Below are 57,671 nucleotides of genomic sequence, written 5' to 3'. Positions count from 1 at the left end.
TGGTGGTTCCTTTCTACCTAACGCCAACAGTGGAAATAATGGAGATATTGCTGCTGATGATATTGTTTGGGTTGATACCTCAAATACTGGTGCCACTATTTCAGCAGATGGATTTGCTGTAGATATTGGGACTGTATCAGGAGCATTTACGAGTGCAGCAAATATCGATTTTGGCACCAGCACAAATAACACAGGCTATGCATTAAACTCAAACCTTGCTGGCGCAACTACTACTACTACTAACTGGACAACAGGAATTGCATTTGCTTCAACCACACCTGGTCTGTCCAATGGCGGCGCTAATACGACTTATATCAATAGTTTACGTTCTACCGCGCCAGCTTTGTCTCTAAGTGTTACTCCTAACTTATTTGCTGAAAATGCTGGTGCAAACGCTGCTACAGCGACGGTGACCCGCCTAGACACCTCTGGATCAGATTTGGTAGTAAATTTAAGCAGTAATGATACAACCGAGGCAACAGTACCCACAACTGTCACCTTCACTGGCAATAGTTCGACTGCAACCTTTTCTATTAATGCTGAAGACGATTTAATCTTTGATGGCTCTCAGTCAGTAACGATAACTGCTTCAGCCACAGGTTTTACTGACGGTACTGTTGGCATCACGGTAACAGATAATGAAGTTGCTGCGTTTCCAATTGTCAACTTATCCCTCAGCGCTACTGCTGGCTTGGAAGCAAACACAACAGCTATCACCGTTACTGCTACTGCATCCAGTGCCGTATCTGGCAATCAGACCGTTAGCTTAGGGGTTTCTGGAACAGGTATCACCGCTGGGGATTTCTACCTGACCAATAATATCATCACCATTCCTAGTGGAGAAACCACCGGTTCTGTCACCTTTATCATTGCCGATGATGCGATCGCAGAAGCGACAGAAACTGCAATATTGACCATTGCTACACCCTCCGCAGGCATTATTCTGGGCAGCACCACTTCGCAAAATATTACGATTACCAACAACAACTCAAGCTTTTTGCAGAAAGTTGGCGACTTCACCAGTACAAATGGTGCTGAAATATCCGCCTTTGATTCTGGAAGCGATCGCCTATTTGTCGTGGCTGGCAGCATAGTTGAAATTTATAATGTCAGCAATACAGGCGCGTTGACCTCGGCTAGTTCTTTAACCACAGGATTTACGCCCCCCGCAGGCACACAAGCTATTCCCAACAGCGTTGCGGTCAAAAATGGGATTGTTGCAGTCGCCTACGCCATTCAAAACACCACCACAAACGCTCAACAGACGGGACAGGTGAGTTTCTACAATGCCGCCAGTGGAAGCTTCTTGAACTCGGTTGCAGTGGGTGCATTACCAGATATGCTGACCTTTACGCCCGATGGCACGAAAGTATTAGTAGCAAATGAAGGAGAACCCAATAGCTACGGGCAAGCAAATTCGGTAGATCCTGAAGGTTCAGTTAGCATTATTGACATTTCGGGTGGCGTGGCTAATGCAACCGTTACCGAAGCCTCATTTACCAGCTTCAATAGCCAGATTGCCACACTCAAAGCCGCAGGCGTGCGGATTACTGGGCCCGGCTCGACGGTGGCACAAGACCTAGAACCAGAGTACATTGCTGTATCTTCAGACGGTCAAACCGCGCATATTACCCTGCAAGAAAACAATGCGATCGCTATTCTGGATATTGCCAGCGCCACCATCACCAACATTTTGCCGCTGGGTGTAAAAAATCACAATCTTCCAGGTAATGGATTAGATGTTAGCGATCGCGACCTAACCAACAGTACTGGTAAAATCAATATTCAGAATTGGCCAGTGTTTGGGTTATATCAACCCGATGCGATCGCTAGCTTCACCGCCAACGGACAAACCTACTACATCACCGCCAACGAAGGAGATTCTCGCGATTACACTGGTTTTAGCGAAGAAATCCGGGTTGGCGCAGCCGGATATATCTTAGACCCAACCATTTTTCCTAATGCTGCAACCCTAAAAAATAATGCCAATCTGGGACGGTTACAACTAACCAACGCCACCGGTGATATCGATGGGGACGGAGATTTCGATCGCATCGAAGCATTTGGGGCGCGTTCCTTTTCGATTTGGGATGGAAGCGGCAATCAGATATTCGACAGTGGCGAGCAATTTGAACAAATTACGGCAACCAAAGTACCAACTCTGTTTAACTCAGATGGCACAGTTGCTAGCTTTGACACCCGCAGCGATAACAAAGGGCCTGAACCTGAAGGTGTGGTGATTGGAGTTATCAACAACCGCACCTATGCTTTTATTGGTTTAGAACGCACCGGCGATGTCATCGTCTATGAGGTGACAAATCCCAACAAGCCAACCTTCGTTCAATACATCAACACCCCGGAAGATATTGCGATCGAAGGGCTAACTTTTGTCTCGGCGGCTGACAGTCCTACAAGCAAACCTCTATTAGTCACCACGAACGAAGTCAGCAAAACGGTTGCTGTGTTTGAAGTAACCCCATCCGTTCGGATTAGTGATATTCAGGGAACAGGGCATATCTCATCCTTTAGAAATCAGACTGTCAGCAATGTAGCGGGAATTGTGACAGCTAGGGCGAGTAATGGTTTCTACTTGCAAGACCCCACCCCAGACAGCGACGATCACACCTCAGAAGGTATTTTTGTCTTCACTTCATCAGCCCCAACCGTATCCGTTGGAGATTCCGTGTTGGTCAGTGGAACTGTTACGGAATTTCGTCCGGGCGGCGATGCCAATAATTTGACTAAAACACAAATTACCACTCCCACAATTGTCACTGTTTCCAGTGGTAATGCTTTGCCCTCTGCCACAATTCTTGGCAATGGCGGCAGAAACATCCCAACGACGGTAATCGATAACGACACTACTGGTAATATCGAAACTGGCACAACCACTTTTGATCCCGTCCAGGATGGCATCGACTTCTATGAAAGCTTAGAAGGGATGGTGGTGCAGGTAAATAATCCTGTGGCAACTAGCCCGACAAATTCTTTTGGTGAAATTTGGGTGCTGGCAGATAATGGCGCGAATGCCACAGGACGCACAGCGCGTGGCGGTATTCTCGTCAGTTCCAATGATTTTAATCCAGAGCGTATCCAAATTGATGACACGCTGTTTACCTCTGGTAGATCCCCCGACGTTAACGTGGGTGCGACTCTCGGCACAATTACAGGTGTGGTCGATTATAGCTTTAACAACTACGAAGTTCTGCCCACATCGGTAACTGTTACCTCAAATTCCCTGAGTAAGGAAGTCACTAATTTAACTGCCACCACCAACCAACTCACAGTTGCTACCTTCAATGTTGAAAACCTTGACCCAGGTGATGGTGCAACCAAGTTTAACAATCTTGCCAGCCGGATTGTCAATAATCTGCAATCGCCAGATATCCTTACTATCGAGGAAATTCAGGACAATAACGGAGCGACAAATAACGGCGTAGTTGACGCTAGCACAACTTATCAAACATTAATTGAGGCGATCGCAGCTGCGGGCGGCCCCACCTATGAATACCGCCAAATTAACCCAGTCAACAATCAAGATGGCGGTGAACCTGGTGGCAATATCCGGCAGGGCTTCTTATTTAATCCCGACCGAGTTCAATTTGTAGATACCCCCGGTGGCGGTTCCCTAACTAACACCACAGTTACCGATGTTAATGGTGTTCCCACACTTTCTGCCAGTCCTGGTCGCCTTGACCCCACCAACTCTGCCTTTACTAGTAGTCGTAAGCCGTTAGTTGGTGAATTTACTTTCAACGGTCAAACTGTTTATGTAATTGGCAACCACTTTAATTCTAAAGGCGGTGACCAACCGCTATATGGGCCAAATCAACCACCAACCCTCACTAGCGAAACTCAGCGCCAGCAACAAGCTACGGTGGTGAAAAACTTTGTCGAGAATATTTTAGCAATCGACCCCAACGCCAATGTAGCGGTAGTGGGTGACTTGAATGACTTTGAGTTTTCCAACCCTGTCAGCATTTTAGAAAGCGCTGGGCTGACTTCCTTAATTGAAACTCTGCCGGAAAACGAGCGTTACACCTATAACTTTCAAGGCAATGCCCAGACACTTGACCACGTTTTGGTGAGTAATAACTTGCTCAACAAGCTAGATGGGTATGATGTAGTTCACATCAACTCAGAGTTTTTTGACCAGGATAGCGATCATGATCCTAGTGTGGCTCGGTTTAATCTACCTGCAAACAATGCCCCCACGGTAGTCCAACCCCTTGACGACCAAATCATCTCTACTAATAAATCGTTTTCTTTCAATGTCAATAACAAATTTGCTGACATCGATCAAGCCGACACCCTCAGCTACAGTGCTACGGGTTTACCCATCGGCTCTAGTATCGTTGCAAACACAGGTTTGATATCCGGTACTATTTCCCAAACCGGCATTTTTGCAGTTACAGTCACCGCATCTGATGGCAAAGGTGGCAATGTTAGCGATACCTTCGACCTGACGGTTGCTAATAACAAGGCGACATCTGGCGACGACATCATCTTTACCAGTCAACTTACTGGTTTAAACAGATACATAGTCAATGCTCTAGCTGGGAGCGATCGCGTGATCGGCAGTGATGCCAACGAGGCGATCGACGGGGGAAAAGGCAATGACTACCTCGATGGTAAGGGAAGCAGTGATATGCTCCTTGGAGACGATGGCAATGACACACTTCTAGGAGGAACTGGCAGTGACATAATCTCTGGGGGCGATGGTAATGATCTCCTGATTGGTTGGGGGGGTAGCACAAACGAAATCGACCTACTCAACGGTGGTAAGGGGGCAGATACTTACGTCTTGGGTGATGCCACTTCGGTTTTTTATACCAGTTCTCAAAATCGTGACTATGCCAATATTGTCAACTTCCAAGCAGACGATAAGATTCAGATCAAGGGACTTGCTAACAATTACTCCCTAGGGTCAGCATCAGCCGTGTCTATAAATCTATCTGCTGTTGGCATCTTCACCAACAATGGGGCGGAATTGATTGCTGTTGTGGAAAACGGATTAAACCGAAATACAAATTTGGCAACAGATAGTCGTTTCGTCTTTGTTTAATACACAAAACCGTCCCTCTCGTCCGTCGGCTATGGTGTACACACAAGTCCTAAAAAAACTAGCTTGATAAGTTTTTGCTCGTTCCCATGCTCTTCATGGGAACGAGATAAACGAGAGAACAATGGCTGGCGATCGCTATCATGCAGGTAAAATGGCGATGCTGGATAGTAAAAGACCCGTAGTATTGCTCTAATTCCCTCCTTAAAAAAAGGAGGGTTAGGGAGGATAAAATCTTAACCCAAGCATATTCGGTCTTGTTGTGGTTAAGATTGTCAAGCTGTATTACCTATTTCTCCGTCTCCACTTGCTCCCGTTGCTTACCATATTCCCGCAGCTGCTTCAAGAGGTTTTCTTGAGATGAGCTAGAGATAGACGGACTGGGGGTTGGTTCAAGGTTGGTATCGGTAATTGCAAAATTAGCAGGTGAGGGATTGATTACGTAGACAGGTAGGGACTTGTCATTAGACATCGCCTGTTGGGTTGGTACTGGGGTAGGAATTAAATTATTTGGTTTGTTCACAGCAGCTTTTACCGAATCTAGAGTAGTAGCAACTTGCACTTGTTGCTGCATCTGTTGTGTAGAAGATACTAAACCACTTAGACCATTCACCAATTGCCGCAAATTTTGGCGGAAAGTAGGATCACCTGTCAATTCATCCAAATCAGATGTAATTTTTTGGCTATTTTCAAACGTTACTCGTGCTGAATCTAAAGTTTGTTGCAGCAGCACCGCATTTTTTGGATCGTTTAAGGTTTTAGAAGCATCACGTAAATTAGCTGAAGCTTGCGCTGCATTTGCTGAAAGAGCTTCTAAATTGTTGAGTAATTCTCCTTGAGTGAATCGATTAACAGTTGGTGATAGGCTACTGACTGTAACACGCAGTTGGTTGCTGGTTTCGGTGATATTGTTCAAAGCACCAACCAGCGAAGAACGATTTGTTGTTAACAGATTATCTAGGTTGTTCAGCAAACGATTTGCTTGAGTTGCAGTTGCACCGAATTGATTTACAGTTTGAGTCGCGGATGCATTAAGTTGGTTTGTCGCTCGTTGCACTGAATTAGCAGTGGTTGAAAATGTATTTAGTTGTTGTTGCAAGCTTTTGGTCAAGCCTTGTAAATCCTGACTTAGCTCAGTAAAACTGGATGCTGCACCTGTGGTAGTTTCTAGAACCCTATTGACATTTCTATAAAATTTTGGGTCATTGTATACAGCAGCTAGCTCAGTTGAACTGCGAATTAGTGCATCAACACTGATGCCAACTTGACCTTTTAACCGAGAACCATTACAAACTATGAGACTAGTATCACAACTTTTATCTAGGGGTTTAGCAATCACAACCCCAGCAGGTAAGCTTGCTTTTGGTGTAATGTCAATAATACTTTCGCTAATTAATCCACTTTGATTAGCTTCCACCACTACCTGACGGGGGATAATTAGGTCAGGTTGGGCAATTTCAATCTCTACATCAATAGCATTTGGTCTTGGTCGAACCTGGGAAATAGTTCCTACCTTAACGCCTCGATAGCGAACTATTGCTCCCCTTTCCATTCCGCCAGCGTTAGCAAATTCGACAATAACTTTGTATGAACGGCCGGCAGCAGTGAATCTATTTAACCACAGAAAGAGTAATCCAAATACCCCTAATCCTAGCAGGAGTAACAACCCCACAGAGCCTTCTCTAAATGTTCGCCCAGACGCGAAGCGGCTTGTCATCAGACCTCGCATTTTTTTCCTCCACCCAATAAGTTAGCTATGAGTTGGGAGTTAGGAGTTGGGAGTTGAATTTAACTCTCGCTCCTCATTCTTAACTCCTCATTCTTAATTCCTCACTTTTAACTCCTAACTCCTAACTTCTCACTTTCTAACCGACGACTTGAATCGGCCCTTTTACACTTCCACTGATAAATTGTCTAATCAAAGGATGTTCGGTGTTGTATACTTCACTAACTGTACCTTGCCACTGCACTCTACCTTCATAGAGAAATATAAGTCTATCAGCTGTACGACGGATAGTACCGTCTTGGTGGGTAACAACGGCATAGGTACTACAAACTCCATGTAAACATTGCAAATGGCGGATTAAATCTTCGATTACCGTTGAGGCAATAGGATCAAGTCCGGCTGTTGGTTCGTCGTATAGTAGAACTTCTGGGCCTTCTGAGGGATTATCGGGATTAGACATAATCGCACGGGCAAAACTTACCCGTTTTCGCATTCCCCCAGAAAGTTCAGCTGGGTAAAGGTGGCCGATTGCTGGCAAACCTACCATCTCCAATTTTTCTTTTACCAAATCTCGAATCCGCGATCGCGGTAGCTTTGAATTTTGATAAAGTAAAAATCCCACATTCTCCTCCACCGTCAGCGAATCAAATAGCGCCGCCTGCTGAAACACCATGCCAATGCCAACCTGCTGGCCACCATCCTCAATCAAACCGTCTCGCCGTACTCCTTGCACATAAATTTCTCCCTCATCGGGAGTAAGTAACCCCGCCATTACCCGTAAAATTGTTGATTTACCAGTCCCTGATGGGCCAATAATCCCCAGTGCTTCTCCTCGGTAAATGGTCAAGTCTACATTATCTAGAACTTTATGGCTACCAAAGGACTTAGAAACACCTTTTAGTTCAATCAATGGTTCAGTCATTAGTTATTAGTCATTAGTCATTGGTGAGCCAATGCCTTGGGCGGGTTCCCCAATTTTTACCCCTACAAGGATCTTGCTACCCGCAGCATCTCTCCTTCTCCCAAAAGGAGAGGCTACCGTCAAGGGGGAAAGCAAATGGCGTTAATTAGCGACATTCGCGTAGCAGACGTAACAGAAAGAGCATCACCCGGAGAGTCATTAGTCAGTAGATAATAAACAAATGACTTCTCACAACTAACAAAGGACAAATACGCCCAATAGTGATGTCATAGTTATTGTTAGGGCATTGTATAGTACATTATAAGTATATGATTAGCATCCTGATTAGCAAACTTTATTTTTTTAGCATAATTTAGCATAATTTTAATGATTATTTGCGATGTTTAACGTCCCATAATCCCCTCAACGCAAGGCTGACTAAGACACCGTAGTAATTTAACGTCTCAGTAACGCAAGACTAAGACTCTAATTTTCCGTGGACATCAGCAAAGTCATATAATAGTATAAACATACTAAGAATTACTATAACTACTCAGAGAAAAGCGACGACAACAAAAACTAACTAACAAGTTAATGCAACGTATAGAATTTATATTTTATTTTTGAAAATCAAAAGTTTCTGATTACCGACTTTTATATAAGTCGCCAATTTCGTTTTTCCCGAATGATTAAATAGGGCTATATACATATATAGTTTAGAATCATCCAAAGTTATTGGAATTAGCAGAGTTATTAGATATAGCGATTCCCATTCAGATGCAGTACAACATTACATCACGAAGTGTAGGGGCACGGCACTGCCGTGTCTTTACGGGTGTATCTCACGTAAACGAGAACCACTATAATTTGAGAGTTTAATAGCATCCTCCGTCAATCTTAAAGTTGGCAAGTGCCAAAATTATTCACTAATATTGTAACAATTCCTGATAAAAATAAAAGTAGAGATTATGAGTAGCCACTTAGAGCAGTTTGCAAGTGATAATTCCTCTGGTATTTGTCCAGAAGCGCTGGAATATATGATTAGGGCAAATCAAGGTAGTGTTCCAGCCTATGGAAATGATGAATGGACTCAAAAAGCCACAGATTATTTTCGGGAACTTTTTGAAATTGATTGTGAAGTATTTTTTACCTTTAATGGTACAGCCGCAAATTCTTTATCTTTAGCTGCCCTTTGTCAGTCATATCACAGTGTCATTTGCCATGAAACATCTCATATAGAAACCGATGAATGTGGCGCACCTGAATTTGCATCTAATGGTTCTAAATTGTTACTTGCTCAAGGTAAAAATGGCAAGCTAACATCAGAGGCGATAGAGGCAATTGTGACTAAACGTACTGATATTCATTATCCAAAACCTAAAGTTATTAGTATTACACAATCAACAGAATTAGGGACTTTATATTCTATTGAAGAACTTCTTAAAATCAAAGAAGTTGCGAAAAAGTATAACTTAAAGATTCACATGGATGGTGCTCGTTTTGCAAATGCAGTTGCGGCGATGAATAAAAGCCCTGCTGAAATTACTTGGAAAACTGGAGTGGATGTGCTGTGTTTTTGTGGTACAAAGAATGGAATGGCATTAGGTGAAGCCATTCTTTTCTTCAACAAAGAGCTAGCAGAGGATTTTGATTATCGATGCAAGCAAGCAGGCCAGCTAGCTTCAAAAATGCGGTTTATCTCCGCTCCCTGGTTGGGTTTATTGGAAACTGGTGCTTGGCTAAAAAATGCCAGACATGCCAATCAATGTGCTGAATACTTGGAAAATCAACTATTGAACATAGAAGGTGTTGACTTGATGTTTCCTAGAGAAGCCAACGCCGTGTTTGTTAAATTACCTGAACAAGTCATTTATAGCTTAAAAGCAAAGAACTGGCAGTTTTATACATTTATTGGTGTGGGAGGAGTACGTTTTATGTGTTCTTGGAATACGACTCAATCAAGGATTGATGAATTGATTGATGATATTAAAAACGCAACTATTTACAAAAATTAAATATAAAAAATCTCAAATAATGAAGTAAGCAGACCAATCCTAAAACTGTCCCAACTCATACAACTTATCTAAGAGACTGCACAAAACCAGGCTCTGTCAGACTTGGAACTATATCCAATCTCACAGCTAATAGTCATCACTTATAATGCAAGCACTTACTTGGCATGGAACTTCAACCGCACTTTTGGTTGCTGTAATATTTTATGCATAATATAGCGGTTCTCGTTTACCTGAGGTACACCCGTAGCTATACTTGTCGATATAATGCTGTAACGCATCTGAGTGGTAACCGCTATATAATTTTATTTCAGTGCTTAGGTTTTCAGTGTAATTTAGCTCACATAAAGCTATTTACTTGATAAACGCTTTGTAATCTTCAATTAACTTTGCCAAGCGTAAAGCAAGAAATGGACTTGCATCCTGCAAAGCTTCATAAATCTGAATACCTTCTTCTCGATATCGAACAATTTTGTCTTGAGTCCAATAATGTGGTGGTGCTTGTAGGTTACTGATTCTATCTGCTAATTTCACCATCCATATTTCTTGTGGTTGCTCTTTTATCCTTTGTAAACTATCTGCCATTTGAAGATGTTTTACTAAACTTTCATCTTTAGTCAGCGCAAGTACACCATTAGCTACTGATTCACCAAATTCGGTTTTTATTTCCTCAAATGTTGTGTTAGTATCTTCTATTGTGTCATGTAAAATAGCACATTGAATAGCAAGATTTCCGTCATGTTCTGTTTCGACGCTTAGGGCTGCAATTACTTCCATGCTCACAAAACTCAAATGCATGATGTAAGGTATTTCTGAACCTGACATTTTCTGACCTTGATGTGCATGTGCTGCTTTCTTTAAGGCTTTAATGTAAGTTTCTTGTGACCAGTTGTTTGGGATAAGTTGATATTTTTCCATTTGTCAGTTTTTTTCATGAAGTGATGCAATGCTGTATGCCACAATCCTAAGTTATTTGTGAACACTCAAGATTTTTAGAGTTCTCCTGTCTTCGCTCACTGCCACTCACCAGTTCAATAGTTCAAAGAAGACAAACGTGTTATGATTTGCCGCTCCCTCTGCCAAGTTTGGTTGTGCAACAATATTTCATCATCACTGGTTTTGCTCATGGATGCTTATTGCATGGGTTATAAAAAGAATTTCAAAAATAAAATGGTAAGTTTTGAAGATTTTAAATAACAACTCCAGCTATCCGGCTAGTTTGATAGAAAGATTTTACTCAATACATATATTTTTTGCATACAACAAAATTATTAATTTTTACTTAACTAAATGTAATTTTATATAACAGCTATAAAGTAAGTATAAGCGGTGTCATTGAGAGTAAAGTTAAATAATTTTAGAGCATTGTGGTTGCTTGACCTTTTTTTAATTAAAAATTAAAAGTTAAAAATTAAGGATGATAATAATTTTTAATTAATTAATTTGGGGTACAAGCCCCCACTGATAGCGCAGCGTAAAGCCTTCTCTACGAGAGGCTCCGCCAACGGCATGGCTTCTCTACGAGACGCTACCGCGAACGCTTAGAGCGACGTAGGAGCGTCTTGCAATTTTTAATTAATAATTTTTAATTTTTCATTGGAGCGTTCGCGCAGCGTCTCGTAGAGAAGCGACTTGACTTTAGTCTGTTTTGTTCACGATGACATAATTCTGTTTATTCCAGCTTAAGCACTTACAGGTTAAAAATTGAGATTTTGCTGAGAATTACATAATAATTTTCTCAAGAAAATCTCAGCTTTCTATATATGAATTCTTAGATATTTATAATTCTTAGACTAATTATTTAAGTAATGATTAGTTAAAGGCTAAATCTAAAAACTATATTGTTGTTCAATGCAATGAGGAATTTGAATCATGAAGCTCATAAATTTATTCATACTAAGTTTATCTTCTATTGTCATGGTTAGCTGTGTTCCAGAAGTATCAAGTAATCAGTCTAAGGAAAGTCCTATAGCTGTGAATACATCTTTTCCTGCATCTTCAACGTCGGCGAAGCCTGTAGCCCCTTCAGCACGTTCTCAGGAGTCAATTGCTATGAAGTCAGGCACTTTTATTTCAGGAGAACATACAACTCAAGGAACAGTCAGTATTACAACCAAAGGCGGTAAATCATTTCTAGAGCTTGAACAGTCGTTTAAAACGTCTGAATCAGGGCCAGATTTAGTCGTAACTTTGCATCGTTCAGATAACGTAATTGGTTCAACAAAGCCACCATCTTATCCTTTAAAAAATGGCGATTATATCATTCTTGCTCCCTTAAAAAAATATAGTGGCGCTCAAACATATTCTATTCCTAGCAACATCAATTTAGCAGATTACAAATCTGTCGCTATCTGGTGTCGCAAGTTCAATGCTACTTTTGGCGCTGCTAATTTGATTAGTTGATTTTTAACTAATCAATCAGCAGCGCAAGGCCGAATTATCGCGTCGTTATGAAGTTGAAGTTACCCCTAGTTTGCTTGAGAAGGACGATGACGGCTGTTATCCCCAACTGCGGATGTACTATTATCTGAATGTTTCTATCTCAGAAAAACTCACTCCAATTGCGTAGGCGTAGCCCGTCGTAGACATCGCACAGAAATTACTCGAGAAGATTGACTTGAAACTTGATTATGTCGGTCGATTGGGGTCGAGGAAAAACCGGGAGTGTGTTTACCAGTTTATTGCCCCTCATAATGAGCGTGATTCGAAGGCTTTATGTAATCAATACTCTTACCCATTTCAATACCTTAGGATCTTTATCATAGCGATAGGTAATGCCGTCTCTATTAGTGATAGTTTCTCCTTTGCTTGCCTTACTTCTAATAGTAGTAACGGAATAGTAGGTTAATTCGTTCATTTCTTTATGAGACAACCCTTCGACTATGCTTGTTTCTGATTGAATTAGAGATTTATCTTGAGACGAATCATCTATTTTTATTTGGGGATTTGTGGAAGGAATAGTGATAATTGCTTTTTGAGTCCGATAATCCTGCACAGTCACAAGTTGCCAACTGGAATCTTGTGAAAGTTCCAAAACCCATTGATGATAATCAAACAGGCTTTCCCGATGTCCAACACTGATAAAGGTTGTTTTCGTCTCTTGTAACTGTTGATACAACCTTCCTTCATTTTCCAAATCCAAAGCACTCGTTGCTTCGTCTAATATAGTGAAGCTAGGATGAGTAACTATTAGTCGTGCAAAAGCCAGGCGTTGTTGTTCTCCCAACGATAATATGTTCTCCCAAGGAACTTCTGTATCGAAGCCATCGACTCGACTTAGCAAGTTTTGCAGATTAACTTGTTGTAGAACCTCTTTGAGTTCTGCATCGGTCATTTGACGACTGGTATTAGGATAGAGCAATTGTTCGCGCAAAGTTCCCAAGATTATATAAGGACGTTGCGGCAAAAACAAGACTTCTTCTAAGGGAGGTCGCACCAGACGGCCAGTCCCTGCATTCCATAAACCAGCGATCGCTCGCAACAGAGAACTTTTTCCTCGACCACTGGGGCCGACAATCAATAAACCTTCTCCTGGCTGAACAGACAATGATAAGTCTTCAACGATTACCTGTTCATAATTGGGCGTTTGTAAGGTGACATTCTCAAAAGCAAGATGATTTTCTTCTAGTGTTTTAATGGTACTTACATTCTCTGGCTGTTTGGTCACTTCTTCTAACGCACTCGAAAACTCAGCTAAACGCTCAACGTAACTCGAAAAATTTCCAGAAGTGCCAAATGCAGTTATTAATTCTCCCAAAGCAGTAGCAAACATAAAGCTAGCTACACTAGCTTGTCCAACTTGTCCGAAATCAATTTCACCTTTAATATATAAAGGCGCAAGTATGAATAACATAAAAAGTTCGATAGCAACCTGATATGCTCTGTTAAAAAGGTCTCTATTTCTCTCCCAATCAATCTTGCGTTTAATGTTGGTTATCAGCTTACTAAATCGGCGCTCAATTATATTTAATTCTTGTTTTTCTCCCCTAAAAAAAGCTATCGATTCTGCGTGATTGCGAACATGAGTTAGGCAGTAATTATAGTCAGCTTTAGATTCAATTTCCGCTTGATTAATACTATTTAATTCTTGATTTAAGTAGACAGCAATAAAATTACCCATAATCGTATAAATAATCAGAGCAATAGCAATCTGTTGGGAAATTGACCAGATAATTATTGCAAAAGTTATCATTTCCAGTACTTTTTCTAGAAAAGTAGCTGAAAAGTTGAGGGCATTACTGGTAATTGGTTCAATTTCTTGGGATAAACGTTGATCTGGGTTATCAATATCAGCTTGAAAATTAATTTTATAATAAGCACGATTGCTTAAATATTTATCTAAAATTTGATTATTAAGCCATTTGTACCAATCAAGAGCAATTTGTTTTCTAACAAATCTAGAAAATCCTAATAAAAGCGTTACTAAGACAAGTCCAGCAGCATAAAAGTATATAATATTAACAAATTTAGAATAATCTTTTTCTTGAAGTATGATATCAACTATGTAGCGATTAATAAAACTATTAAAAGCAGTTACACCTACAAATGCGACGATTAGTAATATTAGGAGAATAAGCATTCCCCATGCCCGAATTACGTCTGAAAATGCTCTTTGCCCTGGCTTTGTTGGATACCAGTAAGGCCCAGCGATCGCTTTGACGTTTTCCCAGAATTGGGTAAAATCTGAAAAAACATTTCTTGAGGGTTGAGCTTGAACAACTTGGGTTGGCATATTTGAGAAATAAATAAAAATCTTTTGTCAACTTTAATACTTTTTAGTGCTGAATAATCAGTAATAAGTACCGAATGAGTAACCCCACTCAGCGCTAATTTTTCAACTGAGATTACCTAATTGTTGAGTGCGGCTTAAAGCAGCAAGCACTGCATTAGAAATGACAGTTCGCATACCACCTTTTTCTAACTCGTAAAGACCAGCAGCAGTGACTCCGCCAGGACTAGTTACCTTGTTTCGTAAAACTGCTGGATGTTCATCAGTCTGAAACATCAGTTCTACACTACCAGCAATCGTATGCAATGTTAATTCTTGGGCTTGTGTCCGAGTTAAACCCATTTGAACCCCAGCATCAATCATCGCTTCGATGTACAGAAACACAAATCCAGTCCCAGCGCTACTCAACGCCGTTGCCATATCAAGGTAATGTTCATTTTGAGTAGTAAATTCCTTACCTAATGCTTGTAAAATTATTTGGGTATGCGATCGCTGTATCTCTGTCACACTTGATGATGCACTCCACACTGTAGTCCCATGACCAACTTGTACTGCAATATTGGGCATTGTACGGACAACAGCAGGATGATTCAACCCTTCGCACAGAGATGAAATACTCGCTCCACTCACAATACTAATTACTAAAGCATTAGGTGGAATTTTATCCTTAAGCATACCCAGAACCTCTGCCAAAACCTGCGGCTTCACCGCCAATATCACAATAGATGCGCCAAGAACCGCTTCTATATTGGAGGTTGTAGTACGTACTCCATATTCCCTTTCTAAATGAAGACATCGCGCAGAAACTGGATCGCTGACTATAATTAGATCGGCTTTTGGAACAATTTTCGTTGATAACAATCTACTAATTATCATTTCGCCCATCGTGCCACCGCCGATAAAGGCGATTTGTAAATCTTCGAGCATATTTTCTCCCTATTATCTAAGTCATTTGATATATTGGCATCAAGATATATTAGGTTGAATCACAGCTTTTAATACAGAGCCTTGCTCTACATCTGCCAGCGCTTGATTAATTTCTTGTAGTGTATATGAACGACTAATTATGCTTGACCAAGCAATATTTTTACTGGAATCGCTATGACGTTTTAGTAATTCAATCATTCTGTAAAAATGGCTGAAATCAATTCCCCAAGTTCCGCGAATATCAATATGCTTTAGATTAATTTCCAGGTGGGGATTGATGAGAATCTCACCCGTGTTTGTGTAATGCCCGACAATAACATAGCGACCTCCATTTCTGGTCATATTTAAGCCCTCTTTGACAGCAATGGGAATGCCTGTGGCTTCAATAGTGACATCAGCACCGTGTCCGTTTGTCAATTCCAAAACTCGCTCAATATGTTGTCGTGGATCATCAGCCCTAATTGCAAGGGTTTCATCTACACCGAAGGATTTGGCAACTACTAATCGGCTCTCAAATTTATCAATTACAATTACTTTGCCTGCACCTGAGAGCAAAGCTAGAATTGCCACACTCAAACCCACAGGCCCGCAACCCTGAACCACGACAACATCACCAATTTGAATCTGCGCTCGATCGATAGCGTGTAGTGCAGTTGGTAAAGCACATCCTCCAGCAATGAATTGCTTTGGTGAGACTTCTTCGGGTAGAGTTAGAACTTTAACCCCTGGTTTGAGGTAAATTAATTCAGACCAACCACCCAGCAACCCATCTTTGGCTGAGTAGGTGACACCATAAACTTTACGTTTTGGACAGCGAGTGGATGCTTTGGCTACTAGACAATACCAGCAGTTGTAACAGGTTTCGTGGACATCTAAAAAAGTAGCGATCGCTCCAGGCTGAATTAATTTACCATTGACATCACTAACTGCTCCACCTGTTTCCACCACACGACCAACTGAGAAGTGTCCAGGGATGATGGGATATGGTACTCCCTCCAAACGCCCATGTAGTAAATGTACATCAGTTCCACAAACCTCAGAATATAAGGTCTCAAGAATGATTCCACCCTTTTCTAGAATCGGGTCTGGTAATTGTTGCACTTCAACTGGTTGATTAGGTGCAGTCATCACAGCTGCTAAGGGCATAAATTACTTCCTCACTATATTTATCAAATTGCTTCCTGCTGCTCACTTTCAAGACCACAAAATGATTTCACCGTTAGGTAGTAATCCAATTGCAGAAGTGAAAGTCACACGTTGTCCATCCATCGGTTCAACAGTGTGATAGTTGCGTGTATTGAAAATGAACACATCTCCTACATAAGGTTGGAAGGCGATCGCGTCTGCATCTGCAATTACTGTATCACCATAGCCGTAGGAATCGAGTTTATATTGCTCATCTCCTGGTTGCCACTGGCGATCGTAAATGCGTGTTTGACCATGATTGTTTGGAGAAAATTTCAAGTACAAATTCCAAGAAAGTTGATAAATAACTGTACCAATTTCCCATTTTGATTGTTCTAATGGAGCATAATCAATATGAAGTTGAGTACCCTGCTCTATTTTTCTGATCAGTCCTGCATAATAACTACCATAGAGTGGTTCCGAAGCAATTCGTACAGTCGCGCCTGTACACTCTCGAATTTTCACCATTAAGCGTTCTAATGGATTAAAAGAGGCTGCCATAATGCAGTCTCTTAATTTAGTTGTGCGTTCCACTGCTTGAAAATAAGCTGCTTTACTAATGCGATTATATTCAAAGACTGTGATACCAATTCGCTCAATCTTGGGATTCACATTTTGATAGCAGTCGAAGTTGAATAATTCAGCTTGATTGACTAACATCTCACACTCTTGGGGTGTAGCAAATTCTTTTATCCGAATTAAAGGCATTCGGTTTTCCAACAGCATTCTTAAAGACTCTGGAGTTAAGAGATACTCTTGCTTTTTGTCCCAAACGTTGGATTTAATCTGGTTAGAAGTAGCAGTCATAATACAATTCCTTACATTTAAATTTGAACTCAAATGAACTCACTTAATATCTACAGAATGTGGGTTAGATAAAAACTTGATAGGCCGAATCTGATTATCAAAATTAGGTTTATATTCATCGCCTCTAACTTCTTGTGCTTGCTCAATACAAGCTTTCAACTGTTCCGCTAAGACCTGAACATGGGGCAGATTCATCATCGTCACATGATTACCTGGGACAAAATGGACATTCACTGGTTCGGCAGAAAATTTGCTCCAGCCCCAGTGTAAATCCTGCAAAATATCAGAAAGTACTTCACTATTAGATTCATCAACCTTGACGACATTCTCTTTGGCGCGTAAGAGAGTAATTTTGGTTGGATAAATCTCTTTTGGTACATAATTAACTACAGCGTTAGCTTTGAGCATCTGCACCATATTATTAAGCTGCGTAATTTCATCGTCAGGAGGTAATATATCAGCATTCTTTAACCTTTCTAGAACGTATTTAAGCTGATCTTCCCAAACCATAGATTGAAGAGTATCAACAGAACAATCCATCTTTTTCCCGTAAACAACTTCGATTGTGTCTGCTAATTCAGCCAACCATTTAGTGTTATCCAAATCAAAAGCTGATGGATTTTTCTGATGAAATGGTGCTGTAGTATCAAGAATGGCAGCTAAAGCAACCTTATGACCTTTACGAAGTAACTGCTGCGCCATTTCAAAGGCTAATTTACCGCCAAAAGAATGCCCTGCTAAAAAATACGGCCCCTGTGGTTGAACAACAAAAAGTTCTTGAATATAACGGGCGGCTACATCCTCAACTTGGGTAATTAGTTCTCCTGCTTCAGGAGCAATTGCTTGGAAACTGTAAAATGGTTGGTCTGAACCCAGACAACGGGCTAAATCATACAAATAAAAGGGATAGCCCGCAGCCCCAGGAAGACAAAATAAAGGTGGCTTAGAACCGTGCGGCTGAAGTACTACTAAGGGAGATCCACTCTTAGAATCTGAATCGAATGGTACAATAGTTGCCAATTGTTCAATAGTTGGATTTTGGTAAAGGCTAGCGATCGCAATATCTTTACCAAGCTGCTTTTTAATTTGAGCCATTAAGTAAGGAGTTAAAAGGGAATGACCACCGAGGTCAAAGAAATTATCTTTTACTCCCACCTTGTCAACTTTCAAAATTCTTAACCAGATTTGCGTTAGTTCCAGTTCTACTTGGTTGCGTGGAGCTACATATTTGTCTGAATTACTGCTGTGTAAATCCGGTGCAGGCAATGCACGACGGTCTACTTTGCCGCTAGGAGTTAGTGGCATTGACTCCAACATCACAAAAGCGCTTGGCACCATGTAGTCTGGTAGCTTTGCTTTCAGGAATTGCCGCAGTTCGCTGATTGTGGGTGTAGAGTTCTGATGTGCTACCACGTAGGCAATTAACCTTTTATCACCCGGCGTTTCTTCGCGGGCAATAATACAACATCCCTCCACATCTCCATACTGGCTCAGTACTGCTTCAACTTCTCCCAATTCAATCCGGAAGCCTCGCACCTTAACCTGATTGTCAATACGTCCCAGGTATTCAATGTTGCCATTTGGTAAATAGCGGGCTAAATCCCCTGTTTTGTAGAGGCGATCGGTTTCCCCTCTGCTCCCCTGCTCCCCTGCTCCTCTGCTTCTTTTAAAGGGGTTGGAGATAAATTTCTCTTGTGTTAACTCTGGCCGATTGAGGTAGCCTTGCGCCAAAGAGACACCACCAATGTGCAATTCTCCTGCTACACCCACGGGTACAGGCTGTAAATATTTATCTAGGATGTAAATTTGCGTATTAGCAATGGGACGACCAATAGGAGGCAGTAGCGGCCAAGCCTCTACTGGATCAGCCAAAGTAAAAGTGATGATTACATGGCTCTCCGATGGCCCGTAATGATTGTGCAAAGTACAATCGGTTAGTTTGCTTAACCATTGAGAAATCGCGGGAGTAATTTGCAACTGTTCCCCAGCAGTAATGATTTCCCGCAGATGACTATTAACTAATTCACTACCAACAGCGACTTCAGCTAGTTGCTGTAAGGCAACAAAGGGAACAAACAGTCTCTCAACAGCTTTTTCTTGGAGAAAACCTAACAAAGCTGAGGTATCTCGGCGCAATTCCTCCGTAATTAAGAACAATGTGCCTCCCGAAAACCAGGTAGAAAACATTTCTTGGAAGGAGACATCAAAGCTAATAGGAGCAAATTGCAGCGTTTTTGCTCCAGTGGAAATTGTATTATTTTGCAGTTGCCACAGAATCAAATTGCAAAGAGCAAGCTGATTCAAGGCTACACCTTTAGGCTTACCTGTAGAACCAGAGGTATAAATTACATAAGCCAAATTAGTTGCTTGCACACCAGAAATGAAATTATCCTGACTCGACTGAGAAATCACTTGCCAGTCAGTATCCAAAAAGACTTGGCTTGCTTGATGCTGAGGTAATCTGTCGAGGAGTGAATGTTGGGTTAGCAATACTGAAACTTGAGCATCTTCTAACATGAAAGCCAAACGCTCTTGAGGGTAGTTTGGATCAAGTGGCACATAAGCCCCACCTGCTTTGAGAATTCCTAACAGTCCCACAACCATTTCTATTGAGCGTTCTACACAAATGCCTACCAGCACATCTGCGGACACTCCCAAAGACTTCAGGTAGTGCGCCAACTGGTTAGCACGACAGTTCAACTGCTGGTAAGTCAGTTGTTGATCTTCAAACACAACTGCGATCGCATTGGGTGTACGCTCTACTTGTTCCTCAAACAACTGATGGATAGATTTATCACGGGGATAATCCGTCAGAGTATTGTTCCATTCAACTAATAACTGCTGTTGCTCTGTCTGTGACAGCAGAGGCAATTGTGAAATCCGCTCCTCTGGGTTAGTAATAATACTTTCAAGCAATGTCATAAAATGACCAGTCATCCGTTCAATTGTGCTGGCATCAAATAAGTCAGTGTTATATTCCCATACACCCACCAGTCCAGTAGCAGTGTTCTGCATTGATAAAAACAAATCAAACTTGGCAGTTGCGCTTTCTACTGGCAAAGAACTGATAGTTAAATCAGCAAGCTCTATCTCAGACATCGGCACATTCTGGAGGGCAAACATGACTTGGAAAAGTGGTGTATGACTGAGATCCCGTTCTGGCTGCAATACTTCTACTAGCATTTCAAAAGGTAAGTCCTGATGAGCATAAGCATCTATTGCCATCAATCGAACGCGACCAAGTAATTCGTTAAAGCTGCGATCGCCTGATAAGTCAGCACGTAACACTAAAGTATTGACAAAAAAGCCAATTAACCCTTCAATTTCATTACGATTACGGTTTGCAATTGGCGAACCTACCAAAATATCTTCCGTACCTGTGTAGCGGTAAAGCAGCGTATCAAACGCTGCCAAAAGTGTCATGAACAAAGTAACCCCTTGCTCCTGGCTCAGTTTTGTCAGCTTATTGCTTAATTCAACTGAGAGTGCAAACTCTTGATGTCCACCAGCGAAAGTCTGCACAGCAGGTCTTGGTCGGTCTGTGGGTAAGGACAACAAGGCTGGTGCATCTTTAAGTTGTTGTTGCCAGTACGAGATTTGAGTTTGCAGTACCTCCCCTTGCAACCAATTTCTTTGCCAAATGGCAAAATCTGCGTACTGAATCGGCAATGGTGTTAAAGGTGACGGCTCACCTTGAGAATAAGCGTTGTAAAGTGCTGCTAGTTCTTGGATAAACACACCCAATGACCAGCCATCAGAGACAATATGGTGCATACACACTAATAAGATGTGTTCTGTCTCGGACAGCAATAGTAATGTCGCCCTAACTAATGCTTGATTTTCTAGATCAAAAGTTTGAATAGCTTGTTGTTGCGCTAATTGCTGTGTAGCGATTTCTTGTTCAGTTGTTGATAAATGCTTCAAGCCAACAACTGAAACTGTCCAATTCGTTTGTGTTTGAATAATTTGATTTGCTTGTCCATTAACGGTGACGAAATTGGTGCGTAAGGCTTCGTGGCGATTAATGATTTCATACAAGCTTTGTTCTAAGGCAACTTGATTAAGTGTTCCGACTAGACGCAAAGCCATAGGAATGTTGTATATGGCACTGTTCGGCTCAAACTGGTCTAAAAACCAAAGACGCTGTTGAGCATAAGACAGTGGTAATTCTGCATTCTCTGCCCTTGGTAAGATGGGTGGAGAAACCAATTCTAAGTCTTGTTGCTGCAATTGCTCAATCGAACGCGCCAATTCGGCAACTGTTTTTCTGGCAAAGAACTCACGCAATGGTAGTTCCACTTTGAAAATGTTGCGGATACGTGAAACTAGTTGCGTTGCTAGTAGTGAGTGCCCTCCAAGTTCAAAGAAGTTATCATATATGCCTACTTGGTCTACTTTCAGGGCTTGTGTCCAAATTTGCGTCAGGATTTCTTCAATCGGAGTGCGCGGGGCGACAAAACTGATTTCCAGTCCCTCACGAGAATCTGGCGCTCTCAATGCGTGACGGTCTACCTTGCCGTTGGGAGTCAGAGGTAAAGACTCTAGCATCACAAAAGCATGAGGTATCATGTATTGTGGCAGTTGACTAGAGAGGAAGGATCTTAACTGGCTGATTGTAGGTGGATGCTGTTTATGTCCTACCACGTAGGCAACTAAGCGTTTATCACCTGGATGATCTTCACGGGCAATAACACAAGCTGTCTGCACATCACTATGTTGGTTCAGTAATTCTTCAATTTCTCCCAACTCGATACGGAAGCCACGGATTTTTACCTGATTGTCGATGCGTCCCAGGTATTCAATGTTGCCATTTGGTAAATAGCGTGCTAAGTCTCCGGTTTTATATAATTTACTCTCTCCTGCTCCCTTAAACGGGTTGGGAATAAATTTTTCTTTTGTCAACTCTGGACGATTAAGGTAGCCTCGTGATAAACCAGTACCACCAATATGCAATTCACCTGGTACACCAATCGGTACTGGTTGCAGATATTCATCTAAAATATAAACCTGGACGTTGGCGATCGCCTTACCAATAGATATTTTATTGTCATCTTCAGTGCATTTTGCGATCGCAGCACAAACACTAGCTTCTGTTGGCCCGTAGGCATTGAATAAGTTTCTGCCAGCAGACCATTGTCTGATTAATTCAGATGAACTTGCTTCTCCCGCTACAATTATTGTTTGCAGTGCCGGAAGTTCCGACCCAGGCATAACTGCTAACGCCGATGGTGGTAGGGTGATATGAGTAATGCAATGATTGCTTAATTGCTCAATTAATGGCTTCCCTGGTAGTAGAGAGTCTTTTGTTCCCAGATACAGCGTTGCACCTGAACCCAAAGCCATCAAAATTTCTGAGATGGAAGCATCAAAACTGAAGGAGGCAAACTGAAGAACGCGACTATCCGAAGTCAAGCCAAAAGTTTGAATCTGAGCTTGAGCTAAGTTGCATAATCCCTTATGCTCAACCATGACACCTTTAGGTTTACCTGTTGAACCAGAAGTGTAAATCAGATTGGCTAGATGAAAAGCTTTGACTTCACTGGTTGGGTTATCTTGATTGTGTTGGGCAATTTGTTCCCAAGCTTCATCTAAACAGATAAGTTTTGCTGGATGCTCAGGAAGTCTGTCAATAAGTCTCTGTTGAGTCAACAGTATGGAAACTTGAGCATCTTCTAACATGAAAGCCAAACGCTCAGTAGGATACTCTGGGTCAAGTGGTAGGTATGCTCCACCTGCCTTGAGAATGCCCAACATTCCCACCACCATTTCTATTGAGCGTTCCACACAAATACCCACCAGCGTATCTGGTTTTATACCCAAAGACTGCAAGTAATGGGCTAAATAATTAGCGCGACAATTCAATTGGTGGTAAGTCAGTTGTTGATTTTCAAACACCACAGCTACAGCATTGGGTGTACGCTCAACCTCCTCCTCAAACAACTGATGAATACACTTATCAACAGGATAGTCTGCTTGAGTATCGTTCCATTCAACTAATAACTGCTGTTGCTCTGTCTGAGACAGCAAAGGCAATTGCGAAATCCGCTCCTCTGGGTTAGCAACAATTCCAGAAAGCAGTGTCACAAAATGCCCACTCATCCGCTCAATTGTGCTGGCATCAAATAAGTCAGTGTTATATTCCCATATCCCCACTAGTCCAGCACTTGAGTTGTGCATTGATAAAGTTAAATCAAACTTAGCAATTGTGCTTTGGGGTGGCAAAGAACTGATAGTTAAGCCAGCAAGTTCTACTCCAGACATGGGCGTATTCTGGAGGACAAACATCACCTGGAATAGTGGTGGATGGCTGAGATCCCGTTCTGGTTGTAATGCCTCAACTAGCATTTCAAATGGCAACTCTTGATGAGAGTATGCTCCTAGAGCTATTTGCCGAACGCGAGAAAGTAATTCGCTAAAACTGGGGTTGCCTGATAAATCAGTACGCAACACTAAAGTATTGACAAAAAAGCCAATTAACCCTTCGATTTCGCTGTGTTCGCGGTTTGCGATCGCAGACCCTACTAAAATGTCTAACTGTCCTGTATAGCGGTAAAGTAGGGTATCAAAGGCTGCCAAAAGTGTCATGAACAAAGTCACCCCTTGCTTCTGGCTCAGTTGTGTCAGCTGATTGCTTAACTCAACTGAGAGGGCAAACTCTTGAATTGCGCCAGCGAAAGTCTGCACAGCAGGTCTTGGTCGGTCTGTGGGTAGGGACAACAAGGCTGGTGCATCTTTTAGTTGTTGTTGCCAGTACGAGATTTGATTTTGCAGTACCTCCCCTTGCAACCACTCTCTTTGCCAGATGCCAAAATCTGCGTACTGAATCGGCAATGGCATTAAAGGTGACGGTTCACCTTGAGAATAAGCATTGTACAGTGCTGCTAGTTCTTGGATAAACACACCCAATGACCAGGCATCGGAGACAATATGGTGCATACACAGTAACAATATGTGTTCTGTCTTAGACAGCACAATTAATGTCGCCCTGATTAATGCTCCCTCTGCCAAGTCAAAAGGCTGAATAGCTTGTTGCTGCGTTAATTTTTGTGTCGTAATTTCTTGTTCGCTTGGTGGCAGATGTTCGCACTCAACAACTGAAACTGTCCAATTAATTTGTGCTTGAATAATTTGAGAAGGTTTTCCATCAACTGTGATGAAGTTTGTGCGTAACGCTTCATGGCGATCAATAATTTCTTGAAAGCTTTGTTCTAAGGCAGCCCGATTGAGGTTTCCCACTAGACGCAAAGCTAAAGGGATGTTGTATATAGCACTGTTCGGCTCTAACTGGTCTAAAAACCACAAACGCTGTTGAGCATAAGATAGGGGTAATTCTTCAGTCATCATCTTTTGCTCCTTGGTAGAATGCGTGGAACAGTTAGGTCTGAATTTTGTTGCTGTAACTTCCCGATTGATGGCGCTAATTCAGCTATGGTCGGGGTATTGAACAATTCGTGTAAAGGGAGTTTGACTTTAAAGCGATCGCGGATGCGTGAAAGTACTTGTGTTGCTAGTAGCGAGTGTCCCCCAAGTTCAAAGAAGTTATCATGTATGCCTACTTGCTCTACTTTCAGCACTTGTGACCAAATTTGTACCAGTATTTCTTCAATCGGAGTGCGCGGGGCTACATATTTGTCTGTGCGTTCGCTGTGTAAATCTGGCGCAGGTAGGGCGCGACGGTCTACTTTGCCGTTGGGAGTGAGTGGCATTGATTCCAACATCACAAAAGCGTTTGGCACCATGTAGTCTGGTAGCTTTGCTTTCAGAAATTGCCGCAGTTCATTGATTGTGGGTGTATGCTGATGCGGCACGACGTAGGCAACTAAGCGTTTACTTCGACTTACCTCGGCTCCGCTCGGCACGAGTCGCTCAGTACAAGTATCACCTGGGGTATCTTCGCGGACGGTGACTACAGATGCCTGCACATCATCATGTTGGTTGAGTAATGCCTCAATTTCTCCCAACTCGATGCGGAAACCGCGAATTTTTATTTGGTTGTCAATGCGTCCCAGGTATTCAAGATTACCATCAGGCAACCATCTGGCTAAATCGCCAGTTTTGTAGATTCGTTCTTTTTTACCAAATAAGTCGAGTTCGATGAATTTTTCAGCTGTGAGTTCGGGACGGTTGAGATAGCCACGGGCTAAACCAGCCCCGGCAATACAAAGTTCCCCAGGAATGCCGGGAGGCAGAAGTTGGTTGTGGTTGTCTAAAATGTAAATACGTACATTGGCAATTGGCTGTCCGATTAATAAATCACCTGCCAGATCCCTTTTTCCAGTTGCTTCGTAGACACAACACCCCACAACCGCTTCTGTTGGGCCATATTCGTTAATCAGGCGGGTATTGGGGGCATGAGTCAACCACGGGATTATTTGGTTAGCGTGTAATGCCTCACCGCCTAAAACAAAGGCATTGACCCGATTCGGCATTGCATCAGGCTCAATTTGCTGATTGAGTATTTCCAGATGGGAAGGTGTGATTTTGACTAGGGATAGATGATTGTTTTGTTTAACAATGTCTGCTAGAAGCTCCAACTCTTGTTTTTCTCTTACCAAGATGGTGGTACGCCCACAAATTAGAGGGAGGTAGAGTGATGTAATGGTTGCATCAAAGCTAAGAGAAGACTGCACAGGTGTACCTTGTCCTTCTGCTACCGTGTAGTAGTCTTTAGCCCAATGTAAATAATTACTTAAACCTCGGTGCAGTAGTTGTACCCCTTTGGGTTGCCCTGTAGAGCCTGATGTGTAGATTACATAAGCTAAATCATCAGGTTGACTTTGCCTACTGGGGTTTTCTGTAGATTGGTTGGCAAAGTTATCGCGATCTAAATACAGTATCGAACGGGATTGGGCAAGAGTTTCTTTGTTGTCAGCCGCCAGTTCTGCGATCGCACTCAAGTCTTTGAGTTGACTATGGGTGAGCAAAACCTTTGCTCCACAATCTTGCAGCATGAAACGAATTCGCTCTTGTGGGTAGTTCGGGTCAATTGGCACATAAGCCCCACCCGCCTTGAGAATGCCCAACAATCCGACAACCATTTCTATTGAGCGTTCTACACAGATACCCACCAGCACATCTGCGGACACTCCCAAAGACTGCAAGTAATGTGCCAACTGGTTAGCGCGACTATTCAACTGCTGGTAAGTGAGTTGTTGATTTTCAAACACAACTGCGATCGCATCAGGTGTACTCAAACACTGATCCTCAAACAAGTGATGGAGGCATTTATCTAGTGGATAATCCGTCTGAGTATCGCTCCATTCCACTAATAATTGATGCCGTTCGACTTCTGTCAGCAGGGGCAATTGTGAGATTTGCTGTTCTGGGTTAGCAACAATTCCCTCAAGCAATATTTGGAAATGTCCTAACAAGCGAGCGATCGCCGTATCATCAAAGCGGCTAATATCATAGCTAATCTTCACCAACAATTGCTTACCAACAGCAGCAATTACAGTCAGAGGATAATTAGTTTGTTCAATAGCGTGAATCTTGTCTATAGAGAAACTGTAATTGTGTTCTTGCACTGCCTCATCAACTGGATAATTCTCAAAGACAACAATGCTCTCGAACAAAGGCGTTCCTCTCTTGATTTCACTCTTACCTTGAATCTCCACTAATGAGCTATATGAATATTGCTCAGATTCAACTTGTTGTGCCTGTAAATCCTTCAACAAAGCCAACACTCGGGTATCATCTGAAACTTGAACTCGCACTGGCAAGGTGTTGATAAATAGTCCCACCATCGACTCGATACCAACAAGAGATGGCGGACGACCAGATACAGTTGCACCAAAAACTACATCAGTTTCTTGGCTGTAGCGACACAGGAGTAATGCCCAAGTCGCTTGCACCAGATTATTGATCGTCAGTTGATGCTTCCGTGCAAAAGTTTGGACTGCGGCTGTCGCTTGCACTGTCAGTTGAATTTGTTGTTCGCTATAGCTAGAATCTAACTTTTTACGGTTTGATGATTGTTTTTTATCAACACTCAGAGGAGTGGGTGCAGTAAAACCTTGGAGTTTTTCTCTCCAAAATTGTTCAGCTTGGGCTAAGTCTTGTTTCTGTAGCCAAGCAATGTAGTTGCGGTAGCTTTGGGTTGGTTGAACAGCTAAATTTTCACCCTGAGAAATTGCTTGATAAAAGTACAATAAGTCTTTGAAAACCAAAGGCATCGACCAGCCATCAAGCAATAAGTGATGAGAACTCCAAATAAATTGGTAAGTATCTGCACTCAATTGGATAAGGCTCAGATGTATCAGTGGTGGTTGAGATACTTGGAAACCTTGTTTTCGCTGTGAGTGCAACAAAAGCTCTAATTGCTGTTGTTGATCTTGTGCAGATAGCTGTTGCCAATCATGGCTGTTGAGCTTAACATCCACCTGCCGATACACTACTTGAAGTGGCTGGGCTAATTGCTCCCAAACAAAAGCAGTCCGCAAAATTGAATGCTGTGCTATCACTTGCTGCCAAGCTTGCTCAAATGCTGCCACATTCAACTTTCCACTCAAAGTTAAACTTAACTGCTGAAAATATACTCCTGAGTCTGGAGCGTACAAACTCTCAAACAGCATACCCTGTTGGGTTGGCGAGAGCGGGTAAATATCTTCAATATTTCTGGAGTTAGTTTTGCTTGATTGATTTTTGAATACTAAACTTGCCAACAGTTGGTCTATTTCTGGCTGATTGAGCTTGACTAGCGAGAAATCTGAAGGTGTATAACCTCCACTCTCTGGTGATGAACAATGAGCAATTAGTCCAAGCAATGTCTTGACAAATTCTTGTGCCAGACTTTCGATTGTGGCGTGCTGGTGGATATTTTTGCTGTAAGCCCAATTTATTTGCAACCGTTCTTCAGTAATAACGCTCTTGATATCTAGTAGATGAGCGCGGTTGTTCTGCAAACCGTGGCTGTGTCCCGTAGACTCACTAGCTAGCTGTATCCAAGAAGATGTATTAAGCAGTTGGTCAAATTGACCCAAATAATTAAAACTGATTTCTGCTTGCGGTAATGCCTGTAGTTGGGCAGCAATTTCTGCATCCTGACTCAGATAACGCAATAAGCCATAGCCAATTCCTTTATTGGGAATAGCCCGCAGTTGTTCTTTGACAGATTTTAAAGCATCGGCTGGATTTTCTGTTGCCCCCAGTTCCAAAAGTACAGGGAAGATGGTTGTAAACCAACCGATAGTGCGTGACAAATCTACATCATCAATAATATCTTCCCGCCCATGACCTTCTAAGTTGAACAGCACACTCTTAGAGTTAGTCCATCTGCTCAAAACCAACGCCAAAGCAGTCAGTAGCACATCGTTAATCTGAGTGTTGTAAGCTTTTGGTACATCTTGCAGCAAAGCACGAGTTTGTGCCTCATTTAACGACACTGTTACTGTACTAGCTGCTTCAACAGTGTTTGTCCCTTTATAGTCCACTGGGATAGGAGGAACTGCGGCGCGAGATTCATTCAACCAATAAGCCACCTCGGATTTGAGAGTTTCTGACTGTGCATGTTCGGTTAATTTGTTAGACCAATCTTTGAAAGAAGTTGTTTTAGCAGGCAGTGTGATGGCTTTACCTTGAGCAAGTTGCTGGTAAGCTGTGTGCAAATCCTCTAACAAAATTCTCCAAGAAACGCCGTCAACTACCAAATGGTGGATAACGATGAGTAATCGCGCCCTTTTGTCAATACCCAGATAGAAAAAGGCTACTTGCACTAGATTTTCTGACAGATTCAAACTCGCCTGTAAGCAAGTTGCACTAGCTTCAATCGCAGTTTTTTGCTCATTCTGTGGAAGTGCCGATAAGTCTACGTCAGAGAAAGCAACGCTATCAGTCACAGCAGAGTGAATTTGCTGCCAAGTAGAGTCAGTTTGTGTAAAACGTAGGCGCAGAGCATCATGATGTACTAGCAATTGCTGTAATACTTGCTTTAATAGCTCTGGCTTGAGGTCAGATGGTACTGAAAGCAGAAATGATTGATTAAAGTGATGCGGCTGTTGTAAATTTTGCTCAAAAAACCAGTGTTGAATTGGCGTTAGAGGTAATTTCCCTGTCACCAAACCTTGTTCTATTTGGATAACACTCGCTATATTTGCCACTATGGCCAATTCTGCAATTGTTTGATGTGCAAATAATTGCTTGAGAGTCAGTTGCAATTCTGCAAGCTTTGCTCTATTGATGATTTGAAGACTGAGAATAGAATCTCCACCGAGTTCAAAGAAGTTATCGTGAACTCCTACTTGCTCTAGTTTGAGAACTTCTGCCCAAATCTGCGCTAATATTTCTTCGATTTGATTGCGTGGGGCTACAAAACTGACTTCTAGTTCTCCACGAGAGTCTGGTGCTTTTAATGTGCGGCGGTCTACCTTGCCGTTGGGAGTAAGAGGCAAGGACTCCAGGATTACAAAAGTATGTGGCACCATGTAAGTAGTCAGTTGGTTAGACAGGAAGGAGCGCAACTGGCTAACTGTAGGTGTCTGTCCTAGATGCGGTACTACGTAAGCGACTAGGCGTTTATCACCTGGGGTATCTTCGCGGGCGATAACACAAGATGCTTGCACATCCTCATGTTGGCTCAGGACTGCTTCTATTTCTCCCAACTCAATGCGGAAACCACGTATTTTTACTTGATTGTCAATTCGTCCCAGGTATTCAATTGTGCCATTGGGTAGATAACGTGCTAAGTCGCCGGTTTTATAGAGGCGATCTGAATTAAAGGTTTCCCCTCTGCTCCCCTGCTCCCCTGCTCCTCTGCTTCTTCTAAAGGGGTTAGAGATAAATTTCTCTTGTGTCAATTGTGGGCGGTTAAGGTAGCCTTTTGCTAAACCTAAACCACCGATATGCAATTCTCCTGCTACACCTACAGGAACTGGTTGTAAGTGTGAATCTAAAATGTAAAATTGAGTGTTAGCTATGGGACGACCAATGGGTGCGATCGCGCGGAGCGCAGCGCCAGAGGCGATCGCACTTCTAGCTTCTAGTTGCGTTGACTCATTCCTAAGTTGGCAAATACTCGACCAAATTGTTGTTTCTGTCGGCCCATAGAGATTCCATACTTGGGCACCAGTTTCTAGTAATTGATGGGCTAATTGAGGTGGTAAGGCTTCTCCCCCACACAAGATTTTCATTCCCAACTGTTGAGTAGATAAGCCGGAAGCTACTAGCATTTGCCAAGTGGCTGGAGTCGCTTGCATCACCGTTGTGCTTGAGTGCTGTAACTCTAGTAACAGCCTAGCGCCATCACTGGCGACTTCACGCGAAACTACTACTACCTTCGCTCCTACCACCAGTGGCAAATATAGTTCCAAAGCAGCAATGTCAAAGGATATGGTAGTAACGGCACAGAAAGTATCAGAGTCAGTTAATCCTGGACAATGACTCATGGAAGCTAAAAAGTTGACCACACAGTTGTGGCTAACTTGAACTCCTTTTGGCTGGCCTGTGGAACCTGAAGTATAAATTACATAAGCCAAGTTTTCTGCTTTGCTGCCAGTGAGTGGATTTTCTCGACTGTGTTGCTCAATGAGTTGGCGATCGCTATCCAAACATACTACCTGTGCGGTATGCTCTGGCAAAGATTTCAATAATGATTGCTGAGTTAACAACACTGGCAGCGCCGCATCATCTAATATGAAACTCAAACGTTGTTGGGGATAATCTGGGTCAAGTGGCACATAAGCCCCACCCGCCTTGAGGATGCCCAGTAATCCCACAACCATTTCTATGGAGCGCTCTACACAAATACCCACCAGCACATCTGCGGACACTCCCAAAGACTGCAAGTAATTTGCCAACTGGTTAGCGCGACAGTTTAATTGGTAGTAAGTAAGTTGTTGGTTTTCAAATATAACCGCTACAGCATCGGGGGTGCGCTGAACTTGCTCCTCAAATAACTGATAGATGCACAAATCTTGTGGATAATCTACCTGAGTATCGTTCCACTCCACTAATAATTGATGTTGTTCAACTTCTGTCAGCAGGGGCAATTGTGAGATTTGCTGTTCTGGGTTAGCAATAATGCCTTCAAGCAATGTCTGAAAATGTCCAGTCATGCGCTCAATTGTGCTGGCATCAAATAAGTCAGTGTTATATTCCCATACACCCACTAGCCCAGTAGCAGTATTCTGCATGAATAAATTTAAATCAAACTTTGCAGTTGTGCTTTCTGGCATCAATGGAGTGACGCTTAACCCAACCAACTCTACTCCAGACAAAGGCATATTCTGAAGTGCAAACATCACTTGGAACAGGGGTGTATGACTGAGGTCTCTTTGTGGTTGTAATGCTTCCACCAGCATTTCAAAAGGCAAATTCTGATAAGTGTATGCCTCCATTGCCATTTCTCGAATGCGACCCAGTAATTCTCTAAAGCTCGGATTACCTGCCAAGTTAGTACGCATCACTAAGGTGTTGACAAAAAAGCCAATCAACCCTTCTATCTCACTGCGATCGCGGTTAGCAATGGGAGATCCCACCAAAATGTCTTCTGTACCTGTGTAGCGGTAAAGCAGGGTGTCATAAGCTGCCAACAGCGTCATAAACAAGGTTACTCCTTGCTTTTGACTTAGTTGTATCAATCCTTGAGTGAGCTTTTGTGAGAGTGCAAACTCTTGATGTGCGCCAGCGAAAGTCTGCACAGCAGGTCTTGGTCGGTCTGTGGGTAGGGACAACAAGGCTGGTGCATCTTTGAGTTGCTGTTGCCAGTAACTCAGTTGGCTTTGCAGTACGCCTCCTTGCAACCATTGTCTTTGCCACAGTGCAAAATCTGCATACTGAATCGGCAGTGGTGCTAAAGGTGACTGTTGAGCTTGAGAATAAGCGTTGTACAGTGCTGCTAGTTCTTGAAGAAACACACCCATTGACCAGCCATCAGAGACAATATGGTGCATACACACTAACAAGATGTGTTCTGTCTCGGACAGCACTAGTAATGTCGCCTTAACTAATGCTTGATTTACCAGATCAAAAGGCTCAATAGCTTGTTGTCGCGCTAATTGCTGTGTAGCAATTTCTTGTTCGGTTACTTCTGCTGAGGCAGAGGCTTCGCCAACGTCTTCGCTCAGTACAAGTGTAGATAAATACTGTAAGTCAATAACTGAAACTGTCCAATTTGTTTGTGTTTGAATAATTTGAGTTGGTTGTTCATTAACGGTTACAAAATTGGTGCGTAATGCTTCGTGGCGATTAATGATTTCATGTAAGCTTTGTTCTAGGGCAACTTGATTAAGAGTTCCGACTAGACGTAAAGCTAAGGGGATGTTGTATAAGGCACTGTTCGGCTCGAACTGGTCTAAAAACCAAAGACGCTGTTGAGCAAATGACAGTGGTAATTGAGCATTCTCTGCCCTTTGTGTGATGAATGGTGTAGAAAGTTCTAAGTCTTGTACTGAGCGAAGTCGAAGTACCTGTTGCTGCAATTGCCCAATCGATTGCGCCAATTCCGCAACTGTTGCTGAGGCAAACAATTCACGCAATGGTAGTTCCACTTTGAAAATGTTGCGGATACGTGAAACCAATTGCGTTGCTAGTAGTGAGTGTCCACCAAGTTCAAAGAAGTTATCATATATACCTACAAACTCTAATTTCAGCACTTGTGCCCAAAGGAGTGCCAGCATTTCCTCAATGGGTGTGCGCGGGGCAACATATTTTTCTAGCAGTGTGGTGTCTAAATCTGGTTTTGGTAAGGCGCGGCGGTCAACTTTGGCATTTGGAGTCAGGGGTAAGGATTCCAAGATTACAAAAGCACTCGGCACCATGTACTCTGGCAGCTTTGCTTTGAGGAATTGCCGTAGTTCGCTGATTGCGGGTTTACAGTCCTGATGTGCTACCACGTAGGCGACTAAACGTTTATCACCAGGGCTATCCTCACGGGTGATGACACAAGATAACTGCACATCACTATGTTGGCTCAATACTGCTTCAATTTCGCTCAACTCGATGCGGAAACCACGTATTTTTACTTGGTCGTCAATGCGTCCAACGTATTCTATATTGCCATTATTTAAATAGCGTGCTTTATCCCCGGTTTTGTAGAGACGGGAATGTGGTTCATCACTAAAAGAGTGGGGGATGAATTTTTCTTGTGTTAACTCTGGACGGTTAAGGTAGCCTTTTGCTAATCCCGCACCACCAATATGCAATTCTCCTGGCACACCTATAGGTACTGGCTGTAAATAAGAGTCCAATATATAGATTTCAACATTGGCTATAGGGTGACCGATGGGTGGTGAGATATTATTATCCCGCCCATTAGAAACTACTAGTCCTGAAGTTGTGACAACAGTATTTTCAGTTGGGCCATAATTATTCACTACCTGGAAAGGGAGTAAACCTGATGGATATCGATGAAGCTTATCCCCCCCAGTTAGCATAGTTCGCAAAGTTGTACTTTCTGGCCATTCCAGAGACAATAATTGCTCTGCCATTGGCGTTGGTAGAAAACTGATAGTGATCTTTTTCGATTCCAACCAATCTTGCAAATCTACTGGGGATAGAAGAATTTCAGGTTTGACTAAATAGATACTTGCTCCTGCGGTCAGGTAAGGCCACAACTCCCATACAGCAGCATCAAATGCTGTTCCTGCTAGCTGAGTAGCTTTGTCTAAGGTCGTGATTTTAAAAGTGCGTTGATGCCAGAACACCAAATTGAGCAATCCTTGATGGGCAATCAGCACTCCCTTGGGTTGACCTGTAGAACCGGAGGTATAAATCACATAAGCCAAGTTAGCTGCTTGTGTCTCAGCGATTAGATTATCCTGGCTTAAATAAGAAATAACCTGCCAGTCAGCATCTAAACAAATACGCTGTGCAGTATACTCAGGCAATCTGTCGAGGAGTTTCTGCTGAGTCAGCAATACTGAAACTTGAGCATCTTCTAACATCAAGCGCAAACGCTCGGTAGGATAGTCTGAAGCAAGTGGTAAATAAGCGCCACCCGCCTTCAGAATCCCTAGCAGTCCCACCACCATTTCTAAGGAACGCTCTACACAAATACCCACTAGCACATCGGCTTTTACACCCAAAGACTTGAGGTAGTGCGCCAACTGATTAGCACGACAGTTTAATTCCTGGTATGTAAGATGTTGATTTTCATACACCACTGCTACAGCATCGGGAGTACGTTCAACCTGCTCCTCAAATAACTGATGAATACATTTATCTTGGGGATAATCTACCTGAGTATCATTCCACTTTAGTAATAACTGCTGCTCAATTTCTGTTAGCAGAGGCAATTGTGAAATCTGCTCTTGAGGGTTAGCAACAATTCCTTGGAGCAATGTTTGGAAATGCCCCCTCATCCGCTCGATTGTGCTGGCATCAAACAAGTCAGCATTGTACTCCCACACACTCACCAATCCAGTTGCAGTATTCTGCATTGATAAAGTTAAATCAAACTTGGCAGTTGCGCTTTGGGCTGGCAATGAACTGATAGTTAAGCCAGCAAGCTCTACTTCAGATATGGGCGCATTCTGGAGGACAAACATCACCTGAAACAGTGGTGTATGGCTGAGGTCGCGTTGTGGCTGTAATGCTTTTACTAACTCCTCAAAGGGCAAGTCTGGATGAGCGTAAGCTTGCAGTGTCAGTTGCCGCACTCGACTTAGCAATTGCTGAAAACTGGGGTTGCCCGACAAATCGGTACGTAATACTAAAGTGTTGACAAAAAAGCCAATTAACCCTTCAAGTTCCAAGCGATCGCGGTTAGCAATGGGCGTACCCACTACAATGTCATCGGAGTCTGTATAGCGATAAAGCAAGGTGACATAAGCCGCAAACAGCGTCATGAATAGGGTGGCTCCCTCTTGCCTAGTGAAATTAGCGATCGCTTCACTCAGTTCAACTGAAAATTTTCCATATTGAATTTCGCCCCGAAAAGTTTGAATCGCTGGTCTTGGTCTATCTGTGGGTAATTCTAGTAACGTGGGAGCGTTTTTGAGTAGTTGCTTCCAGTAATCAAGCTGCCTTTGGAGTACTTCTGATTGCAACCATTGTCGTTGCCAAATCGCAAAGTCGGCATACTGAATTGGTAGCTCAGGTAGCTCTGGGGACAAGTTATTGCAGATGGCTGAGTAAATGGTTGCTAACTCGCGCATCAATACGCCTATTGACCAACCATCCACTACAATGTGGTGTATTGTTAGTACCAAAGCGTATTCTACCTCTGTGAGTTTAACCACAGAAGCTCGGATTAAAGGAGAACTAGTAAGGTCAAAGGGTCGATTAGCTTCAGTTGTGGCTAATTGTTGGCAAGCGATTTCTCTTTCACTTTCAGGTAGTTCTGATAAGTCTACTATCGGCACATTTAAGTTTAAGCTGTCAGTAATTACCTGGACTGGCTGCTCGTTGATAGTGCGAAAGTTAGTACGTAAGGCTTCGTGGCGATCGATAATTTTGTTGAGGCTTTGCTCTAGCGCCACGACGTTTAATTTACCGTGAAGTTTTAGAGCTGCTTGTTCGTTATAGGAGGAGTTATTTGGTTCCAACTGGTTTAATAACCAGAGTCGTTCTTGGGCAAAAGACAGAGGTAAGTTCTGAGGACGCTCGGCTTTGACCAGGGGAAAATCTGTATCGGTGTCCGCATTTTTCTCGTGCAGCAAGAAGATAAGTTCTGCTTTATTTTTAGCTAATAAGTCACGAGTTTCTAGTGTCAATACCCCTTTTGGAGCATTAACACGCAACTGCTCACCTTCAACCCACAACTTTACACCCTGTTTACTAAGATCAACGACCAATTGTTCGATATTCACAGAAACATTACCTCTACTCGCCTAATTCGTAATTTGTAATTCGTAATTTAAAATTATTCGTTACTCAAATTGTTATTTCTTCTCTCTCACCTGCACCAAAGCTTGTATCTGGATTTATTTGTTTTTCTAGCTTAGGTGCTATTTCAGCTATTGTGGGTGACTCAAATAAATTTGCTACAGATAATCGGATAGAAAAAATATTTCGTATTCGGGATAAAACTTGAACGGCTATTAAAGAATCTCCTCCTAATTTAAAAAAATTGTCATGCATTCCCACCTGTTTAATTCCCAATAATTCTTCCCATATATCGGCGATTTTTTGCTCAATCTCATTACGAGGAGCTAGATAAGAATTAGGCAAATCAGGTCTTGAGTGGAGTGCAGATAATTTTTCTTGCTGAAAAATATCCGGCTTCCTTTGTAATGAAATCTCTGATTTCTGATTATTCTGTTCTAGCCTAGATTTTATGCTAAATGCGGCTGATGCAGAAGCTTGAGGCAATGGCAATAATTTGACCACCTGTTCCAAACTTGAGTGCAAAATAGAATTGTAGTAAGTATTTAAGGGAGATTCTGAATGTGAACCGTTGTTTTCTTTTTGGTAAACCAGTTCATTGAAAATCTCTAAGGGTTCTTGTTCAACAACAATAGGAGCTAAATTTTCACCACAGCGTTGCACTAAATCTAAATCTACTAAAGATGAAGTAGCAAACCTCGCTCTAACTTCTTCTAAATGTTCATTAATATAATCTTGTGAACATGGCAGTAGCCCAGTATATAACCCCTCCTGTTCCTGTAGTTGTCCTTGCTCAACTAATATTTGCAACCATCTAGAAAACAATTGCTGATAGCGAGGAGAAATATGGCATTGCGTCAACAAATTCTCCAAAGAATACTTTTCTTCGGTATTGCTAAAAGCCCCTAATTGTCTGAATGCACAGTTGATGTAGGCTGTACATAAACGAGCCAAACACTGTATATTTTCCTGATATGTTAACTCGTTGAGTTCTGCATTTCTAGTATTTGCTTGATTTTGATCTCCTTGTACAAGCGATGTCCATAATTGTGATGTTGTGGGTAAGGTTTCTAACTGTCCCAAAGCCGCTTTTTGTGGGGGGTCAATCCAATAACGTTCGCGCTCAAAGGGATAAGTCGGTAAGGGAAGACGATAATACTCTTGGTGGCTATAGAATCCAAACCAATCTATATTGACTCCAGCCAGCCAGAGTTGACCTAATGTAGTGAATAAAACATGATTATCAGATTGCTTTTCTTGAGGATGACGTACCGAGGTCAACACCGTTTGTGCAGCTGCTTTGTCTGGATGTCTTTTGGCTAATGTAGTCAGTGTGTTTCCTGGCCCCACCTCTAGTAAGACTTGCTCAGGTGTTGCCAATAATTTCTCGACACCTTGGGCAAACAGCACAGTGGAACGCAGATGTTGAGCGTAGTAATCAGGATTTGTGGCTTGTGTGACTGTAATCCAAGTACCAGTCAGGTTGGAGATATAAGGAAGTTTTGGGGGATTTAAAGTAACTTTTTTGACTCGTTCTGCAAATGCCTTTAAGATTGGTTCCATCATTTGAGAATGGAAGGCATGGGAAGTATGCAGTTGGCGACATTCAATCCCTTGAGCAGCAAGCTGATTTTGTAGTGTATCTACTGCTGCTGTGGAACCGGAAACTACACACTGCAAGGGTTGATTAATCGCTGCAACAGAAAGTTCTTGCCCTAGTAGGGATTTTATCTTGTCTGCGGGTAGTGGAATTGAAAGCATTGCTCCAGTAGGCAGTTGCTGCATCATTTGTCCGCGTGCTGCTACCAGAGATAAGGCATCTTCTAGGGAAAAAACTTCTGCTAGAGTTGCTGCTACATACTCGCCAATACTGTGACCGATCGCAGCTTGTGGTTCCACACCATAAGACTGCCATAATTTAGCTAGGGCGTATTCAATTACAAAAATAGCAGGTTGAGCGATCGCTGTTTGTTGAAGTTGCTTTGATGCCTCATCAATCTTTTCTTCACTGGGATAAAGAATATGACGTAAATCTAGCCCTAGTAAGGGTTTAAGAATTTCTGAGCAATAATCAACTTGTTCTTTAAATGCTGTCTCAGTTTCATAAATTTCCCGCGCCATGTTCACATACTGGGAACCCTGACCGGGAAACATAAAGACAACAGACCGTTCTGTAATCTCTGTATAGTTAGTGAAAACTTGTTGGGCTGCTAAACTATCAAGAGTTTTGACAGCATCTTCTAAGTCTTGACAAATCAACATCCGTCGGTAATTAAAACCCCGCCGACCACTATTGAGTGTATAAGCTACATCGCTTAAGTTCAGTTCTGGATGCTCTTTTAAATGTGTGATTAAATTAGCTGTTGCTTGCTCAAGCGCACTCGCAGTTTTAGCTGAAAGTACCAACAGTTGATAATTTCTCCCCTGCTCCCCTGCTTCCCTGCTCCCCTGCTCAAAAACAGGTGCTTCTTCTAAAATTACATGAGCATTAGTACCCCCGATACCAAAAGAACTAACTCCAGCACGGCGAGGGGTGTTATTTGTTTTCCATTCAGTCAGGGTTGTATTGACGTAAAAAGGACTGTTGGCAAAATCAATTTTGGGATTAGGTGTCTCAAAGTGCAAACTAGGAGGCAGCATTTTATTTTGCAGTGATAATACAGTTTTAATCAAACCTGCCACACCTGCTGCTGTATCTAAATGTCCTAAGTTGGTTTTTAAGGAACCAATACCGCAGAAACCTTTTTTATCAGTACTTTGATTAAAAGCTTGAGTTAAAGCGGCAATTTCAATCGGGTCTCCTAAAGGTGTAGCTGTCCCATGAGCTTCGATGTAGGAAATGGTTTCGGCATCTACACCAGCTATAGCTTGAGCCTCGCTAATCACTGCTGCTTGACCGCTAACACTAGGAGCAGTGAAGCCCACTTTCATTGCACCATCATTATTAATTGCCGAACCTTTAATGATTGCATGGATGTGGTCGCGGTCTGCGATCGCATCCTTTAATCTTTTCAATACCACAATCCCAGCACCGCTACTGGCAATTGTTCCTTGTGCCTTAGCATCAAAAGCACGGCAGTGTCCATCAGGAGAAAGAATCATTCCCTCTTGATGCAAATAACCTATTTTTTGGGGAATGCTGAGAGTAACTCCACCAGCTAAAGCCATGTCACATTCACAATTTAATAGGCTTTGGCAAGCTAAGTGAACAGCAACCAAAGAAGTAGAACAGGCTGTTTGTACATTGACGGCTGTCCCAGTCAAGTTGAGTTTATATGCAACTCGTGTTGGCAAAAAATCTTTATCGTTGGAGATTGTTAATTGCAGTGGATCAACTGTCTCTAATAATTGATGATGAGGGTAGAGATTGTTGACAAGATACCTATTCATTCCCACACCAGCATAAACCCCTATTAACCCATTATAGGTATGCGGATCATAACCAGCCTTTTCTATTGCCTCCCACGCCAACTCTAAAAATAGGCGTTGTTGGGGATCTATTAACTCAGCTTCTTTCGCACTATAAGCGAAAAAGTTTGCATCAAACAATTCAATGTCTGATAAAACAGCATTAGCTTTTACATAATTAGGATTATTCAGTAAATCTATAGAAACGCCATAATTTATTAATTCTTTATCCGTCAACCTGGAGATAGATTCTACGCCATCACGCAAATTCTGCCAAAAAGAGTCAATATCTTTGGCTTCTGGGAACCTACCAGCAAGAGAAATTATTGCTATTTCATTATTGAAATCATTAATATTAACGGAATTTATCATAATTTTTTACCCTTCCTTTGAGAAAGATACTGCTGTCTAAGCTGTAATTGTTGGTTCCTGAAAGCTTTGCTTTCACTTGGAGATTGAGGGCGAGAATTATTTTGTTTTAATGTATCTTCTTTATTGAGTTTAGTACTTAAATGTTGGCTTAATCTATGTATAGTTGGGTAATTAAACATATCAACTATTGACACTTCCAAACCAAACTTTTCCTGTAACTGCTGATTAATTCGTACCAGTAGTAACGAATGACCTCCTAATTCAAAGAAATTATTGTAAATTCCCACCTTTTCTACTTCCAGTGTTTTTTGCCAAATGCCAGCAATGATTCTTTCTACTTCAGTATTTGGCATTACATAATTTGATAGTTCCTGTTGTAAATCTGGAGCAGGCAAAGCGCGACGGTCTACTTTGCCGTTGGGTGTCAGGGGTAAGGACTCCAGCATCACAAAAACACTTGGCACCATATACCCAGGCAGCTTATCGGAAAGAAACTGACGCAGTTCGTCGGTTGTGGGTGTCATCTGTAAATGCAGCACTACGTAGGCGACTAAGCGCTTATTACCTGAAGTTTCTTCACGAGCAATGACACAACATATCTGCACATCATCATGTTGTCCCAGTAATGCTTCAATTTCTGCCAACTCGATGCGGAAGCCCCGAATTTTTACTTGATTGTCAATGCGTCCCAGGTATTCAATGTTGCCATCGGGTAGATAACGTGCTAAATCTCCAGTTTTGTATAGGCGCGAATGCAGCTCAGTGCTAAAGGGATTGAGGATGAATTTTTCAGTTGTCAGTTCGGGGCGGTTGAGGTAGCCTTTTGCTAATCCAACACCAGCAATATGTAACTCTCCTGGGATACCAATGGGAACTGGTTGCAGATTACTATCTAGAATATAGATTTGAGTGTTGGCGATCGCTCGCCCAATACTCGGTGATATCTGATCTTGCTCCTTGGCAACTACCAGCCCAGAAGTTGTAACAACAGTATTTTCAGTTGGGCCATAATTATTCACTAGTTGGAAGGGGACTAAATCTGATGGATACTGATGAAGCTTATCTCCTCCAGTCAGTATCGTTCGCAAAGCCAAACTTTCAGTTGGCCATTCCAAAGACAATAATTCTTGTGCCAATGGTGTTGGCAGAAAACTGATAGTAATCTGCCTTGAAATCAACCAGTCTCGTAGCTTCACTAACGAGCTAAGGAACTCAGATTTGACTAAGTAGATACTTGCTCCTGCGGTCAGGTAAGGCCATAATTCCCATACCGCAGCGTCAAATGCTGTTCCTGCTAGCTGAGTGGCTTTGTCTACTGAAGTGATTTTGAAAGTACGTTGATGCCAGAACACCAAATTTAATAATCCTTGATGGGCAATTAGCACTCCCTTGGGTTGACCTGTAGAACCGGAGGTATAAATCACATAAGCCAAATTAGTTGCTTGTGCCTCAGTGATTAGATTATCCTGACTTAACTGAGAAATAAACTCCCAGTCAGTATCCAAACAAACCAGCTTTGCTTGATGTTGGGCCAGTCTATCAAGGAGTTTCTGCTGAGTCAGCAACACCGAAACTTGAGCATCTTCTAGCATAAAGTGCAAACGCTCAGTCGGATACTCAGGGTCAAGCGGCAGATATGCCCCACCCGCCTTAAGAATACCTAGTAGTCCCACTACCATTTCTATTGAGCGTTCCACACAAATGCCCACCAGTACATCTGCTCCAACTCCTAAAGACTTGAGGTAGTGCGCCAACTGGTTAGCACGACTATTTAACTGGTGGTAAGTCAGTTGTTGATCTTCAAACACAACTGCTACTGCATCAGGTGTACGCCCAACCTGCTCCTCAAACAACTGATGGATACACTTATCTAGTGGATAATCTACCTGAGTATCATTCCACTCTATTAAAAGTTGATGTTGCTCAACTTCTGTTAGCAGTGGCAGTTGAGAAATTCGTTCCTCTGGGTTAGCAATAATACCTTCCAGCAATGTGACAAAATGACCCGTCATTCGCTCAATGGTACTAGCATCAAATAAATCAGTGTTGTATTCCCACACGCCAACCAGTCCATTGGCAGTGTTCTCCATTCCTAAAGTCAGATCAAACTTGGTAGTTGTACTTTTTACCACCAGTGGACTAGCAGTTAACCCAGTCAACTCCAATTGTTGAGATATGGGAGCATTTTGAAGGACAAACATCACTTGAAACAGTGGTGTATGACTGAGATCCCGTTCTGGCTGCAATGCTTCTACTAGCATTTCAAAAGGCAAATTCTGATGAGAGTATGCATCCATCGCCATTTCACGAACACGACCTAGTAATTCGCTAAAGCTAGGATTGCCAGCCAAATTGGTACGCATGACTAAAGTGTTGAGAAAAAAGCCAATTAACCCTTCTATCTCACTGCGATCGCGGTTAGCAATTGGCGAACCCACCAAAATGTCTTCTGTACCTGTGTAGCGGTAAAGTAAGGTATCAAACGCTGCTAACAGCGTCATAAAGAGGGTACAACCTTGTTGCTGGCTTAGTTGCGTGAGTTTATCAGTTAGTTCCTTGGAGAGCGCAAACTGTTGATATGCTCCTGCGAAAGTCTGCATAGATGGTCTAGGTCGGTCAGTAGGTAGTGACAACAAAGCTGGTGCGTTTGCCAGTTGTTGTTGCCAGTAACTCAATTGATTTTGTAAGACATCTCCTTGCAACCAGTTTCGCTGCCAAATTGCGAAATCTGCGTACTGTATCGGCAGTGGTGTTAAAGGTGACGACTCACCTTGAGAATAAGCATTGTACAACGCTGCTAGTTCTTGAACTAACACACCCATTGACCAGCCATCACTGACTATGTGATGCATACAGACTAATAAGGCGTGTTCTGTCTGGGACAGCACTATTAATGTTGCTCTGACTAATGCTTCAGTTGCTAGGTTAAAGGGTTGTTGCGCTAATTGCTGTGAAGCTGTTTCTTGCTCGGTTGTAGATAAATGCTTGAAGTCAACAACTGAGAGTGTGCAATTTATTTGTGTTTGAATGATTTGAGAAGGTTTTCCATCAACGATGACAAAGTTGGTGCGTAACGCTTCGTGGCGATGAATAATTTCTTGTAAGCTTTGTTCTAAGGCAGTTCGATTGAGAGTTCCGACTAAACGCAAAGCTATGGGGAAGTTGTAGAAGGCGCTGTTTGGGTTTAACTTGTCTAAAAACCATAGCCGTGTTTGGGCATAAGACAGTGGTAATTCTGCATCCTCCGCCCTTGGTAAGATGGGTGATGGTGTTAATTCTAAATCCTGTTGCTGCAACTGTTGAATGTTTTGGGACAATTCAGCAACCGTTGGGGCAGCAAATAAGCTACGCAATGGTAGTTCTACTTTCAAGCTGGTACGCACGCGGGAGATGAGTTGCGTGGCTAGTAACGAGTGGCCTCCAAGCTCAAAGAAGTTATCGTATATGCCCACTTGCTCTACTTTCAGAACTTGCGCCCAAATTAGCGATAGGATTTCTTCGATTGGGTTACGTGGGGCAACATATTTGTCCAATAATTGGCTATGTAAATCAGGTGCAGGCAATGCGCGGCGGTCTAGTTTACCGTTGGGGGTAAGCGGTAAAGCGTCCAAGATAACGATCGCACTTGGCACCATATATTCTGGTAACTTTGACTTCAGGAAGCTACGCACAACGCTTACTGTGAGCGTCTGCTCTTTTTGAGGCACAATGTAAGCCACTAAGCGTTTGTTCCCAGGAATGTCTTCGCGGGCGATCGCACAAGATGCCTGCACATCAAGTTGGCTCAGTACTGCTTCAATTTCTCCCAACTCGATGCGGAAACCCCGAATTTTCACCTGATTGTCAATACGCCCCAAGTATTCAATATTGCCATCACTTAAATAGCGTGCTAAGTCCGCTGTTTTGTAAAGACGATCGGTTTCCCCTCTGCTCCCCTGCTCCCCTGCTCCCCTGCTTCTTTTAAAGGGGTTAGGAATAAATTTCTCAAGTGTTAACTCTGGTCGGTTGAAGTAGCCTTGTGATAAAAGGACACCAGCAATGTACAATTCTCCTGGTACACCAACGGGTACAGGCTGTAAGAACCTGTCCAGGATATAGATTTGCGCGTTGGCAATGGGACGACCAACCGGAGGAAGTAGCGGCCAAGTCTCCACTGAATCAGTCAGAGTAAAACTGGTGGCTAAATGGCTCTCTGATGGCCCATAGTGATTGTGCAATGTACAATCAGTTAGCCTGCTTAACCATTGGGAAATAGCGGGAGTAATCTGCAACTGTTCCCCAGCAGTAATGATTTCCCGCAGATGACTACTAACTAATTCACCACCAATAGCAACTTCAGCTAGTTGCTGTAAGCCAACAAAGGGGAGAAACATTCTCTCAATTGCTTTTTGTTGGAGAAAACCTAACAAAGCTGATGTATCTCTGCGTAATTCCTCCCCAATTAAGAATAATGTGCCTCCAGAACACCAGGTAGTGAATATTTCTTGGAAGGAGACATCAAAGCTAATCGAAGCAAATTGTAGGGTTTTTGCTCCACGAGGAATTTTCAGATTTTCCTGATGCCACAAGATCAGATTGCTAAGGGCAAGCTGATTCATGGCTATACCTTTAGGTTGACCTGTAGAACCAGAAGTATAAATTATATAAGCTAAGTTATTTGCTTGTACGCCAGAAATGAGATTGTCCTGACCCGATTGGGAAATCAGTTGAGCGTCAGTATCCAAACAAACAAGCTGTGCTTGATGCTGGGGCAATCTATCAAGAAGTGACTGCTGGGTTAGCAACACCCTAACTTGAGCATCTTCTAAAATAAACCTCAAGCGCTCAGGCGGATATTCTGGGTCAAGTGGCACATAAGCAGCACCCGCTTTGAGAATCCCCAATAATCCTATAACCATCTCTAAAGAACGCTCTACACACAGACCAACCAGGGCATCAGACCCTACACCCAAAGACCGCAAGTAGTGTGCCAACTGGTTAGCGCGGTAGTTTAATTCATAGTAAGTCAGTTGTTGATTTTCATATACAACTGCGATCGCATCGGGTGTACTATCTACCTGTTTCTCAAATAACTGATGGATGCACAAATCTTCTGGATAATCTACCTGAGTATCGTTCCACTCGACAAGTAACTTTTGTTGTTCCGGTTGTGTCAGCAGTGGTAATTGGGAAATTCGCTCCTCTGGGTTAGCAATAATACTTTCAACCAATGTCACAAAATGACCAGTCATCCGCTCAATGGTACTGACATCAAACAAGTCAGTGTTGTACTCCCACACCCCTACCAGACCAGTAAGAGAGTTTTGCATGATTAAGGTTAAATCAAACCTTGAAGTTGTACCTTTTATTGGCAATGAACTGACAGTTAACCCAGTTAGTTCTAATCCAGATGTGGGCGCATTCTGGAGGACAAACATTACTTGGAACAGTGGTGAATGGCTAAGATCCCGTTCTGGCTGCAATGCTTCTACCAGCATTTCAAAAGGCAAATGCTGATGAGAGTACGCCTCCATTGCTATTTCGCGGACACGACCCAGTAATTCGCTAAAACTGGGGTTGCCTGATAAATCAGTACGCATGACTAGAGTATTGACAAAAAAGCCAATTAACCCTTCTATCTCACTGCGATCGCGGTTAGCAATTGGCGAACCTACCAAAATGTCTTCTGTACCTGTGTAGCGGTAAAGCAGCGTATCAAACGCTGCCAACAGCGTCATGAACAAAGTAACCCCTTGCTCTTGGCTGAGTTTTGCTAGCTTACCAGTTAGTTCCTCAGAAAGTGCAAACTCTTGATGTGTCCCTTGGTAAGTTTGCACAGCCGGTCTGGGTCGGTCTGTGGGTAGCGACAACAAGGTTGGAGCCGAAGCCAATTTTTGTTGCCAATAACTCAATTGGCTTTGTAGTACTTCTCCTTGCAACCACTGTCTTTGCCACAGTGCAAAATCTGCATATTGAATCGGCAGTGGCGCTAAGGTCGAGCTTTTACCTTGAGAATAAGCATTGTAAAGTGCTGCTAGTTCTTGGAGAAACAAACCGATTGACCAGCCATCAGAGACTATGTGGTGTATACACATTAACAGTATGTGTTCTGTCTCGGATAGCACTACTAATGTCGCTCTTACTAATGCTTGTGTTGCCAACTCAAAGGGTTGAATAGCTTGTTGTTGAACTAATTGCTGTGAAGCTATTTCTTGTTCGGTTACTTCTGCTGAGGCAGAGGCTTCGCCAACGTCTTCGCTCAGTACAAGTGTCGATAAATGCTTCAAATCAACAACTGAAACTGTCCAATTCGTTTCTGTTTGAATGATTTGTGTTGCCTGTCCATCAACCGTAATGAAATTAGTGCGTAACGCTTCGTGGCGATGAATAATTTGTTGGAAGCTTTGCTCTAATGCGGCAACTTGTACAGTTCCTGCTAAACGCAAGGCTATGGACATGTTGTAGAAAGGACTGTTTGGCTCGAATTGGTCTAAAAACCACAGACGCTGTTGAGCATAAGACAGTGCTAATTGTGCATTCTCCGCCCTTGGTAAGATAGGTGGTGCAGACAGTTGTAAGTCTTGTTGCTGTAATTGTTCAATTCCTCGTGCTAATTCGGCTAGTGTGGCGGCGGCAAACAGCTCTCGTAATGGTAGTTCCACTTTGAAAATGTTACGGATGCGTGAAACCAATTGTGTTGCTAATAGTGAGTGTCCGCCAAGTTCAAAGAAGTTATCATGTATGCCTACCTGTGGCAGTTGCAGTACTTGTGACCAAGTTTGCGCCAGTATTTCTTCAATTGGAGTACGTGGGGCTACATATTTATCTTTGATTTCGCTGTATAAATCCGGTGCGGGCAAAGCGCGACGGTCTACTTTGCCGTTAGAAGTGAGTGGCATTGATTCCAATATTACAAAAGCACTTGGCACCATGTAGTCTGGTAGCTTTGCTTTCAGGAATTGCCGCAGTTCATTGGTTGTGGGTTTAGAGTGCTGATGCGGCACTATATAGGCGACTAAGCGTTTATCACCTGGATTGTCTTCGCGGACGGTGACTACAGATGCCTGCACATCGTCATGTTGGTTCAGTAATACCTCAATTTCTCCCAATTCAATGCGGAAACCACGTATTTTTACTTGGTTATCAATTCGTCCGATGTATTCAATTCTGCCATCAGGTAAATAACGCGCTAAATCTCCAGTTTTATATAATTTGCTTCCTCCTCCTTCCTCAAACGGGTTGGAAATGAATTTTTCTGTTGTCAATTCTTTTCGGTTCAAATAGCCTCGTGCCAACCCCAAACCAGCAATATGCAATTCTCCGGCTACACCTACAGGAACTGGTTGCAGATGCTCGTCTAAAATGTAAATTTGCGTGTTGGCGATCGCACGACCAATCGGTACTGTCCTAAGATTGCCATTTGGAAAGCATTGCCAGTAGGTGACATCTATTGCCGCTTCTGTTGGCCCGTAGAGATTGTGCAATTCACACTCTAACCGAGCAAAAAAGCGTTCCTGAAGTTCTACAGGCAAAGCTTCACCACTACATATAACTCGTTTCAAGCTACGGCAATTTTCGAGACTTGGTTCTTCTAAGAAAACCTGGAGCATAGAAGGAACAAAATGCACTATTGTCACCTGCTGCTCTAAAATTAGGTTGACCAAGTAAGCACTATCTTTATGTCCACCTGGTTTAGCCACAACTAAACGCGCTCCAGTGATTAATGGCCAGAAGAACTCCCAAACTGAAACGTCGAAGCTAAAAGGAGTTTTCTGTAAAATACAATCTACTGCTGTTAATTGATAAGCTTGTTGCATCCACAGCAGGCGATTGCAAATTCCCAAGTGGGTGTTCATTGCTCCTTTGGGCTTGCCAGTGGAACCGGATGTGTAAATCACATAAGCCAAGTTACTATCTTGCACAGTAGTAATTGGATTTTCCTGACTGAACTGAGAAATAAATTGCCAGTCAGCATCTAAAGATACAATGTGCGCTTGATGCTCAGGCAACTTTTGTTTGAGTTGCTGTTGTGTCAGTAGCACTCTCAATTGAGCATCTTCTAGCATAAAGCTCAAGCGATCGCTAGGATAGTCTGGGTCAAGTGGTACATAAGCTCCACCTGCCTTAAGAATCCCTAACAGTCCTACTACCATCAAGAGCGATCGCTCCAGACAAATACCCACCAGCACATCTGCTCCCACTCCCAAAGACTGCAAGTAATGTGCTAACTCATTTGCGCGACAATTCAACTGCTGGTAAGTCAGTTGTTGATTTTCAAACACCACCGCTACAGCATCGGGTGTACGCGCTACTTGCTCCTCAAACAACTGATGGAGACATTTATCAAGGGGATAATCCGCTTGAGTATTGTTCCACTCAACCAATAACTGTTGTTGCTCAACTTCTGTCAACAGGGACAATTGAGAAATGGACTGTTGTGGGTTAGCAATAATACTTTCAAGCAATGTCACAAAATGACCCGTCATTCGCTCAATTGTGCTGGCATCAAATAAGTCAGTGCTATATTCCCACACACCCACTACTCCAGTACCTGTACTGAGCGTAGTCGAAGTAGCAGTATTTTCCATTGACAAGGTAAGATCAAACTTGGAAGTTGTACCTTCTATCAACGTTGAACTGACACTTAACTGATTTAACTCCACGGTTGATACGGGCGCATTCTGAAGTGTAAACATCACCTGGAATAGCGGTGTATGGCTAAGATCCCGTTCTGGCTGCAATGCTTCCACTAGCATTTCAAAAGGCAAATGCTGATGCGAGTATGCCTCCATTGCTATTTCGCGGACACGAGTCAGTAATTCGCTAAAACTGGGGTTGCCTGCTAAGTCAGTACGCATGACTAAAGTATTGACAAAAAAGCCAATTAGCCCTTCTATCTCACTGCGATCGCGGTTAGCAATGGGAGATCCCACCAAAATGTCTTCTGTACCTGTGTAGCGGTAAAGCAGGGTATCAAACGCTGCCAAAAGTGTCATGAACAAAGTCACCCCTTGTTGCTGACTCAGTTGTATCAATCCACCTGTAAGTTCAGCAGAAAGTGCAAACTTTTGATATGCACCAGCAAAAGTCTGCACAGCAGGTCTGGGTCGGTCTGTGGGCAGCGACAATAGATCTGGTGCGTTTGCCAGTTGTTGTTGCCAGTAAGTTAGTTGGTTTTGCAGTACATTTCCTTGCAACCACTCTCTTTGCCAGATAGCAAAATCTGTATACTGAATCGGCAGCGGTGCTAAAGGTGACGGCTGACCTTGAGCATAAGCATCGTACAGCGCTGCTAGTTCTTGGACAAACACACCCATTGACCAGCCATCACTGACAACATGATGCATACAAACTAACAATATGTGTTCTGTCTGGGACAGCACTAGTAATGTTGTCCTGATTAATGCTCCGTTTGCCAGGTCAAAAGGCTGAATAGCTTGTTGTCGCGCTAATTCCTGGCTAGTAATTTCTTGATTGGTTGTAGATAAATACTTTAAGTCAATAACTGAAACTGTCCAATTGGTTTGTATTTGAATAATTTGAGAAGGTTTTCCATCAACTGTAATAAAGTTGGTGCGTAAGGCTTCGTGGCGATGAATAATCTCTTGTAAGCTTTGTTCTAAGGCTGGTTGATTCAAATTTCCCACTAGACGCAAAGCCATAGGAATGTTGTAAAAGGCGCTATTCGGCTCGAACTGATCTAAAAACCACAGACGCTGTTGAGCATAAGACAGTGGTAATTCTGCATCCCTCACCTTTGGTAAGATAGGTGGTTCAGAGAGTTCTAAGTCTTGTTGCTGTAACTGCCTAATTGATTGTGCTAATTCCGCTACTGTCGCTCTTGCAAACAACTCACGCAATGCTAGTTCCACTTTAAAAACGTTGCGGATGCGTGAAACTAATTGTGTTGCGAGTAGCGAGTGTCCGCCAAGTTCAAAGAAGTTGTCATGAATGCCTAAAAGCTCTACTTTCAGCACTTGTGTCCAAAGGAGTGCCAGCATTTCTTCTATTGGGTTACGAGGTGCAACAAATTTATCTTGCCGTTCACTGTGTAAATCCGGTATTGGTAAGGCACGGCGGTCTACTTTGCCGTTGGGAGTAAGCGGCAGTGACTCCAAGATAACTATTGCATTTGGCACCATGTAATCTGGGAGTTTTGCTTTGAGGAATTGCCGCAGTTCGCTGATTGTGGGTTTACAATCCTGATGTGCTACCACATAGGCGACTAAACGTTTATCACCAGGGGTATCTTCCCGGACAATGACACAAGATACTTGCACATCACTATGTTGGCTCAGGACTACTTCGATTTCGCTCAACTCGATGCGGAAACCACGTATTTTTACTTGATTGTCAATGCGCCCTAAGTATTCTATGTTGCCATCTGCTAAATAGCGTGCCAAATCCCCCGTTTTATATAATTTACTCCCTTCTGCCGACGCTCGCGGACTCGCTAATGCTGCGCTATCCTGCCTCCTGCCTCCTTCCTTCTCAAACGGATTGGGGATGAATTTCTCTTTTGTCAATTCAGGGCGGTTGAAGTAGCCCTGTGCTAATCCTGCTCCACCAAGGTACAGTTCTCCTGGTACACTTACTGGTACAGGCTGTAAGTTTTGGTCAAGGATGTAGATTTGCGTATTTGCGATCGCCCGACCAATGGGAATAGTTGTAGCTGTCGTTGCTAAGTCCTCTACTAAATACCAAGAAGAAAACGTGGTGTTCTCTGTTGGCCCATAGACATGGAGCAAGTGTTGAGGAGCGCCTTTATCTAGTACTTCCAGCACCCATTTGGGATCAACCGCTTCACCACCAAATAGTAGATATCGTAGAGAACTAAATGCTTGCGGGACAACACTGGCTAACTGATTGAATAAAGCTGTAGTTAAAAATAAGACACTGATTTGATGCTTGCGGATATTGACAGCAAATTCTTCCGGGATCAGCAATACGGATTTAGCGATAATAACTAGCTTGGCTCCGGAAAGCAACGCTCCCCAAATCTCAAAGGTGGCTGCATCAAAAGCAATATTTGCCGCTTGAGCAACGCATTCATCAGCTGTTAACTGTATATAGTTGGTGTTTAACACCAGTCGATTGACGGCCTGATGAGTAACGGCGACTCCCTTGGGTGTGCCTGTAGAACCGGAGGTGTAAATCACATAAGAGAGGTTTTCTCCACTGACTGTGCTGTTGAGATTATCCTGATTTGCTTGGCTAATGCTGTGCCAGTCGGTATCTAAGCAAACGACACGGGCTTGATGTTGAGGAAGAGATTCAACTAATTTCTCTTGAGTCAACAGCACTTTTACTTGAGTGTCTGTGAGCATGAAGCTTAAGCGTTCAGCAGGATACTCAGGATCAAGTGGCACATAAGCCCCACCCGCCTTGAGAATCCCCAATAGTCCCACCACCATCTCTAAGGAACGTTCTACACACAAACCCACCAGCACATTTTCACCCACACCCAAAGATTGCAAGTAATGGGCTAATTGGTTAGCGCGACAATTCAACTGCTGATAAGTCAGTTGTTGATTTTCAAACACAACTGCTACAGCATCGGGAGTAAGTTTAACCTGCTCCTCAAATAACTGATGGATACATTTATTTTGGAGATAATCTACACCTGTATCATTCCACTGAACTAATAACTGCTGTTGTTCAATTTCTGTCAGCAGAGGTAATTGCCAAATCTGCTCTTGAGGATTAGCTACAATGCCTTCAAGCAAGGTAACAAAATGCCCTGCCATACGTGTGATTGTACTAGCCTCAAACAAGTCAGTATTGTATTGCCAGCAGAGTTGCAATACTCCCTGAGCTTCCATCACCATTAAATTCAGATCAAAGTCTGCACCGCGTTGATGTCCCAGCAAGTATGGCTTCATTTCAAGCACTTGTTCTCCACTGTGCAAAGAATTTTCTGTTGGTTCACACCAACGGTGTCTTTGCCAAGTGAAACTAACTTGACATAAAGGAGAACGACTGGGATCTCGTTCTGGCTGGAGTTGTTCTGCTAAGAGAGAAAAAGGGTAATCTTGATGTTTTTGGGCTTCTTTAACTGTCTTGCTTATGTGAGCCAGAAATTCTGTAAATGTGGCGTTTTCCTGTACAGAAGTTCGTAAAACCATCAGGTTAACAAAGTAACCGACAATCTCTTTAAAATCTCCACCCCATCTACCTCTCATCGGGCTTCCTATGAGGATGTCTGTTTGATTGGTGTAGCGGTAAAGTTGCACGTAAAATGCTGCTAGCAGAATCTGATAAAGGCTTGTTCTAGAGACTAGAGCTAGATGGTTGAGTTTTTGAATTAACTGTTCATCTAGCTTTGAAATATGTGTTGCTCCTTGAGAAGTCTTTACCGGGGGGCGGGGTTTATCTACAAGCAAATTCAAAATTGGCAATTCGCCAGCTAATTTTTGTTGCCAGTATTGCCAAAGTTTTTCTCCCCTATAACCAGATAGCATTTCTGACTGCCAGCGGACAAATTCTAGATAAGATTTATTCTTGGTAAAAGAATCTGCCGCCTCTGTCTGCTCTTGACTAACTTGCTCAATTTCACTAATATACAAACTTTGAAATTCACTCAGCAGTAAATCAAAAGACCACATATCACCTGCAATGTGATGCATTGTTAGCAAGAGAATGTGTTCTTCTGCTGAACGAGTAAATAAATTAACTCTCAAAACTGAATCTTTTTCTAAGTTAAAAGGGCGGTCAGTTATAGCAAATATTTTCTCGTTTAATTGGTCTTCGCTCCAATTGCTGGCATCTATTACCTCAACATTAAATTTATATTGTTGATTAACTTGCTGAACGGGTTCGCCTTCATGAATGGTATATGTAGTTCTGAGAATAGGATGGCGTTCAATAATTTTTTCCCATACACGATTGACAGTAGCAATATTTAAATATGAATTAATCTTTACGGTAATAAATATATTATAAGCAACACTCTCTGGAGCAATTTGGTAGATAAACCACATTGCTTCTTGACCAGAAGAGAGTGGATAAATTATTTTTATAATTCTATCCATTAGAACTCCTTAAAATACTGATGATTTTGGTTATAACAATACAAATAATGCGCGAACAGAGGTCTTTTTATCTCAAAAAAATTTTCAAAATTAGATAAATTTAGCTAGCTTTCGCAATGTTGTTATTGGCGGTGTGAAAACAGCTTGTAATGGTTAATATATAGCTGGTTAGAAGAAGATAAATTTTGTTCTTACGAGAATGAAATTAGCTAAATATAATTTTTTCCAAACTTCAGTTGAAATAAATTAAGAAATAGCCATCAAAATAAATTCTCAATAACTTAAACTATTTTTGGAATCTAAACCACTTGGGTATCGGTAAAATTTTCTGGGCTAAGTTCATTTTTCAGTTTGAGTTTTAGCTCCTCAGTAATCGGTAAATCTTTAATCTCCTTGAGGAGAACTTGAACAGATTCGTTTTTGCTACGTTCTTTATAAATAGCCTTAACAATGGATTCAAGCCCATATCCTGCTACAGCATCCCCTACAACTGTTATTAGACCAAGCAGGGCTATACCTCCAACGACACCAAACGGCCCTCCTAATGCTGTAAGAGTAGCTGCAATAGCGGCAGAACTACCTCCTGATGTAACCGTTAAAATCACGAGAATTACACCAGGAAGACCCAGACTAGCAAGTTTTTTAACGATTTCGTCCATTGTAATTACCTAAAATCCTTACATTCTTGGTTAAAACATTAATAGGGGTACGAGATTACATTTTAGTAAATAAAAGTTTTCTAACAAGATATATAAGAGCTATTACCACTCAAATTAAGTTAAGACTATATAATTTTATCTTTATTTACTCTTGATTTGATGACTAAGTTATTAATAAACGCTAGCTTTACACATAACTCTTAACTAATAAATCATCTCAGCTTTATCAACAAAATGCAATAGGGTTAAAAAGTTAAGTAAAAAGTTAACTGGACAGTTAAGACAGTTAACTGGACAGTTAACTTTATTAACTGGACAGTTAAGACAGTTAAGACAGTTAACTGGACAGTTAAGACAGTTAAAATACTAAATAAAAATAATTATTAACTTTAACTTTTTGATAATTTCACAAGCTTAGGGTCATAACTCTAACACCAGAGCAAGAAGTCAAAACCCGGCTTCTGCCCCGAAGTAAGAGCACCTTGAGTTGGAATAATCCGCCCAGGTTGGATATTTCACCTCGCTATAATGGCCTTATGCGGCCATTTTTTTCCCCATATTCAGATTCCAGAACATTTAGATCAACCGTTAGAACAGCTAACTGGCGATAAATTGCAACGGCTGCTGGAGAAAGCAGAGTTAGTAACGGCGTAATTGTTCTCATTCCAGGCGATCGCTTGACAACTGCGATACCTACGGCGGGCTACGCCTACGCCTCTCACCACATTCTCAACAATCCCCATTAAATCAATGCAACCCACAATATCAATCCCCCAACACTGGGGCTACCCGCGCTTTGCTTTGGAACAGCGTACTAAGGACGGCATCATTCTGGGGCTTCAATAGTACCCGATCTGGGCGACCTCCACCAGCCGCATTGATTCTAATTTTTTGGCTTTCCTGTTTGGCTTTAATTCCGTTATGACGATTTATGGCACAATTTAGCAGTGATTGTAATTGTTCGTAACTAATCCCTAAAATTTATTTTGTTCGTAGTGGATACTTTTGGATATAATTAAAAACCATAATTAATACTGAAAAATGGTAAGCACTCAATTAAACGTTTTACCATTTTTCTTTTCCTGAGTTAATATTTCGGACAAGTCTAAAATATGGTCTTGAGATTATCCCGCTACCTGCTACATCTTCGCAGGTATAAGCTAATTACAGAAATGTCTTTACCAAAGTTCCTAGTATTTAATATTGCTTAATCTAATGAATTTTAGCCCTGATTAGCGGGTAAGATTTTAATTGGGATTAACCAAAAATTGCTCTGTTATGTGTATTGAATTTGGGCGGGAAATCTGTGGCAATCTTGACACCGCAGAGTCGCGGGAGTGGTTAGTAACTAACGGTATTGGTGGTTACGCTTCTGGGACTGTGGCTGGTTTATTGACCCGCCGCTATCACGGTTTATTGGTAGCAGCATTGAAACCACCTCTGGGTCGCACCTTACTGCTGACAAAACTAGATGAAACTGTCCTGTATGATACTCGCTCTTATTCTCTAGACACCAATCGTTGGGCTGATGGGATTGTCAGTCCCCAGGGTTATCAAAATATTGAACGTTTTTCTCTGGATGGTACAATTCCTGTATGGCGTTTTGCTGTTGCCGATGCCTTATTAGAAAAACGCGTGTGGATGCAACAAGGCGCTAACACAACCTATGTTCAATATACTCTGCGTCGTGCCACCCAACCACTGAAGTTGACGCTCAAAGCAATGGTCAACTACCGCGATTACCACAGCGACACCCAAAGTAATGATTGGCAGATGTCTGTTGAGCAGGTAGAACAGGGGATTTGTGTAACTGCTTATTCGGGTGCTGTACCACTGTATCTACTGAGTGATTCGCCTAAAGGCGATGCCTACGGCGGCAAGCTACGCAACGCTTCACGCCCTAGTGTATCTGTTGTCCACAATTGGTATCATGGTTTTGACTTAGCAGTTGAACGCTATCGGGGATTGAGAGATAAAGAAGACCACCTCCACGCTGCCACCTTTGAAGTTACATTGAATCCTGGGGAAGCGATGTCTACGACGGGCTGCACCTACGCATTTGTAGCTAGCACAGAAAAGCAACCAAATCTCAATGGTGAAGCTGCACTTAAGTTACGTCGCGCTCAAGAGCAGAAGTTAACAGGATTTTGGAAAACTAATCGACCTCTCAAGACTAAGGAATCACCTAGCTGGATCAACCATCTAGTACTAGCTGCTGACCAGTTTATTGTCGATCGCCCAGTACCAGAAGACCCCCACGGCAAAACCATCATCGCTGGTTATCACTGGTTTAGCGACTGGGGACGCGACACCATGATTAGTCTACCTGGTTTGACAATTTCCACTGGTCGCCCAGAGGTGGCACGCTCAATTCTTCGCACCTTTGCCAGATACGTAGACCAAGGAATGTTGCCTAATCGCTTTCCCGATGCGGGTGAGCAACCAGAATATAATACAGTCGATGCCACTCTTTGGTACTTTGAAGCAGTCCGCGCCTACTACAGCGCTACGGACGATGATACTTTGCTTGGTGAACTCTTTCCCATACTTGCAGACATCATTGATTGGCACTGTCGCGGTACACGTTACAACATCCACCTCGATGCAGCCGATGGTTTACTTTATGCAGGCGTTGCTGGTGTGCAACTGACCTGGATGGATGCCAAAGTTGATGATTGGGTAGTTACGCCCCGAATCGGCAAACCGATTGAAGTTAATGCCCTCTGGTATAATGCTTTACGGACAATGGCAAAGTTTGCCCGTCAGCTTGGTAAACCACACCAAGAGTATGAGGCAATGGCAGACCGGGCAAAGTATAGATTTTCTCGCTTCTGGAATGACGAGACAGGTTATTGCTATGACGTTCTAGACAGTTCTGATGGTGATGATGCGTTATTGCGTCCTAACCAAATATTTGCTGTGTCATTACCAGAAAGTCCGCTAACACCTGCCCAGCAAAAGGGTGTGGTGGAGGCTTGCGGGCGAATGTTGCTGACTTCTCATGGGTTGCGATCGCTAGCCCCCGATTATCCTCAATACCAGGGTAAATACAGAGGTAATCAGTATCAACGTGATGGAGCTTACCATCAGGGGACAGTTTGGGGTTGGTTGTTGGGGCCGTTCGTCTTAGCACACCTGCGCGTCTACAAAAACCCTGAGCAGGCTCGTCAATTTTTAGAACCAATGGCTAATCATCTCACTGCACACGGTATTGGCAGTCTCAGTGAGATTTTTGATGGTGATGCTCCGATGACTCCACGGGGATGTATTGCTCAAGCATGGACAGTGGCTGAGGTTTTGCGTGCTTGGTTAGCTACGGAGAGTTGATGCGGGGAATAACTTAGGACTTAAAGAGCGGTTTAATGGTTATGGTGCGATCGCATAAAACTCTATAATTGCTCACCACCAATATCTTGGTCTTCAATCTCCCTGGAAAATACGGAAATCATCTCTTGAAGCTGATCTATAGTTTCTTGTGCTTGTAGCTCTTGGGCAATATCTAATGCTTGCTGTAGCTGCTTTAATCCTTCATCGGATTTATTTTGGGCTAGCAACAGTTGTCCCAGCAAGCCTAAAGTAGCAGGTTGGCTGTTTTTATGATTGACACTGCACTGAAATTCATACGCTTTTCGAGCAGGTTCAATTGCCTCTTCTATATTTCCTTGTTGAGCAGCAAAATTAGCTTGTTCATATAAGCAAACTGCCTCATTGTTCTTTACTGCGAAAATTATTTCCTGTAATTCGTCAATTCCATCAAATTGATTTTCTTGAGCCAAAGAAACCGCCCTTTCCAAATCTTGTACTCCACCTTGATAATCGCCCTGATGTGCCTTGATTTGTCCAAGCATTGATAAAACTTTTGAGCACCAGTCAGGGTTAGCGCGTCTCAAACCCTATTGACAGGGGGATTATGGCAGAGGTACTGAGTTTGAGAGAGCCGCAGCCAACACAGAAAGCATATAGCGATCGTTCATAGCTGCTCGTCGTGATTTTTGGCGAATACTGCGACGAAAAGATGATTCTCGCTCTAATGCATTCAGGGCAATACGACGTAGTAAAGCAAAGTTTTGTGGGCTGTGCAGAGAACGAATTCGGGACTCATCCTCATGAAAGG

General features: G+C 42.5%; 19 protein-coding genes (1 of these 19 running past the window's edge). 4 read left to right on the top strand and 15 right to left on the bottom strand.

Annotated features, from left to right (window positions below; genetic code table 11):
- Window positions 1-5,065, top strand: the 3' portion of a protein-coding gene (locus F8R90_RS18805) for a choice-of-anchor I family protein (protein ID WP_196511933.1). Its footprint begins 296 nt before the window's first position; 5,065 of the gene's 5,361 nt are visible here — the last part of the coding sequence; its start codon lies beyond the left edge, outside the window; it ends in the stop codon at window positions 5,063-5,065.
- Between the two features lie 286 nt (window positions 5,066-5,351).
- Here the strand turns inward: F8R90_RS18805 and F8R90_RS18800 are convergent, their stop codons facing one another.
- Window positions 5,352-6,791 carry an MlaD family protein gene (locus F8R90_RS18800; protein ID WP_196511932.1) on the bottom strand — a complete coding sequence of 480 codons (1,440 nt, stop codon included), beginning with the start codon at window positions 6,789-6,791 and terminating at the stop codon, window positions 5,352-5,354.
- A 136-nt stretch (window positions 6,792-6,927) separates the two neighbouring features.
- A complete protein-coding gene (locus F8R90_RS18795) occupies window positions 6,928-7,710 on the bottom strand; it encodes an ABC transporter ATP-binding protein (protein WP_196511931.1) in 783 nt (260 codons plus the stop codon).
- Between the two features lie 947 nt (window positions 7,711-8,657).
- On the opposite strand from F8R90_RS18795, the gene F8R90_RS18790 reads away from it, so the two are divergent.
- Window positions 8,658-9,704, top strand: coding sequence for a threonine aldolase family protein (locus F8R90_RS18790; RefSeq protein WP_196511930.1), 1,047 nt, complete (start codon window positions 8,658-8,660; stop codon window positions 9,702-9,704).
- Window positions 9,705-10,055: 351 nt separating this feature from the next.
- Here the strand turns inward: F8R90_RS18790 and F8R90_RS18785 are convergent, their stop codons facing one another.
- Window positions 10,056-10,619, bottom strand: a complete 564-nt coding sequence (locus F8R90_RS18785; RefSeq protein ID WP_196511929.1) for an HD domain-containing protein — start codon at window positions 10,617-10,619, stop codon at window positions 10,056-10,058.
- Window positions 10,620-11,573: 954 nt separating this feature from the next.
- On the opposite strand from F8R90_RS18785, the gene F8R90_RS18780 reads away from it, so the two are divergent.
- Window positions 11,574-12,104, top strand: a complete 531-nt coding sequence (locus F8R90_RS18780) for a DM13 domain-containing protein (RefSeq protein WP_196511928.1) — start codon at window positions 11,574-11,576, stop codon at window positions 12,102-12,104.
- Between the two features lie 310 nt (window positions 12,105-12,414).
- Here the strand turns inward: F8R90_RS18780 and F8R90_RS18775 are convergent, their stop codons facing one another.
- From F8R90_RS18775 to F8R90_RS18730, 10 genes are all read right to left on the bottom strand, one after another.
- Window positions 12,415-14,433: an ABC transporter ATP-binding protein/permease gene (locus F8R90_RS18775; RefSeq protein WP_196511927.1), complete on the bottom strand. Its 2,019-nt coding sequence runs from the start codon at window positions 14,431-14,433 to the stop codon at window positions 12,415-12,417.
- A 102-nt stretch (window positions 14,434-14,535) separates the two neighbouring features.
- Entirely contained in the window at window positions 14,536-15,357 is an 822-nt protein-coding gene (gene proC, locus F8R90_RS18770; protein ID WP_196511926.1) for a pyrroline-5-carboxylate reductase, read from the bottom strand.
- A gap of 39 nt (window positions 15,358-15,396) precedes the next feature.
- Window positions 15,397-16,503 (bottom strand): zinc-binding dehydrogenase, encoded by a 1,107-nt coding sequence (locus F8R90_RS18765; protein WP_196511925.1) that lies wholly within the window; start codon window positions 16,501-16,503, stop codon window positions 15,397-15,399.
- 48 nt (window positions 16,504-16,551) lie between these two features.
- On the bottom strand, window positions 16,552-17,349 hold the full coding sequence (locus F8R90_RS18760; RefSeq protein ID WP_196511924.1) for a 2OG-Fe(II)-dependent halogenase WelO5 family protein: 798 nt from the start codon (window positions 17,347-17,349) through the stop codon (window positions 16,552-16,554).
- 39 nt (window positions 17,350-17,388) lie between these two features.
- Complete coding sequence (locus F8R90_RS18755) at window positions 17,389-24,693, bottom strand: amino acid adenylation domain-containing protein (protein WP_196511923.1); 7,305 nt, start codon at window positions 24,691-24,693, stop codon at window positions 17,389-17,391.
- On the bottom strand, window positions 24,690-36,092 hold the full coding sequence (locus tag F8R90_RS18750; RefSeq protein ID WP_196511922.1) for a non-ribosomal peptide synthetase: 11,403 nt from the start codon (window positions 36,090-36,092) through the stop codon (window positions 24,690-24,692). The genes F8R90_RS18755 and F8R90_RS18750 overlap by 4 nt, the downstream gene beginning before the upstream one ends.
- 64 nt (window positions 36,093-36,156) lie before the next feature.
- A complete protein-coding gene (locus F8R90_RS18745; protein ID WP_196511921.1) occupies window positions 36,157-39,888 on the bottom strand; it encodes a type I polyketide synthase in 3,732 nt (1,243 codons plus the stop codon).
- Window positions 39,885-52,898, bottom strand: coding sequence for a non-ribosomal peptide synthetase (locus tag F8R90_RS18740; RefSeq protein WP_196511920.1), 13,014 nt, complete (start codon window positions 52,896-52,898; stop codon window positions 39,885-39,887). Before F8R90_RS18740 ends, F8R90_RS18745 begins: the two co-directional genes overlap by 4 nt.
- Before the next feature lie 299 nt (window positions 52,899-53,197).
- Window positions 53,198-53,557, bottom strand: a complete 360-nt coding sequence (locus F8R90_RS18735; protein WP_196511919.1) for a hypothetical protein — start codon at window positions 53,555-53,557, stop codon at window positions 53,198-53,200.
- 581 nt (window positions 53,558-54,138) lie between these two features.
- Entirely contained in the window at window positions 54,139-54,318 is a 180-nt protein-coding gene (locus F8R90_RS18730) for a hypothetical protein (RefSeq protein WP_196511918.1), read from the bottom strand.
- A 517-nt stretch (window positions 54,319-54,835) separates the two neighbouring features.
- On the opposite strand from F8R90_RS18730, the gene F8R90_RS18725 reads away from it, so the two are divergent.
- Window positions 54,836-56,884, top strand: coding sequence for an amylo-alpha-1,6-glucosidase (locus F8R90_RS18725; protein WP_196511917.1), 2,049 nt, complete (start codon window positions 54,836-54,838; stop codon window positions 56,882-56,884).
- A gap of 62 nt (window positions 56,885-56,946) precedes the next feature.
- Here the strand turns inward: F8R90_RS18725 and F8R90_RS18720 are convergent, their stop codons facing one another.
- Both F8R90_RS18720 and F8R90_RS18715 read right to left on the bottom strand, forming a co-directional pair.
- The gene (locus F8R90_RS18720) at window positions 56,947-57,405 is read right to left on the bottom strand and encodes a tetratricopeptide repeat protein (RefSeq protein WP_196511916.1); all 459 of its coding nucleotides are present in this window, start codon (window positions 57,403-57,405) and stop codon (window positions 56,947-56,949) included.
- Window positions 57,406-57,465: 60 nt separating this feature from the next.
- A partial coding sequence (locus F8R90_RS18715) for a transposase (protein ID WP_442946728.1) occupies window positions 57,466-57,671 on the bottom strand: 206 nt, incomplete at its 5' end.

The sequence above is a fragment of the Nostoc sp. NZL genome (genome assembly GCF_015714705.1).
In the GTDB taxonomy this organism is placed as follows: domain Bacteria; phylum Cyanobacteriota; class Cyanobacteriia; order Cyanobacteriales; family Nostocaceae; genus Nostoc; species Nostoc foliaceum_A.
This window is presented reverse-complemented; position numbering and strand designations above follow the sequence as displayed.

What these genes read in the sequence shown, in the direction of transcription:
- F8R90_RS18800 (WP_196511932.1), bottom strand. Translation starts at nt 6,791, where the DNA reads ATGCGAGGTCTGATGACAAGCCGCTTCGCGTCTGGGCGAACATTTAGA.
- F8R90_RS18795 (WP_196511931.1), bottom strand. Translation starts at nt 7,710, where the DNA reads ATGACTGAACCATTGATTGAACTAAAAGGTGTTTCTAAGTCCTTTGGT.
- F8R90_RS18790 (WP_196511930.1), top strand. Translation starts at nt 8,658, where the DNA reads ATGAGTAGCCACTTAGAGCAGTTTGCAAGTGATAATTCCTCTGGTATT.
- F8R90_RS18785 (WP_196511929.1), bottom strand. Translation starts at nt 10,619, where the DNA reads ATGGAAAAATATCAACTTATCCCAAACAACTGGTCACAAGAAACTTAC.
- F8R90_RS18780 (WP_196511928.1), top strand. Translation starts at nt 11,574, where the DNA reads ATGAAGCTCATAAATTTATTCATACTAAGTTTATCTTCTATTGTCATG.
- F8R90_RS18775 (WP_196511927.1), bottom strand. Translation starts at nt 14,433, where the DNA reads ATGCCAACCCAAGTTGTTCAAGCTCAACCCTCAAGAAATGTTTTTTCA.
- proC (WP_196511926.1), bottom strand. Translation starts at nt 15,357, where the DNA reads ATGCTCGAAGATTTACAAATCGCCTTTATCGGCGGTGGCACGATGGGC.
- F8R90_RS18765 (WP_196511925.1), bottom strand. Translation starts at nt 16,503, where the DNA reads ATGCCCTTAGCAGCTGTGATGACTGCACCTAATCAACCAGTTGAAGTG.
- F8R90_RS18760 (WP_196511924.1), bottom strand. Translation starts at nt 17,349, where the DNA reads ATGACTGCTACTTCTAACCAGATTAAATCCAACGTTTGGGACAAAAAG.
- F8R90_RS18755 (WP_196511923.1), bottom strand. Translation starts at nt 24,693, where the DNA reads ATGATGACTGAAGAATTACCCCTATCTTATGCTCAACAGCGTTTGTGG.
- F8R90_RS18745 (WP_196511921.1), bottom strand. Translation starts at nt 39,888, where the DNA reads ATGATAAATTCCGTTAATATTAATGATTTCAATAATGAAATAGCAATA.
- F8R90_RS18740 (WP_196511920.1), bottom strand. Translation starts at nt 52,898, where the DNA reads ATGGATAGAATTATAAAAATAATTTATCCACTCTCTTCTGGTCAAGAA.
- F8R90_RS18735 (WP_196511919.1), bottom strand. Translation starts at nt 53,557, where the DNA reads ATGGACGAAATCGTTAAAAAACTTGCTAGTCTGGGTCTTCCTGGTGTA.
- F8R90_RS18725 (WP_196511917.1), top strand. Translation starts at nt 54,836, where the DNA reads ATGTGTATTGAATTTGGGCGGGAAATCTGTGGCAATCTTGACACCGCA.
- F8R90_RS18720 (WP_196511916.1), bottom strand. Translation starts at nt 57,405, where the DNA reads ATGCTTGGACAAATCAAGGCACATCAGGGCGATTATCAAGGTGGAGTA.